A 57,414-nucleotide genomic window follows, 5' to 3' on the forward strand; every position below is an offset into this window, starting at 1 on the left:
CGACCAGATGCTGGTCGACCCCGAGAAGACCACCCACCTCGGCAAGCCGGTCGGCAAGGATAGCTCGACCAAGACCTGGGAAGGCGACCAGTGGAAGACCGGCGGCGGCTGCACCTGGGGCTGGTTCTCCTACGACCCCAAGCTCGACCTGATGTACTACGGCTCGGGCAACCCCTCGACCTGGAACCCCAAGCAGCGTCCGGGCGACAACAAGTGGTCGATGACCATCTGGGCGCGTAACCCCGACACGGGCGTGGCCAAGTGGGTCTACCAGATGACCCCGCACGACGAGTGGGACTACGACGGCATCAACGAGATGATCCTCACCGACCAGAAGGTCGGCGGCAAGGACACCCCGCTGCTGACCCACTTCGACCGCAACGGCTTCGGCTACACCCTGAACCGCGCCACCGGCGAACTCCTCGTCGCCGAGAAGTTCGACCCGGTCGTCAACTGGGCCTCCAAGGTCGACATGGACAAGGGGTCGAAGACCTACGGCCGCCCGGTCGTGGCCGAGGCCTACTCGCCCGAGCGGACAGGCGAGGACGAGACGACCGCCGGCATCTGCCCGGGCGCGATCGGAGCGAAGAACCAGCAGCCTGCTGCGTTCTCGCCCGAGACGCGGCTGTTCTACGTGCCGACCAACCACATCTGCATGAGCTACGAGCCGTTCCACGTCACCTACACGACAGGCGTGCCGTTCGTCGGCGCCACCGTCGGGCTGCAGCCGCCGCCGGGCGAGACCCGGACCGGCGCGTTCCTGGCCTGGGACGGCGTCGCGGGCAAGATCAGGTGGTCGAACCCCGAGCCGTTCTCGGTCTGGTCGGGCGCGCTCGCCACCGCCGGCGGCGTGGTCTTCTACGGCACGCTCGAGGGCTACCTGAAGGCGGTCGACGCGGCGACCGGCCGGGAACTCTACCGGTTCAAGACCCCGTCCGGCGTCGTCGGCAACGTGATGACCTACCGCCATCGCGGCCGCCAATACGTGGCGGTGCTCTCGGGCGTCGGCGGCTGGGCCGGCATCGGCCTCGCCGCCGGCCTCACCGACCCGGCGGACGGCGCCGGCGCGGTCGGCGGCTACGCGGCCCTGTCGGACTACACCGCCCTCGGCGGCCAGCTCACCGTCTTCGCCCTGCCGGAACGCTGACGAAACCGTCTTGATGATCCAGCCGCGCGTGCCCCGAGCAAGGTCCGCGCCGACTCTGAAGCGTGGGCCCTCCAGCTCGGCGGGCAGCGTCTCGCATCGCGAATGATATAGGAAATTAAGCTAGATGTTCTCGTTGTGTTCTGGTATCTGATCCTAGTCAAATGCGATTCGGATCGATGCCATGGCGAGACAACCAAGGAGCGGTGACGAGGTCCGGCAACTGAAGGGGCTTCTGGCCGGGCTCTCCCTCGACACGAAGCTGCTTCGCCTGGAATAGGCCCTGCGGCGGAAGGACTGGTCCGACCAGGAGCGCGCGCCGGCCGGGCAACCGAACGGCGGGCAATGGGTCGGCGACGGCAGCGGGGATGGCGGCACCATCGATCCGGGCGTGCTGCGGCTGATCAAGCCGCAATGGGCACAGATGCCCGCGGCCGAGCCCACGCAGACACGCGAAGAGACCCGTCTCGACGACGGAACCCGCGTCCTCTCGATCCGCATCCGCGCGGGCCGGCGCGACTTCGACGAGCAGCATACGGTCACCGCGCCGGACGGCGAGAGCCGGGTCTTCGAGACCCTCGGCGCGACGCAGACGATCCGCGACGGCGTCTCCGGCGAGATCCTGGGCCGCAGCACTTTCACGGCAAACGGTGCCGAGCCGGACGCGACGGTGCAGCCCGCCTTCCTGCCGGCAGTTCCGCTTGCCCTGGCGGCCGTTCGGATCCTGCGGACGCTCGAGCTCGCCGGTACGCTCTTCGCGACGCTTTCGGCGCAGCGGGGTCGCTACGGCACCGTCCTCGGCACCACGGCGCACGAGTTCCGTGGGGCCGAGGATTTCAGGCACATGCCGGCGATCTGGGTCGGCCCGCTCGACCAGGCATCCCTCGACGCCGCTTGCCCGAAGACCGGTGAGATCCAGACCCAGCTCGACGCGGTCGCCGCGGCGGTCCGAGGAAGCGGTGTGTATCGAACGCCGCAAGCCGTCGGCACCGCGATCCACGTGCTGATGGATCGTTGGGCAAAAGCCCAAGACATCGCCAATTTCAAATCGGAGCTATCGATCCTCAAAAATGGAGACGAGGGCACGTATGGTCAATCCGGCACGAGCCGCCTCGACCAATACCATCGTCCGCAGCCGGCCGTCGCCTGCGTCTATGACTATAAGACGGGACTTCGCGGCCTCAGCTGGTCCGAGTGGGTGCGCTACGCCACCAGATCGAAGACGTATTTTCCGGCAACGCAACGGATCATCGTCATACAGATGCGGGAATCGCGATGACGACCAAGAAGCAGTTGGCTCGGCTTTTCCGGGACGTGCTGAAGCACAATCCGGATTTCGTCCAAGTGAACCCGCATGCGATCTGGATCCGCCCGATCCGTCATACCATCGCGCAGGTCTACATCCATCGCAGCAGCTCTGCGGATGTGTTTTGGCCCAGGTACAGTATCACGCCCTTGTATTGGGGTGGCGCGACCTGGGATTGGGTTGTCGGAAGTTTTTCCGAGGGATTTCGACGCGAGCCCCGACCGGCCCCCTTCACGCGGGACTACTTTCTCCAGCCCGATTACCAGCAGAGGCCGGAATTTCCCAAGCTCGCCGCGTGGGCGGCCACGGTCGGGGACTTCGCGTGGGCCGATCCCGAGATCGGCCGCATCTTCACGCGTGCGGTCGAGGAGCAGGTCCTGCCGCTGCTGCGCCCGATGGCCCTCGACCACCATGCCTATCTGGACTTCTACCGCAGCCACATCGTCCCGAGCCTCGGCCTTCACGACGAGCAGCGCATGGCGATCGCCCTCGCGGCGGGCGCGCTGGACGAGGCGCGCGAATACCTCGCCCGGATCTGGCGGTGGTACGAGAGCGACACCTACGGCGATTACGAGCCGCCGGAGATCCTCGACTATCCCAAGCGCGGCGCGCGCACGCGGCGCGCCATCGAGGCCTGGGAGAAGGCCGGCAGCTGCACCGACTACCGGCGCCGCCGCCGCCGCATCCTCGAGATCGTCGAACCGCTGCGCACCGGCGACCGTGCGGCCCTGGCCGTGATCCTACACCGCTGGGAGGCCGAGGCGGCGCGCTTCCACAAGGTCGAGCCATGGTGGGAGCCAACGCCGTTTCCCATCGAGGAGGGGTGACCCGGGCGACCGACGATCCGACGCCGCGGGAGCCCTTCCGCGGCTCTGGATCGATCCATGAGTCGTTCCGGGTCGTCCGGCATCGTCGGGCCCATGCAACGCCGCGCCAAGCGTAAAGACGCTTGAATTCTGCGCGTTCACCCGCTAGATCGTTCGTCATCAGTTCTGGTTGCAGTCGTGAGGCTGCGGTTCGGGAGTGGGCCCCACCGGGTCCGCTCTTTTTTATTGCCGCAAGCCTTGGTCGCCCCCGGCCGGAACGCCGCCCCGTCAGCGAGCCCGACCCTGAGCGCAGTCATGTCCGAGCCGTCCGCCGTCCCCTCGCCCGAGCCGACCGAGAAGCGTCTCGTTCGCGAGACCGGCGTCGCCGCGCGCGTGGCGCAGGTGATCGAGGGTCCGATCGAGGGCCTCGGGTTCCGTCTCGTGCGGGTGAAGGTGTCGAGCGCCAACGGCTGCACCGTGCAGATCATGGCCGAGCGCCCGGACGGCTCGATGTCCATCGACGACTGCGAGACCGTGAGCCGCGCGATCTCGCCGATCCTCGACCTCGATGACCCCGTGGGCATCGCCTACTACCTCGAGATGTCCTCTCCCGGCATCGACCGGCCGCTGGTCCGGGTCTCGGACTTCGCCCGCTGGGCCGGCTACGAGGCCAAGATCGAGCTGTCCGTGCCGCTCGACGGGCGCAAGCGCTTCCGCGGGATCATCGGCGAGCCGGATGCGGCGACCCTCACCGTGCCGGTCGACCTGCCCGACGTGAAGGAAGGCTTTCCGAGCCGGGTCTCGGTGCCTCTGCGCGACCTGTCCGAGGCGCATCTCGTCCTGACCGACGACCTGATCCGGGAATCGCTGCGCCGCGGCGGCGGAACCCCGGAAGATCTCGACGCGGATTTCGACGGCGAGTCCGACGCGGACGACGGGGAGGAGGCGCCCCTGCCGCCTGCCCCGTTCCCGAAGCGGCTGAAGGCCTCCGCCAAGCCGAAGGCCGCCAAGCCGGTCAAGGCGAAGCCCGCCTCGGACGCGCCGAAGAAGCCCGTGACCACCAAGGCGGCCCGCCTCAAGGACCGCGACTCGCTTCACTAGAGCATCGCAGCCCGGCCCGCTCGCAAGGCGGCGCGCCGGAGCGGCACCCCAAGAGAAGGACCGACACAGATGGCCGTCGTCAGCGCCAACCGGCTCGAACTCCTGCAGATCGCCGACGCGGTCGCCCGCGAGAAGGTGATCGATCGCTCCATCGTCATCGACGCGATGGAGGAGGCGATCGCCAAGGCCGCGCGCTCCCGCTACGGCGCCGAGACCGACGTGCACGCCGAGATCGACAACAAGACCGGGGCGCTGCGGCTCTCCCGCCACCTGCTCGTGGTCGATCTCGTCGAGAACGACGCCCGCGAGATCACCCTCGACCAAGCCCGGCGCTACAATCCGGGCGCGCTCGTCGGCGACGTGATCTCCGACACCCTGCCGCCCTTCGACTTCGGGCGCGTCGCCGCGCAGTCGGCCAAGCAGGTCATCGTCCAGAAGGTCCGCGACGCCGAACGCGACCGCCAGTTCGACGAGTACAAGGACCGCATCGGCGAGATCGTGAACGGCCTCGTCAAGCGCGTCGAGTACGGCAACGTGATCGTCGACCTCGGCCGCGGCGAGGGCATCGTCCGGCGCGACGAGATGATCCCGCGCGAGACCTTCCGCCCCGGCGACCGCATCCGCTCCTACCTGTTCGACGTGCGCCGCGAGGTGCGCGGGCCGCAGATCTTCCTCTCGCGCTCGCACCCGCAGTTCATGGCGAAGCTCTTCGGGCAGGAAGTGCCGGAGATCTACGACGGCATCGTCGAGGTGAAGGCGGTCGCCCGCGACCCGGGCTCGCGCGCCAAGATCGCGGTGATCTCGCGCGACGGATCGATCGACCCGGTCGGCGCCTGCGTCGGCATGCGCGGATCGCGCGTCCAGGCGGTGGTCGGTGAACTCCAGGGCGAGAAGATCGACATCATCCCGTGGTCCGAGGACCAGGCGACCTTCATCGTCAACGCGCTGCAGCCGGCGGAAGTCGTCAAGGTGGTGCTCGACGAGGAGGCCGACCGCATCGAGGTGGTGGTGCCCGACGACCAGCTCTCGCTCGCCATCGGCCGCCGCGGCCAGAACGTGCGCCTGGCCTCGCAGCTGACCGGCTGGGACATCGACATCCTCACCGAGGCCGAGGAGAGCGAGCGCCGCCAGAAGGAGTTCGCCGAGCGCACCACCGTGTTCATGGGGGCGCTGGACGTGGACGAGACCGTGGGCCAGCTGCTGGCCGCGGAAGGCTTCCGCAACGTGGAAGAGATCGCCTACGTCGATATCCAGGAGCTGTCCTCGATCCAGGGCCTCGACGAGGAGACCGGCGCCGAAATCCAGGCGCGCGCGCAGGACCACCTCGCCCGCATTGAGCAGGAGCACGACGACCGCCGCATCGAGCTCGGCGTCCAGGACGAGCTGCGCGAGATCGACGGCCTGACCACGCCGATGCTGGTCTCGCTCGGCGAGAACGACGTGAAGACGATCGAGGACTTGGCCGGCTGCGCCACCGACGACCTCGTCGGCTACACCGAAGGCCGCGGCCCGGAGGCCAAGCGCCACGCCGGCTACCTCGACGGCTTCGAGGTCTCCCGCACCGAGGCGGAAGGCATGATTATGGCCGCGCGCCTGCACGCCGGCTGGATCGACGCCCTTCCCGAGCCCGAGACGGCCGAAGGCGAGGCGGAGCCCGCCGAGGCCGAAGCGAACTGAAGGCGCGAGGTCGGGCGACATGATCCAGGCCGCGCAGCCGACGGCTGACGAGGGCGTCGAGGAGATCGCCCTCGACGCCGGGCCGAATCGCGGCCGTCAGGGTACGCTGCGCACCTGCATCGTCACCCGGACCGTGCAGGCGCCGGACGCGATGATCCGGTTCGTCCTCGGGCCGGACGGCGCCGTCGTGCCGGACCTGCGCGCGCGCCTTCCCGGCCGCGGCGCCTGGGTCAGAGCGCGCCGCGAGGACGTCGCGACGGCCGTGAAGAAGCGGGCGTTCAACCGGGCGTTCAAGACGCAAGGCGCGACCGCCGCCGCCGACCTCCCCGACCGGATCGCCGAAGGCCTGCGGGCCGACCTGCGACAAGCGATAGCCCTGGCCAACAAGGCCGGCTGCATCGTCACCGGCTTCACCAAGGTCGAGGCTGCGATCGGCGCGCAGCCGCGGGTCGCGGCCGTGATCCATGCGTCCGACGCCGCCGCCGACGGCCGCCGCAAGATCGCGGCGGCATTGCACAGGCGCCACGGCGATGCCATATCCCGCATACCGATCGTTGACGACTTGTCCGAAGACGAATTGGACATGGCCTTAGGTCGGGATCATGTGATACACGCTGCGCTCGTCGCAGGAGTCGGGGCCGCCGGCTGCCTGGCGCGTTGGCGTCGGCTACGCTCCTTCGAGGGCGTCGCCGCGGCGATCGAGGAGCGCGGATCCGCCGGATACGGCGGGGATGCTCCCCCTCTGCAAGACGATGCCGTGACGGATCAGGCCGGCGCTCCGCGGGTTGCCGGTTCACGCGACGATGGAAACCCTCAGGGTTCAGGCTGAATGAGCGACACGAATAATCCGGGCGACAAGACTCTGAGCAAGACCCCTGCGAAGCCGCTTTCCTTGAAGCGTCCGATCGAACAGGGGACCGTGCGCCAGAGCTTCTCCCATGGCCGCTCGAAGCAGGTCGTGGTCGAGACGGTGAAGCGCCGTGTCATCGGCGCGGCGCCGGCGCCCGTCGCCCCCATCGCGGCCCCGACCCGGGTCGCCCCGCCTCCGCCGCCGGTCGCCCCGCGCCCGGCCCAGCGCTCCGCCTCCGGCGTCGTGCTGCGCACGCTGAGCGAGCAGGAAAGCTCGGCTCGCGCCGCAGCGCTCGCCGACGCGCAGCGCCGCGAGCAGGAAGCACGCCGCCAGGCCGAGGCCGCCGCCGAGGCCGAGCGCGCCCAGGCCGCCGCCGCGGAGCGCGAGCGCGAGGCTGCCGCCGCCGCCAAGCGCGCCGAGGAGGCGCGTCGCCAGGAAGAAGAGAAGCAGCGTGCCGCCGCGGCGGCCGAGGCTGCCGCCGCGGCCCGTGCCGCCGCCGAGGCTGCGCCGGCCCCGGCACCCGAGACCGCCGCCGCACCGGTTCCTGCCGCCAAGGCGACTGAAGACAAGGCTCCCGAGAGCACGCCGACTGCCGCTTCGCCGGCCGCCGCCAAGCCGGCCGCCGCGCCGCGACCGACCGCTGCTGCGCCGGCCGCCCCGCAGGCGGCGCGTCCCGCCGCCGGCGGCGCCGCGCGTCCGGCCCCCGCCGCACGGCCGCCGCTGACGGCGCGCCCGACTCCGGCCGAGCCGCGCAAGACCATCACCGCGGACGTGCGCAAGCCGCAGAACCTGAACTTCATGGCCAAGCCCGCTCCGGCGCCGGAGCCGGAGAAGAGCGCGAGCCCGACTACGGCGGCCCGCCCCGCCGGCTCCGCCGCGCGTCCGGCCGGCCGTCCGGCGGCGAACGAGGACGAGAGCGAGACCAAGCGCGTCATCCGCCGTCCCGGCATGCCACTGAAGATCATCACGCCGCCCAAGACCCCGAAGCAGCCCGGCGGCGACCGCAGCCGCGGCCGTCTCACCATTGCGACCGCGACGTCCGGTGAGGACGAGCGCACCCGTTCGATTGCTTCCTTCCGCCGTCGCCAGCAGCGCATGAGCGGCAGCCGGCACGTCGAGCAGAAGGAGAAGCTGTCGCGTGAGGTGACGATCCCGGAGACGATCACGATCCAGGAGCTCGCCAACCGCATGTCCGAGCGTGCGGTGGACGTGATCCGCCTGCTGATGAAGCAGGGCGAGATCCACAAGATCACCGACGTGATCGATTCGGACGCGGCGCAGCTCATCGCCGAGGAGATGGGCCACACCGTGCGCCGCGTCGCCGAGTCGGACGTGGAAGAGGGCCTGACCTCCGACGAGCCGGATCTCGACGAGGATCTCGATCCCCGTCCCCCGGTCGTCACGATCATGGGTCACGTCGATCACGGCAAGACCTCGCTCCTCGACGCGATCCGCAAGGAGCACGTGGTCGACGGCGAGGCCGGCGGCATCACCCAGCACATCGGCGCCTACCAGGTCGCGTCGCCGTCCGGCGACATGGTCACCTTCATCGACACCCCCGGCCACGCGGCCTTCACCTCGATGCGCGCCCGCGGCGCCAAGGTGACGGACATCGTCGTGCTGGTGGTGGCGGCCGACGACGGCGTGATGCCCCAGACCATCGAGGCGATCCAGCACGCCAAGGCGGCGGGCGTTCCGCTCATCCTGGCGATCAACAAGATCGACAAGCCCGAGGCGAACCCGCAGCGGGTCCGCACCGAGCTGCTGCAGCACGACATCCAGGTCGAGTCGATGGGCGGCGAGACCCTGGAGTTCGAGGTCTCGGCCAAGACCGGCGACGGCCTGCCCGACCTGCTCGAGGGCCTGCAGCTGCAGGCCGAGATCATGAACCTGCGCGCCAACGAGAAGCGCGACGGCGAGGGCACGGTCATCGAGGCCAAGCTCGATCGCGGCCGCGGGCCCGTGGCCACCGTGCTGGTGCAGCGCGGCACCCTGTTCACCGGCGACATCGTCGTCGCCGGCGCCGAGTGGGGCCGCGTTCGCGCCCTCATCGACGACCAGGGCGAGAACATCCAGTATGCCGGGCCGTCGGTCCCGGTGGAGGTCCTCGGCTTCAACGGCACGCCCGATGCCGGCGACCGCGTGATCGTGGTGCCGAGCGAGGCCCGCGCCCGCGAGGTCACCGAGTACCGCGCCCGGACCAAGCGCGAGCGCCAGAACGCCCGCACGGGCGGCGCCAACCGCTCGCTCGTCGACATGATGCGCGACCTGAAGGAAGGCGCCGGCCGCAAGGAGCTGCCGGTCATCATCAAGGGCGACGTGCAGGGCTCGGTCGAGGCGATCTCCGGCGCGCTGGAGAAGCTCGGCAACGACGAGGTCTCGGCGCGCATCCTGCTCGCCGGCGTCGGCGGCATCACCGAGTCGGACGTGACGCTGGCGACCGCCTCCAAGGCGGTCGTGATCGGCTTCAACATCCGCGCCCACAAGGAGGCGCGGGAGCTCGCCGAGCGCAACGACGTCGAGATCCGCTACTACAACATCATCTACGACCTTGTGGACGACATCAAAGCGACCCTGTCGGGCATGCTGCCTCCGACGCTCCGCGAGGAGCGCCTGGGCGAAGCCTTCATCCAGGAGATCTTCGAGGTCTCGAAGGTCGGCAAGGTCGCCGGTTGCCGCGTCTCCGACGGCGTCGTCCAGCGCGGCGCCCATGTCCGCCTGATCCGCGACAGCGTGGTGATTCACGAGGGCAAGCTCTCGACGCTGAAGCGCTTCAAGGACGACGCGAAGGAAGTCACGTCGGGCCAGGATTGCGGCATGGCGTTCGAGAACTTCGAGAACATGCGCGCTGGCGACACCATCGAGTGCTACCGGGTCGAAGAGATCCGCCGCACGCTCTAATCGCGTTCGACAGCGCATCGACACGGCGGCCGCGGCTCCTGCCGCGGCCGTCTTTTTTCGTATTCCCGTCCCGCCCCGTCCGCCCGCCGGACGGCCTTGCGCGAGACCGAAGAGACCATGGCCCAGAAACCCAACCCGACCGGCCCGACCCTGCGGCAGCAGCGCATCGCCGAACTCGTGCGCCACGCGCTCGCCGAAGTGCTCCAGCGCGGCGACATCCAGGATCCGGTGCTCGGCAGCCACGTGGTGACCGTGCCCGAGGTTCGGATGTCGCCCGATCTGAAGCTCGCCACAGCCTACGTCATGCCGCTCGGCGGCATGGACGAGGCGCCGGTGATCGCCGCGCTCGATCGCAACCGCAAGGCGCTCCGCCAGGAGGTCGCCCGGCGGGTGAACCTCAAATTCGCCCCGGAGTTGCGCTTTCAACGCGACGACACGTTCGATGAGGCCGCCCGGATCGACGCGCTGCTGCGCAACGAGCGCGTCCAGCGCGACCTCGACAAGGGTTCGCCGGACGAGGACGACGCGGACGGCGACGACCGACGCACCTGACGCGGCCCCGGAGGTCAGGCGCACCCGCCTGGACCCCGTTTCGCCGACCCACGTAAAAAGCATGACGCCGACCGAGGTTTCCATGAACGACGTCCCGACCTCAGAGCATCCGGCATCGACCCCCGAAATCCCGTCATCGGGCGAGCGCCGCGGTGACGAAGGCCGTCGCCCGCCCCGTGGTGGTCCGCGCTCCGACCGGCCGAAGAAGCGCGACGTGTCGGGCTGGGTCATCCTCGACAAGGGCGTCGGCATGACCTCGACGCACGCGGTCGCAGTGGTGAAGCGCGCCTTCAACGCCAAGAAGGCGGGGCATGCCGGCACCCTCGATCCGCTGGCCTCCGGCATCCTGCCGATCGCGCTGGGCGAGGCCACCAAGACCGTTCCCTTCGTGATGGACGGCCGCAAGGCCTACCGCTTCACCGTGAGTTGGGGCATCGAGACCGACACGGACGACGCCGAGGGGCGCCCGGTGGCGACGAGCGACGACCGCCCGAGCCGCGAGGCGGTCGAGGCCGCGCTGCCGAGCTTCGTCGGCGCGATCGAGCAGGTGCCGCCGCGCTATTCGGCGATCAAGATTCAGGGCGAACGCGCCTACGACCTCGCTCGCGACGGCGAGGTGGTCGAGCTGGTGGCCCGCCCGGTGCAGATCGACCGCCTCGCGGTCGTCGAGCACGATGGCGACCGCACGGTGATCGAGGCTGAATGCGGCAAGGGCACCTATGTGCGGGCGCTGGCGCGCGATCTCGGCCGCATGCTCGGCTGCCGCGGCCACGTCTCGGCCCTGCGCCGAACCCGGGTCGGGCCGTTCACGGAGGCCGATTCCTGCAACGTCGCCGGCCTCGACGCGGCCGGCCCCGAGGGCAGCCTCGCGCACCTGATGCCGGTGGAGACCGCGCTCGATGCGATCACCTCCGTCTCGGTCTCGCGCGACATGGCGATGCGCCTGATGCGCGGCCAGTCGGTGATCCTGCGCGGCCGCGACGCGCCGGTCGAGGGCAAGATCTTCGCGACCTGCGGAGGCATCCTGGTCGCGGTGGGCGACGTCGAGCGCGGCGAGCTCGTGCCCCACCGGGTGTTCCACCTCGGCGGCACCGCGGCGGGTCGGGCCTCCTGACGTAGAAGGGATGATCGCGACGCCCTTCCTACTCCGTAGGGGGGAGCGGAAGAAGCGCGCGCTACTCCTCGCGGTCGGTCCGCGTCGCTTCGGCCGCGCGGTCCCGCCGCATGCCGCGCCGGAGCGACACGAGCTGCCAGATCGCCAGCCCGAGGGCGAAGACGAGCCCGATGTCGAAGACCGCGAAGAGCGGGTCGGTCATGCCGTCTCGCGGCCCGTCCCCTCACGCTCGCGCAGCGCCTCGATCATCTCGAGCACCCGCACCGCCTGGCCCGGGATGTCCCACCAGGGGCGGCCCAGCGGCATGCGCGCCGGCACGGCTTCGATGAGGTAGGCGGTCTCGGGCAGGCTCGGCGCGTCGCGGTCGGCGCCGCCGCCCAGCGGCAGCGCGGCGCGGGTGAGCAGCTTCAGCTTGCGCCCCGCCCCGACGCGGGCGCGGCGGGTGACGCTGTCGAACCCGTTCCGGGTGATCTCCGCGCCGATCTCGGCGTAGATCAGGCGCGCGGCCCGGATCGCCGGGCGGCAGGCGAGCGGCAGGCCGCCGACGCCGGCCTCCGAGCGGGCGTAGAGCACGTCCGCGGCAGCCAGCAACCGGGCGACCACGTCGCGCAGGGCATCCGTCGCCGTCGGCTCGGCCAGGAACGCGTCCGGATCGATGCCGGCCTCTTCGAGCCAGTCGAGGGGCAGGTAGAGGCGGCCCATGCGCGCATCCTCGCCGACGTCGCGGGCGATGTTGGTGAGCTGCATCGCGACGCCGAGGTCGCAGGCCCGCGCCAAAACGTCGGCGTCGCGCACGCCCATGATCAGCGTCATCGTCGCGCCCACAGAAGCCGCGACCCGGGCGGCGTAGGCGCAGAGTTCGCCCAAGGTCGCGTAGCGGCGGCCTTCGCAATCCCAGGCGAACCCTTCGATCAGCGCCGCCGGCAGCGCCTGCGGGATCGCGTGGTCGGCGACGACGTCGGCCAGCGCCCGGTCGGCGGCGTGGTCGGCGGGGTGGCCGGCATGGATGCGCGCGAGCCGCGCGTCGAGGCGGAGCACCGCCCCGGGCGCGGCGCCGGATTCCGCCTCGTCGACGAGGTCGTCCGACATCCGGCAGAAGGCGTAGAGCCCGTAGGCCGCGCGCCGGACGCTCGGCGGCAGCAGATGCGAGGCGGCGTAGAAGCTGCGCGACCCCGTGCGGATCGCGGCGCGGCAGGCGGCGTGGTCGGCCTCCGACGCGTGCGACGAGGCCGGGCGCAGGGCGGCCAGGAACTCGGCCGGAAGCGACTCAGGCGAAGACGCGCGCATCGGGAACCACCGTATCGAGGACGCGGGCCGTGGACAGGACGCCGGGCAGGCCGGCGCCGGGATGGGTGCCCGCGCCGACCAGGAACAGGTTGCGCACGTCTTCCGACGCGTTGTGCGGCCGGAACCATGCCGACTGCGTCAGCACCGGCTCGAGTCCGAAACCGGAGCCGCGGAAGCTGAGGAAGTCGTCGCAGAAATCCTGCGGCGTCGTCACCTTCGAGGTGACGATCTCGGACGACAGGCCCGGCAGCACCGTCGCCTCGAGGGAGGCCTCGATGCGCCGTCGGTAGGGTTCGGCGAGCGCGGCCCAATCCTGGCCGCCGGCGAGGTTCGGCACCGGCGAGAGCACGTAGAACGCGTCGCATCCCGGCGGCGCCAGCATCGGGTCGGTCTCGGTCGGCCTGTGGAGATAGAGCGAGAAGTCGTCGGCGAGGCGCTTCTTGCGGAAGATGTCGTCGATCAACGCGCGGTAGCGCGGCCCCATCAGGATGGTGTGGTGGGCGACGTCCGGGTATTTCCGCTTCGTGCCGAAGTACCAGACGAACAGGCCCATGGAGGAATGGGCGCGCTCGACCTTGCGGTCGGTCCAGCGTCGGCGGGCGGAAGCCGGGAGCAGATTGCGGTAGGTGTGGGCGGAATCGGCGTTGGACACGACGATGTCGGCGGGAATGGTCTCGCCGTCGGCGAGGCGCACGCCGGTCGCGGCGCCGCCGGCGACGGTGATTTCGGCGACCTCCGCGTTGCAGCGGAGCGAACCACCCTGCCCCGCGATCAGGCCGATGAGGCCGTCGACGAGGCGACCGGTGCCGCCCATGGCGAAGTGCACGCCCCAGCGCCGCTCGAGGTGGGCGATCAGGCAGTAGATCGCGCTCGCCCGGAACGGGCTGCCGCCGATCAGTAGCGGGTGGAAGCTGAAGATGGTGCGCAGGCGCTCGTCGCGAATGTACTTGGCCACCACGTCGTAGACGCTTCGGTGGCCACCGAGCCGCACCAGGTCGGGGGCGATCCGCAGCATGTCGCGGATCTTTCCGAAGGGCACGTGGCCGAGTTCCTCGAAGCCGACGCGGAAGATCGCCTCGCTCTGCGTCATGAAGCGCTCGTAGCCGGCGACGTCGGCGGGCGAGAACTTCGCGACCTCCGCCCGCATGGCGGGAAGGTCGCCGGAATAGTCGAATGTGGCGCCGTCGTCGAAGCGGATGCGGTAATAGGGCCGCATCGGTACCAAGGTGACGTCGTCCTCCATGCGCCGCCCGCACAGCGCCCAGAGCTCCTCGAACAGGAACGGCGCGGTGACGATGGTCGGGCCGGCGTCGAAGGTGAAGCCGTCCTGCCGGTGGACCCGCGCCCGCCCGCCCGGCTTGTCGAGGCGTTCGAGCACCGTCACGCGATAACCGCGGGCGCCGAGCCGGATCGCGGCGGCGAGCCCGCCGAAGCCGCTGCCGACGATGACGGCGTGGGGCCGGCGGTCGGTGCGTGTCAACGTGTCTGACGCATCGAGTGTCAACATGATTTGACACTAGGGGCGAAAGCCGGCCTCAGGCAAGAGCCATTCTGAGGGGCGAGACTTCAGTTCGGTCGCGACTCGGCGAGCAGGCCGATTGCCTCGACCTCTGCGACGATCGCCGCGGCGACGTGCTCGGGCGCCTCCTCGTGGGCGAGGTGGCCGAGGCCGCGCATCAGCTCGACGCGGGCGTCGGGCAGGCGGTCGCGGACGGCGAAGGCGGTGTCGGGGGCGATCGCCTTGTCGTCGGAGCCGACGACGAGGAGCGTGCGCACCGCGAGCCGCGGCAGTTCGCGATCGAGGGCGTCGAGGTTCCAGTTTGCCATCATGCCGAGCGCCCCGGCCACGTGGGCGGGCTTCTGGAACAGGCGGCGGTAGAGGTCGAGGCCGGCCGGATCGAGGCGCGAACCGGTGCCCTGGATCAGCCGCTGCACCGCGGCGCGGTCCGCCGTCCAGGCGAAGATCTTGGGCGTCATCCGGTTGAGGAACAACATCCGCGCCATGCTCGGGAACAGGATCGACGCGAGGCCCGGGAACGGCTTGAGGGCGCCGTTCAGCGCCACCAGCAGCCGAGGCGCGAGCCGCCCATCGAGGCACGTCCGCGCCAGGATCGCAGCGCCCGCCGAATGGCCGACCGCCACCGCCGGATGCACGCCGAGCTGCGTCGTGAGGTCGGCGAGCGCCGACGCCATGCCGGGAAGCGACAGGCGGCCGGCGGGCAACGGATCGGTGAAGCCGTGGCCGGGCAGGTCCGGCGCGATCACGCGGAAGCGACCGGCCAGCGCCGGCATCAGCCCGCGCCAGGAATGCGTCGCCGCACCCGTCCCGTGGACGAGGAGCAGCACGGGGGCGTCGGCCGGTCCCATCTCCTGCACGTGCCAGCGCAAACCGCAGGCCTCGACGAAGCGGCTCGCGTCACGATGCGGCCAGTCGCGCCCCTCGCGCTCCCAATCCGGGCGGTCCTCGGACATGTGTGTCATCGTTCCCCGAGCTTGCCGACCCGCGCCGTCACGCCGCCTCGCCCGCGGCACGTACCGCGGCACTGAGCTTGCGGGCGTCGGCCTGCGGCAATGGGAGATAGCGGGCGCCCATCGCCTCGGCCAGCGCGCGTGCCGAATCCTGGGGTCGCGGTGCGGTGTCGATGAGGATCGCAGCGTATCCTGCCGCGCGGAAACGCAGGGCTGCCGCGCGCGCGTCCTCGGAGGCGCGCGGCCGGCCCGGAGTCCCTGTGCGGTCGACGTTGGCGCGCCCATCGGTGAGCAGCACGACGACCGGGGTGCCGCCGCCGCGGCGGACGGCGAGCGCCACGTCGGCCGCCGCGTCGAGCCCTGCAGCCAGCGGCGTGCCTCCGCCGCCGGGCAGCCCGGCGAGCCCGCGCTTGGCCCGCACCAGCGACCGCGTCGGCGGCAGCACGAGCTCCGCCGCGCGCCCGCGGAAGGCGACGAGGGCGACCCGGTCGCGCCGGACGTAGGCCTCGGCCAGCAGCAGTTCCACCGCCCCCTTCGCCTCGGCGAGCCGCTCGAGCGCCGCCGAGCCTGAGGCGTCGACCGCGAAGATCGTGGTGCTCTCGGTCCGCTGGCGGTAGCGCGTGATCCGGATGTCCTCCGGCCGCACGATGATCGCCCTCGCCTCGCCCGCTCCGGTCTCCGACCGCCGGAGGGCCTGCCAGGGGGCGGCGGCCCGCAGGGTCGCCAGCAGGCTGAGGCGCCCGCGACGCGGATCGCCGGCGCGCGCGCCGATCGGCCGGCCCTGCCGCGCAGCCGCGGCGGCGGCTCCCGCCTTTCCCACTTTGCCGCCGCGCGCCGGCGCCTGGCCGGCGGCGAGAGCCGCGAGCAGGCCGGGTGGGATCGCCGCGAGCGCCGCTGCGAGCACGACGTCGTCGAGGCTCGGCGGTTCGGCCTGCTGCCGCTCCGAGGCCGCCTCGTCCGCGGACGCGTCGGGCGGCCGCTCGTCCTCGGGGGATGCCTGTGGTGGCGGTGGCTCGGCGTCGTCGCCGGGCTGCTCGGGAGCGGGCATCCGCGTCGCCCGCGGCCCAAGCACGAAGCGCGCCGCCTCGGCGAGATCGGGTTCCGCCAACATGCTCCGTCCGTCGCAGGCGGCGATCAGCCGGGCGATCCGCACGGCGAGCAACGGCCCGCGTAGCGACGCCACGCCGAGAGCCTCGGCGGCGGCGCAGAGCGTGGCCACGGCTTCGGAGGCGTCGTCCGGTTCCATCGCTCGGTCGGGCGTGCGTCGAGCCGGGTCGGACGCGGTCGCGCCGTCGATGTCCCGCAGCGCGAGGTCCCGGAGATCCACGTCGAAGGCGAGGCGTTCGGTGAGCGCGACGGGCGGTGCCTCGTCGTCGAGTCCCTCGTCGAGCAGCACCAGCCCGAACCGTGCCGCCCGCGTCTCGAAGAACCCGTCGCGGGCGACCGCGACCGTGCCCGTGTCGAGGGCGGCCGCAAGGCGCGCCGCCGTGCCGGGCGACAGCCGTTCGGCCATCGGCACGACGACGAGGCCGCCATCGGCCTCGGCGAGCAGTCCCGCCTGCGCCACCGGCCGCCCGGCCGACAGGGTCGCGGCGAGGTCGAGGCCGCCGAGCAGGCGGTCGTCGCCGATCCCGGGCGGGCAGCGGCGAACGGGAGTGCCGGTTGCAAGCCGGTCGGTCAGGTGCCGGAGCCAGGCGTCGCGCACCGGGCCGGCCCCGGCGCGCAGGCGGATGCCGACGCAGGCCTGCGGGTCGGCGGCGAGCAGCGCCGCGACCCGGATCGCGTCGGCCCAGCGCCCCGCGCCGGGCTCAGGGGTCACGCCAGGACCTCGGCGACGGCACGCGCCACGCGGGCGGTGGAGCCGGCCTCGTCGAGCGGGTTGCGGCGCAGGCGATGGCGGAGCGCCGCCGGCGCGATCCGGCGGACGTGATCGATGGTCACGTCGTGCGTGCCGTCGAGCGCGGCGAGCGCGCGGGCGGTGCGCATCAGAGTCAGCTCGCCGCGCAACCCGTCGGTGCCGAGCGCGAGGCAGAGTCGCGCGCAGGCCTCCAGCACCGCGTCGGGGATCGTCACGGCCGGAAGCCGCTCGCGCGCGAGGGTGATCTGCTTGGCCTGCGCCCGCTCCGCCTTGCTGTACGTGGCGCAGAACGCGGCCGGGTCGCGCTCGTAGGCGTCGCGGCGGCGGACCACGTCGATGCGGGTCGCGATGTCCGTCGGCGTCGCCACCTCGACGGCGAGGCCGAACCGGTCGAGGAGTTGGGGCCGCAGCTCCCCCTCCTCAGGGTTGCCGGAGCCGACGAGCACGAAGCGCGCCGGGTGGCGGATCGACAGGCCCTCGCGTTCGACGGTGTTGACCCCGCTCGCGGCCACGTCGAGCAGCAGGTCGACGAGGTGGTCCTCCAGCAGGTTGACCTCGTCGATGTAGAGGAAGCCGCGGTTGGCCCGCGCCAGCAACCCTGGCTCGAACGCCTTCTCGCCGAGCGCCAGCGCACGCTGCAGGTCGAGCGCGCCGACGACGCGGTCCTCCGTCGCCCCGAGCGGCAAATCGACCACCGGCACCGGCACGAGGGCGCTCTTCCGCTCAAGCTTTCCCGCGCAATGCGGGCACGCCTCGGCGGGCGCTGCCGGGTCGCAGGCATAGGGACAGCCGACGACGGCCCGCATCCGCGGCAGCAGCCCGGCCAGCGCCCGGATCGCGGTGGACTTTCCGGTCCCGCGGTCGCCGAACACCAGCACGCCCCCCACCGACGGGTCGACGGCCGCGATCAGCAGCGCCTGACGCATCTCGTCCTGGGCGACGATCGCGGTGAAGGGGAAGGTGGTCACGCGTTCGGGACTCGACGATTCGAGGGTGTGGTCACGCCGATTCATCACCCGGGAGGGCGGAGGCCGGCGGTGCGATCGAGAATGGCACCCAAGCCTTCGAAACGCACGGGGCGTTCCCATTTGACGCTGCGGGCCGCCGCATCCCCACACCGCTTAAGTCAGTCGCGGGTCCCCTCCCCATGGGAGAGGGGCCGCCCGGAGCTTTCAACGCGCCATCCGGTGCCCGAGCGCGTCCCCTACTCCGCCGCCACCCGCTCCAGCCCGATCCGGCCCCAGATCACGGCCAGCGCTTCGACCAAGTGGTCGATGTCGGCGTCCGTGTGCAGCGGAGACGGGGTGATGCGCAGGCGCTCGGTGCCGCGGGCGACGGTCGGGTAGTTGATCGGCTGCACGTAGATTCCGAACTCGTCCAGCAGGGTGTCGGAGATCGCCTTGCACAGCACCGGGTCGCAGACCATCACCGGGACGATGTGGCTGTCGTTCGGCAGGTAGGGGATGCCGGCCGCGTCCAGGCGCTCGCGCACCCGCTGCACCCGCTCCTGGTGGCGGGCGCGCTCGACGCCGCTCTGCTTGAGGTGGCGGATGCTGGCGGCCGCGCCCGCCGCCACCGCCGGCGGCAGCGAAGTGGTGAAGATGAAGCCCGAGGCGAAGCTGCGGACGAAGTCGCACAGCTTCTCGCTCGCGGTGATGTAGCCGCCATGGACCGCAAAGGCCTTGCCCAGCGTCCCCTCGATTACGTCGAGGCGGTGGGCCAGCCCCATGCGCTCCGACATGCCGCCGCCGCGCGCGCCGTAGAGGCCGACGGCGTGGACCTCGTCGAGGTAGGTGAGCGCACCGTGCGCCTCGGCCACGTCGCAGATCTCGTCGATCGGGGCGATGTCGCCGTCCATCGAGTAGACCGATTCGAAGGCCACGAGCTTGGGCTTGCCCGGCTCGATCATCCGCAGCTTGCGGTCGAGGTCCTCCGGGTCGTTGTGGCGGAAGATCTGGCGCTCGGCGCGGCTCGCGCGGATGCCCTCGATCATCGAGGCGTGGTTCTCGGAATCGGAAAGGATCACGCAACCGGGCAGCTTCGCACCGAGCGTGCCAAGCGCCGCCCAGTTCGAGACGTAGCCGGAGGTGAACAGCAGGGCCGCCTCCTTGCCGTGGAGGTCGGCGAGCTCGCGCTCCAGCAGCACGTGGTAATGGTTGGTACCGGAGATGTTACGGGTGCCTCCGGCGCCCGCGCCGCAGCGGTCGAGCGCTTCGTGCATGGCCGCGAGCACGTCCGGGTGCTGGCCCATGCCGAGGTAGTCGTTCGAGCACCAGACCGTGACGGGCTTCTCGCCCTCCGGGCTGTGGTGGGTCGCGTGCGGGAAGCGCCCGTTCTGACGTTCGAGATCGGTGAAGACGCGGTAGCGGCCTTCCCGGTGCAGGTTCTGAAGCTCGGCGCCGAAGAACGCTTCATAATCCATCGCTCGTCTCCCCGTCCTCGTTACGATCGCGCGGGTTCTCCCGCGTCAGGCCGCGTCACGCCGGCCCGGCTCGGCCGGCACCGGTGTCGTCACGGTCGCGGCGGAGGCCGCGACCTTCGGCGGTAGGCTCCAGTTCCACAGGGCGGCCGCGGGCAGCGGCAGCATCAGGAACCAGTGCTCGAGGGTCGCCAGACCCATCAGCGTGGTGAGGATGGTGAAGCCGACCATCGCGTGCGGCGTGGTCGGCTCGGCGAGCGCCACCTGCCCGAGGAGCACGACGACCACGGTGGCGACGCTGACCGACACCGGGAACAGCAGGTTCATCGGCCGCTTCGTCAGGTAGCAGCCAAGATAGGACAGGTGATCGGGCAGGAACTCGGTGTTGAGGTTGCGCACCCCGAGGAACAGGTTCAGCCGGGCGCTGAGGTTCATTCCCCACAGGACGCAGTAGGTCCACAGGGCGAATTTCTGCGGCGCGTTCCAGGTGAGCGCGAGGATCGCCAGCGCGCCGAGCACGATGGCGAGCTCGTGCCACAGGCTCGTGGCCAACGCCGCCCGGAACTTCTCGAATCCGCGGGCGCCCGGCCGGCACGCCTCGGGGCGCGGGCCGGTGACGAAGCCCATGTAGTAGCTCATCTCCTGCCAGCCCCAGACCAGCAGCGCGCCGGTGAAGGCGGTGTAGGCCCCCCGCTCCGTCGCGTCGCCGGCGCTCGCGCCGATCGCGTAGAGCGCCGCCAGCAGCACCGCGGTGCCGCCGGCCATGCTCCACGGAAAGGTGCGGCGCGGCAGGTGGTCGAGCAGGATGATCACCCCGGTGGAGAACCACCAGATCGCCACCGCATAGAGGGCCGGAACCGCGTAGGGCGACATCGCCGACCCGCTACCACACCGGCTCGAGGCGGATGTCGGCGGGCATCGCGTTGTCCAGCGTCGGCAGCAGGTAGAGCCGCCCGAAGGTGACCGCCGCCCGCGCGACCTGAACGCCGCGCTTGAGCGTGCCGGCGACGCCGCCCTGCGCCCGCGCCTCGGCGATCTTCACCGAGCAGTCGAGCAGAGTGTCGAGCCGCTGCTTGAACTTGGGGTTGTCGAGGTCGAGCGTCAGCGGGAAGGTCTGCTTCGAGATTTCCGAGGTGATGCGGAAGACGGTGAAGTCGTAATCCGACGGGTCGACCCCGAGCGCGGCGTGGAAGGCGGGGCGGCAATGGTCGCGGACGTACATCGTCGCGAACACGGCCAGCAGGAAGAACTTGATCCAGTAGCGGTTCAGCCCCTGCGTCAGCTTCGGGTTGGCGCGCATCAGGAGCGCGAAGGCCTCGCCGTGGCGGAACTCGTCGTTGCACCACTTCTCGAACCACTTGAAGATCGGGTGGATGCGCCGCTCGGGATGCTTCTCCAGCTCCCGGAAGATGGTGATGTAGCGCGCGTAGCCGATCTTCTCCGACAGGTAGGTCGCATAGAAGATGAACTTCGGGCGGAAGAACGTGTACTTCTTCGACTTCGTCAGGAAGCCGAGGTCGACGCCGATGCCGAAGTCCTTCAGCGTGTCGTTGATGAAGCCGGCGTGGCGCGCCTCGTCGCGGCTCATGAAGCCGAACAGCTCCTTGATGTCCTTGTTCTTGGCGCGCTTGCGCATCTCGGCGTAGAGCACGCAGCCCGAGAACTCGGCCGTGATCGAGGAGACCAGGAAGTCGAGAAACTCCTTCCGGAGCTCGGGCTCCATCTGCGACAGGTCGCAGTCGAAGTCGGCGTTGCGGGTGAAGTGCCGCTTGTTCGGGTCGGAGCGCAGCTCCTCGATCAGCTCGTCCCACTCGGCCCGGACCGGCTCGACGTTCGTGCGGTCGAGTTCCGCGAAGTCGGTGGTGTAGAAGCGCGGGCTGAGGAAGGTCGTCTCCTGCGCGGACTTGGTCGATTCGTTGACCGGACGGTTGGGCAGCGGATGCCTGACGGGAGCGTTCAAAGCTTCCTCCTCTCGCTGAAGCTGACTTCGTAGAGTTCGGTCAGTTCGAGATGGCCGGCGAGCTTGGTCCAGAGCCGCTCGATCCGTCCGGCCCGCGTCACCGTCGCGGTGCGGCGGACGACGAGGCGCTCGCCGTAGGGCACCGAGGTCGGCGCATCGTGGACTTGGACCTCGTCGCCAGGCTCGATCTCGAAGTCGGCGTCGAGGCTGACGTGGGCGTGCAGGCTCTCGGGCGTCTGCTCGATCTCGACGGTGCAGGGCACCTCGACCGTGCGGCGGCCGTTCAACAATCCGATCATCGCGGGACGCTCACGTCGGGAAGGGCGTTGCCGGGCAGCAGCTTGGCGAAGGCGAGGGCATTGGTCGGGCCGAAGGCGCCCATGTTGACGCTGCGGCCCGTGACCTCGTCGATCAGGGCGAGGGATCCGTCGTCGTAACGGGTCAGGCGGAACGGCTCGGCCGAGGTCAGGCCGGCGCGCAGGCGCGACTGACCGAAGCTGCGCAGGGTCGCGCGGACGAAGTTGTCCTGGCCGGGCTCGACGGTCTCGATCAGCTGCGCGTTCGCGGCATCCTCGATCCGGATCGATCCGTCCGCGCGGTCCAGCACGCGGAGGGAGACGGAGGCGACCGGCTTGCCGCCGGGATTGCCGCTGAGGCCGATGCCTTCGGTGCGCCCGACCATCACCGCCAGCATGGTGAAGCCGAGCAGCGCACCGGCCCCGATCAGTGCGAGCGCCGGGACCGGCCCGCTCTCCGCAACCACAGCCATCGGCTTCCCTCACCGTCATCCGGACCGATCCTCGCGTCGGCACCGTGTGGTGCCTGGCCACGGGGCCGTCTCGTTGGCGTCAGGTTAACCGGTGTCAAGCGCGCTTGACAATCCTGGTTTTGGATTTTTCGAACTCGTTTTTTGTTCGGATGATCAAGTCGTTGTTCGGGAACGACCTTTTCTGGAAAAACCAACGCCCGCCCTGGCATGTCGGCCGGGACGGGCGTTGAGGGTCTTGCGTCTTCGAAGGCCTGGGAGGCTCGCGTGGTTCAGCGCGCGCCGACGGCGACGAGGCGGGGCTGGCGCGAAGCGGCCTGCGGGCGGGCGACGAGGATCGGCAGCGCCGATTCCTCCTCCGGCGCGCGGGCGGCGACGATCGCCCGGCCCAGGATGGCGGCCACCGCGGCCGCATCGGGCACCGAGCGCAGCATCGGCTGCGGCTCGGTCACGCGCCAGGGGCGCGCATGCGGCCACAGGTGCAGGTAGGCGACGCGGGTGCCCGCGCTCAGCCGGAGCGGCAGGTCGCCGGTGCCGTCGGCGAAGCTGTGCAGCGCGGCGTCCTCCACCTGCGCCAGCGGCAGGTTGAAGGTGACGGGGATCGCGATGCCGATCCGCATCACCACGCGGCAGTTGGTGATGGTGTAGGTGGTGGTCCAGGAGGCGAGCCAGCCGAGCCCGCCGACGACGACGAGCGCCGCGGCGCAGGCGGCGAAGGTCGGCCACGAGGCCTTGAGGCCGGCCAGCACCGCCCCGTCGAGGGCGGCCGGCAGGATGGTCCAGGCGGCGAGCACCGCGAACCACAGCACCACGAACCCGCCGTGCATCGGGCGCGCCGCCATGCCGAAGGCCGTCGGCCGGCCCTGCCAGAGGATGTGCTCGCCCGGCGGCAGCGCCTCGGGCAGGCCTTCCGGGATGCGGTCGTCGACGACCGTGTCGTCTTGGCTGGTGTCGTGGATCCGGCGGTCGCTCATATCAGGGTCTCCGCGCGCTGGGGTGTGGCGTACAGGGTGCCGGCGCCGAAGTAGGCGATGATCTTCTCCTCCTCGAGGAGCGTCACCGCGTCGGGGTCGGCGTGGGGGGGTATGTCGGCGAACTGGCGGGCCAGCAGCGCCTCGGTCTTCACGGTGCGCGAGAACCGGCCGGTGCGGCAGAAGGTGACCGGCATCAGCACCCGGCGCGCCCCGGCGCCGAGCTCGACCTCGTAGTAGCGGGCGAAGCTCTCGCCGCGGTCGATCCAGATGTCCGACACCGTTCCGGCGACTTGGCTGTCGGCGCCGAAGACGCTCATGCCGATCGGGTTCGGGCCGTCCTCGTGGACCATGAAGTGGGTCGCGACCCGCAACGGCACGATCCGCTTCTGGCCGTCGAAGGTGTGGTCGAACGCGTCGTCGCGGCTCACCCAGGAGCCGGGGCCGACATGGGCGAACATCGGGTCGGCGCCGGTCGGCTCCAGCGGGGCGCCCGGCCAGGGCTCGCGCTTGCGGCCCTCGAAGTTGCGGTCGGGCACCATGTCGGCCTGCGGGGCCTGCTTGATCTTGCCGTCGGCGAGGTGGAACAGCTTCGGCGACGGGATCAGGATCGGGTCGGGGCTCTTGAGCCGGCCCGTCACCTCGGCCTCGAGCGGATAGCCCTCGCGCCGGTCCTCGCGGCGGAGCCAGAAGACTAGGCCGAAGAAGAACAGGAAGAAGGCGTAGAGGACGATCTGCGCGACGTCGACGTAGCCGGTCAGTGCGCCCGTGGGCAGTGCTCCAGGTGACATGGCGATCTCCCGACGGTCAGGTTGACGAGGTGGACAGCGCGGACAGGGATCGGACCCTGGACGCCGGTTGCAGACTGCGGTCGCGGACGAGCGGACCGATCGCGACGAGCGTCGCGAACAGCAGCGCGATCTCGATGTGGTAGACGATCAGGTAGCCGATCGAGGGGTCGCTCATCGCCTCGCCGAGCGCCCCCGATGCCGCCAGGCTCGAGCCGGCGTCGCGCACGATTCCGCTCGCGGCGATGGCGAGGCCCGCGGCCGACGCCTGGACCGCGCCCCAGGCGCCGAGCGCCAGCCCGGTATCCTCCGGCCCGGCCTTCGCCATCGAGGCGGTGAGCGTGCCGTGGGCGAACAGGCCGCCGCCGCAGCCGATCAGGCTGACGCCGGCCGCGAAGACCTGCGTGGAGCCGAGCGGCGCGGCGAACACGACGCAGGAGAAGGCGAGGATGCCGATCACGGCACCCGCCGCCGCGACGCGGAACGGGTCTCCGCCGCGATTGAGCCAGCGCGCCGCCACCAGCAGCCCGAGGCCGCCTCCGGCCGCCAGCAGAGCGGTCAAGGCCGTGGTGGCGGCGACCGAGAGGTGCAGGATCTGGCCGCCATAGGGCTCCAGCAGGATGTCCTGCATCGAGAAGGCCGCGGTGCCGAGCCCGGTCGCGACGAGGCGTCGGCGCGCCAGCCCCTGCCCCGCATAGGCGGCCCAGGATTCCGAGAAGTTCGGCTGCGCCGCGTCGCGGGCCCGGTTGGGATCGCGCGCCTCCTGCTTCCACAGGGCGAGGCCGTTGAGCACGATGGTGACGAGCGCCGTGCCCTGGATGACCTGGATCAGCCGCACCTTCGAGAAGTCGGCGAGCAGGAGGCCGAACGCGACCGCGCTGACCATCATGCCCACGAGCAGCATCACGCAGAGCAGCGCGACGACCTTGGGCCGCGCATGGGCCGGGGCGAGGTCGGTGGCGAGCGCCAGGCCCACCGTCTGCGTGGTGTGGAGCCCGGCGCCGACCAGCACGAAGGCGAGCGCGGCGGCGATCTGCCCGGCCCACATCGGGCCGGTGGTGTCGCCCGACAGCAGCAGCAACGCGAACGGCATGATCGCGAGGCCGCCGAACTGCAGCAGCGTGCCGAACCAGATGTAGGGCACCCGGCGCCAGCCGAGCACGGAGCGGTGGGTGTCCGAGCGGAAGCCGATCAACGCCCGCAAGGGCGCGAAGATGAGCGGCAGGGACAGCATCAGCGCGACGACCCAGGCCGGCACTTCCAGCTCGACGATCATGACGCGGTTGAGCGTGCCGATCAGCAGCACCGCGGCCATGCCGACGGTGACCTGGAACAGCGACAGCCGCATCAGCCGGCCGAGCGGCAGCTCCTTCGTCGCCGCGTCGGCGAAAGGGAGGATCGACGGGCCGAGCGCCGCGAGGTGCTGGATCAGGCGGGGGCCGAGCTTCATGCGCGGCTCCGCGACAGCTCGATCGCGTTCGAAAGATAGAAGCCGCTGTTGACGCGATGCGTCCGCGCCAGCGCGAATTCGGCCAGCGCCGGCTCGCGGCCGATGCGCCGATCGAGCGCGCCCAGCGTGATCGGCACGATCGCCGGGGCCCGGTCGCCCTTAGGAAAAAGCTTGCCGGCCGCGTGCATCACGGTGAGGAGCGCGGTGCGGGGCGCCACCGTGAACACGACCGAGCCGTCGGTGCGTTCCCCGAGCACGGCCAGCGCCCGCGCGATGTCGGCGGCGGAGTAGTGGATCAGCGAATCCATCGCGACGACGTGGTCGAAGCGGCCGAGGCTCGGATCGAGCATGTCGCCGACTCGGAAGTCGATCGACCCGCCACCCGCGATCGTCCCCGTCCGCTCGGCGGCGAGGCCGACCAGCGTCGCCGACACGTCGATGGCCACGACCTCGGCGCCGCGGCGCGCGGCCTCCAGGCTGAGCGCGCCGGTGCCGCAGCCGGCATCGAGGATGCGCCGGCCGCTGAGGTCGTCCGGCAGCCAGGACAACAGCGTGCCGCGCATGGCGTCGCGGCCGGCCCTCACCGTCGCGCGGATCTTCGAGACCGGCGCGTCGGAGGTGAGCCGCGCCCAGGCCTCGACCGCGGTGCGGTCGAAGTAGGTGGTGAGCTGGCCGCGGCGTTCGGCGTAGGTGGTGCTGGTCATGGCGCGCGCCCCTAGTCGAACCCGAGGAACTCGAAGAGGTCGCGGTCCTTCATCGGGATCGCGGAGAGCGGCTTGCCGCCGGCATAGAGGTAGGCGGCCAGCCGCATGTACTCGGTGGTCACGGCCTCGAGTTCCGGCGTCGGGTCCATCTCGAACAGGGTCCGCTTCTTGAGCCGGGACCGGCGGACGACGTCGAGGTCGGGGAAGTGGGCGATGCGCTCCAGGCCGACGGCGGCGTTGAAGCGGTCGATCTCGTCGGTCTTGGCCGAGCGGTTGGCGATGACGCCGCCGAGCCGCACGGGGTAGTTCTTCGCCTTGGCGTGGATCGCCGCGACGATGCGGTTCATGGCGAAGATCGAGTCGAAGTCGTTGGCGGTGACGACCAGCGCCTGCTCGGCGTGCTGGAGCGGCGAGGCGAAGCCGCCGCAGACCACGTCGCCGAGCACGTCGAAGATCACCACGTCGGTGTCCTCCAGGAGGTGATGCTCCTTGAGGAGCTTCACCGTCTGGCCGACGACGTAGCCGCCGCAGCCGGTGCCGGCCGGCGGGCCGCCGGCCTCGACGCACATCACGCCGTTGTAGCCTTCGGCCACGAAGTCCTCGACGCGCAGCTCCTCGGAGTGGAACTGCACCGCCTCCAGGGCATCGATCACGGTAGGTGCGAGGCGCTTGGTCAGCGTGAAGGTCGAGTCGTGCTTCGGATCGCAGCCGATCTGCAGCACCCGCTTGCCGAGCTTCGAGAAGGCGACCGACAGGTTCGACGAGGTCGTCGACTTGCCGATGCCGCCCTTGCCGTAGACCGCGAAGACCTTCGCGGTCGTGCCGATGGCGACGTCCAGCGAGACCTGGACGCTGCCTTCCGGCTCGCGGCGGGCGGCGATGGGATTCCTGATGGCGATGTTCATGCCGCAACCTCCGCGGTGATGCCTTCGAGACGGTCCTCGAGTTCCTCCTCGGCGCGGGCGAGCGCGTCGCGCGTCTCCGCGTCGGGAGTCCAGAAGCCGCGTTGATGCGCCTCGATCAGCCGGTGTGCGACTTTGGCCGAGGCGGTCGGGTTGAGGGCGGCCATGCGCTCGCGCATGGCGGGGTCGAGGACGTAGGTCTCGGTGATGCGCTGGTAGATCCACGGGGCGACGCCGTCGCTCGTCGCCGACCAGCCCATGGTGTTGGTGAGGTGCGCCTCGATCTGGCGCACGCCCTCGTAGCCGTGCCCGAGCATGCCCTCGGTCCATTTCGGGTTGAGCATGCGGGTGCGGGTCTCGAGCGAGACCTGCTCGGAGAGCGAGCGCACGGTGCCCTCGCCGCGGGTCTGGTCGCTGATGAAGATCGGCACCGCGGCGCCGCGGGCCTCCGCCACCGCCCGGCCCATGCCGCCGAGCCCGTCGAAGTAATGGTCGACGCTCGTGACCCCGACCTCGACCGAATCGAGGTTCTGGTAGGCGAGGTCGACCTTGGCCAGGACGCTGCGCATCAGCGCGCGCTGGGGCGCCGGCTGGCCGGTGCGGCCGTAGGCGAAGCTTTTGCGGCGCGAGAAGGTCTCGGCGATCTCGTCCTCGTCCTCCCAGCGGCCGGATTCGACCAGCCCGTTGACGTTGGCGCCGTAGGTGCCCTCGGCGTTCGAGAACACCCGGAGCGCCGCGGTCTCGATGTCGATGCCGTGCTCGGCCTGGTGCGCCAGGGCGTGCTTGCGCACGAAGTTGCTCTCCACCGGCTCGTCGGCGGTGGCGGCGAGGTAAGAGGCCTCGGCCAGGAGCTTCGTCTGCAAGGGCAGCAGGTCGCGGAAGATGCCGGACAGGGTCACGACCACGTCGATGCGCGGGCGGCCGAGGGTCTCCAGCGGGATCAGGGTGGCGCCGCAGAGCCGGCCGTAGCCGTCGAAGCGGGGCGTCGCGCCGATGAGGGCCAGAGCCTGGGCGATCGGGCCGCCTTCGCTCTTCAGGTTGTCGGTCCCCCACAGCACCAGGGCGACGCTCTCGGGCAGGGCTGCGCCCTCGTCGCGGTGGCGGGCGAGGATCCGGGCAACCTGCCGCGCGCCGTCCGCGACCGCGAAGGCGGACGGCAGGCGGTAGGGATCGAAGCCGTGGAGGTTGCGCCCGGTCGGCAGCACGGCCGGGTTGCGCAAGAGGTCGCCGCCGGCCACAGGCGCGATGAAGCGCCCATCGAGCGCCTTGAGCAGGCCCGCGACCTCGTGGTCCTTCGCCAGCAGCGCGTCGGTCTCGGACAGCGAGCGGAAGGCGGCGCGATGGGTCTCGTCGAGGGGCAGGCCCGCGGCGGCCAGGGCCGCGTCGACCCCCTCGCCGGCCACCAGGGCGACGATCCCGGCCCGCTCCGGCACGAGGCCGGCGGAGGCTTCGGCCAAAGCCAGCAGCAGGTCGACCCGCTCCTTTGCCGGGGTGCCCTTCCCGACCACGTGCATGCCGTGCGGGATCAACGTGTGCTCGAGCTCGTAGACCGCTTGGCCGAGCGCCTGGATGCGGGCGGCGAGGTCGTCCCAGGCCGGCTCGGCCTGGGTGAGGTCGAGGGCGGCGGCCTGGGCCTGGACGAGCTGGCCGAGGTCGCGCCGCTCGGCTTCCGCCTCCGGCTCCAGGGCGCGCCAGCGCTCGATCGACGCCTTGAGGTCGATCAGCCCGCGGTAGAGGCCGGCCTGGGCGAGGCTCGGGGTCAGGTAGCTGACCAGGGTCGCCGCCGAGCGCCGCTTGGCGATCATCCCCTCGGAGGGGTTGTTGGCGGCGTAGAGGTAGACGTTCGGCAGCGGCCCGATCAGCCGCTCCGGCCAACAGGCTTCCGACAGGCCGGTCTGCTTGCCGGGCATGAACTCGAGTGCGCCGTGGGTGCCGAAATGCAGCACCGCGTCGGCGCGGAAGTCGTCGCGGAGGTAGCGGTAGAAGGCCGAGAAGGCGTGGGTCGGCGCGAAGCCCCGCTCGAACAGCAGGCGCATCGGGTCGCCCTCGTAGCCGAAGCCCGGCTGCACGCCGACGAAGACGTTGCCGAACTGCGCCCCGAGGACGAACAGCACCGAGCCGTTGCTGTTCTGGCGGCCCGGGGCGGGACCCCATTGCGCCTCGATCTCGGACAGGTGGCGCTCGCGGCGGACGTGCTCCTCGGCGGGGATGCGGTGGTGGACGTTGGCCGGCGTGCCGTAGCGGGCGGAGTTTCCGGCGAGCACCGCGTTGCGCAGGTCGTCGACGCTGGCTGGGACTTCCACCTCGTAGCCGTCGGCCTTCATCGCGGTCAGGGTGTTGTGCAGGGATTGGTAGACCGAGAGGAACGCCGCCGTGCCGATCGAGCCGGCGTTCGGCGGGAAGCCGAACAGCACGATCGCCACCTTGCGCTCGGCCCGCGCGGTCCGCCGCAGGGTCACCAGGCGCTCGATGCGGGCGGCGAGCATGTCGGCGCGCTCGGGGTGGACGCGCATGTCGCGGGCGTTCTCGCCCATCGACGCGCCGGAGCGGCCGCCGAACACCATCGGCGCGGTGGCGCCGTCGAGCTCGGGGATCGCGACCATCATCGTCGCCTCGACCGGCGAGAGGCCGCGGTCGGAGCCTTCCCACTGCTCCAGGGTCTGGAACTCCAGCGCGTGGGCGGCGAGGTAGGGCACGTCGAGGTCGGCGAGCGCCGTCTCGGCCGCCGCCGCGTCGTTGTAGGCGGGGCCGCCGACCAGCGAGAAGCCGGTGAGCGAGACCAGCGCGTCGATGGCCGGGCGACCGTCGCGGCGGAAGAAGGCGTCCACCGCCGGGCGGTTGTCGAGGCCCGAGGCGAAGGCCGGCACCACCGCGAGGCCGCGGCCTTCGAGCGCCGCGATCACGCCGTCGTAGTGGGCGGTGTTCCCGGCGAGCACGTAGGAGCGCATCACCAGGAGGCCGACGCGGCCCTTGGCGGGCCCTTTGGGAACCGGCAGCGCGGCGAGCGATTCGCCGATGCGGCCCTTCATGCGCGGGTGGTAGAGGCCGGTCTCGGGGTAGCTCAGGGGGCTCGGCGCGGCGGCGATTTCGCGCCAAGCGAGGCGCGGGCCGGCGGCGTAACGCCCGACCAGGAAGCGTACCAGGTTGGCGATGTTCTCGTCCGAGCCCGAGAGCCAGTATTGCAGGGTAAGGAAGTAGGCGCGCACGTCCTGCGCCGAGCCGGGGATGAAGCGCAGGATCTTCGGCAGCTTGCGGATCATCGCCATCTGGCGGGCGCCGTTGCCCTGGGCGCCGGGCTTGCCGCGCAGCTTCTTCAGGAAGTCGAGGGCGCCGCGCTTGGTGCCGTCCATGTCGAAGCGGTTGAGGCGGGTGGTCTTCACCACCTCGCCGGCCGAGAGGCAGCCGATCATCGCATCGCAATGCGGGCGCCGGGCCAGCAAAGCTGGCAGCACGGCGCGGACGTGCTCGTCCATGAACAGCATCGTCGAGAGCACGATGTCGGCCCGGCCGATGTCGGCCTTGCAGTCGGCGAGGCTCGCGGGCGAGGTGTCCCACTCGGCGGCGGCGTGGAAGTCGAGGGTGAGCCCCGGCATCTCGCTGCGCAGGCGCAGGCGGGCGCGCTCAAGGGCACTCGCCATGTGGTTGTCCATCGTCACGATGACGATGCGGAGTTCGGGCCGTTCAGCGGCCGAAATGCGCTTTTGCATCGTACAAGGTCTCGACGGTGATGAGCGGCAGCGCCCGCTCCCTGGCGAAGGTTTCCGTGTTGGTTCGGGCTTTTCCTCGGACGAAGAACGGGATCTTCTTCAGCTCCTTCTCGGCCTCCGTGGCCCAGGTCGGAGTCGTCGGAGCGGACGGCGGAGCGAGCGTCGCCGCGGTGACGGGGGCGGTGGCGATGGCGGGCGGCGCGGATGCCTTGGCGGGCGCCTTGCCGCCGAGATGCGAGGGCGCGCGGTCGTTGAATTCGGGGTCCTCGCGGAACATCCCGAGCAGGTGCTCCTCCAGGCCCATCATCAGCGGGTGGACCCAGGTGTCGAACAGGACGTTCGCGCCCTCGAAGCCCATCTGCGGCGAGTAGCGCGCCGGGAAGTCCTGGACGTGGATCGGCGCCGAAATCACCGCGCAGGGCAGCCCGAGCCGCTTGGCGATGTGGCGTTCCATCTGGGTGCCGAGCACCAGCTCGGGGCCGGCCGCCTGGATCGCCGCCTCGACGTCGAGGTAGTCGTCGCAGATCAGCGCCTCGATCCCGTGGAGCGCCGCCTCGGCGCGGACCTCGCGGGCGAACTCCCGGCCGTAGGTGCCGAGGCCCACGACCTGGAAGCCGAGCTCGGCCTTGGCGACGCGGGCGGCGGCGATCGCATGGGTCGCGTCGCCGAAGATGAAGACCCGCTTGCCGGTGAGGTAGGTCGAATCGACCGAGCGCGAATACCAGGGCGCCCGCGACGGCGCCCCGGCGAGCACCGGGCCGGGATCGACGCCGGCCAAGGCCGCGACCTCCTCGACGAACCGGATCGTCGCGCCGACGCCGATCGGCACCGTCTCGACCATCGGCTGGCCGAAGGTCTTCTGCAGGTGAAGCGCAGCGGCCTTGGCGATTTCCGGGTAGAGCACGACGTTGAAGTCGGCGTCCTTCAGGCGTCCGAGGTCGGCGGGGCTCGCGCCCATCGGCGCCACCACGTTGACGGCGACGCCGAGCCGTCCGAGCAGGCCGGTGATCTCGGTGAGGTCGTCGCGGTGGCGGAAGCCCAGCGCCGTCGGCCCGAGGATGTTGCAGGACGGGCGCCGGCCCTCCGGCTTCGGCTCCGTGGACGGCGAGCCGGACAGCCCGCGCACCAGCCGGTAGAAGGTCTCGGAGGCGCCCCAGTTCTCTTTCTTCTGGTAGGCCGGCAGCTCCAGCGCGATCACCGGGATCGGCAGGTTCAGCGCCTTGGCGAGGCCGCCCGGATCGTCCTGGATCAGCTCCGCCGTGCACGAGGCGCCGACGATCATCGCCTGCGGCTTGAAGCGCTCGTAGGCGGCGGACGCCGCGTTCTTGAAGATCTCGGCGGTGTCGGAGCCGAGGTCGCGGGCCTGGAAGGTGGTGTAGGTGACCGGCGGGCGGGCGTCGCGCCGCTCGATCATCGTGAACAGCAGGTCGGCATAGGTGTCGCCCTGCGGCGCGTGCAGGACGTAGTGCAGCCCCTCCATCGCGGTGGCGACCCGCATGGCGCCGATATGCGGTGGTCCTTCGTAGGTCCAGAGGGTGAGCTGCATCGCCTCAGACCTCCAGCCGGGTGCGGCGCACGAGCGGGCGCGCGAACAGCTCGGCGAGGTCGCCGGCCTGGTCGTACCCCTGGATCGGCGTGAACAGCAGCTCGATCGACCACTTGGTGGCGAGCCCTTCCGCCTCCAGCGGGTTGGCGAGGCCGAGGCCGCAGACCGTCAGGTCGGGCTTCGCGACGCGGGCCCGGTCCATCTGCTCGTCGAGGCTCTGGCCCTCGACGATCTGCGTGCCGTCCGGCAGCAGGGCGAGGTCTTCGGCCAGATGCCCGCGGTGCAGGTAGGGCGTGCCGACCTCGCACAGGCCCATCCCCATCTCGCGCGATAGGAACCGCGCGAGCGGCACCTCGAGCTGCGAATCGGGAAAGAAGAACACGCGCTTGCCCGCAAGCTTCTCGCGGTGGTGCTCCAGGGCGCGCCCGGCGCGGGCCCGGCCCGGCGCGGTCGCCGCCTCGAAGCGGGCCTCCGGCACGTCGAACGCGTCGGCGGCAGCCTTGAGCCAACGCGTCGTGCCCTCGACCCCGAGCGGGAACGGCGCCGGCAGGCGCGTCGCGCCGCGGGCCTCGAGCGCCTTGGCCGTGTCGGTGAGGAAGGGTTGGGCGAGCAGGTAGCGGGTGTTCGGCCCGACGCCCGGCAGCTGGCCCGCGCGCCGCGCCGGCAGGAACGCGACCGGTCCGATCCCGAGCTCGGAGAAGATGCGGAGGAACTGGTCCTCGACCACGTCGGCGAGGGCGCCCGCCACCAGCAGCGCCGGGGCGGCGTCGGCTTCCGCCCGCGGCATCTCGGGGACGAGGGCCGCCAGGCACGCATCCTCGCCCTGCGTGAACGTGGTCTCGATGCCGCTGCCGGAATAGCTCAGCACCCGCACGTCAGGCGAGAAGGTGGTGGAGAGGCGCTGCGCCGCGCGGCCGAGGTCGAGCTTGATCACCTCGGAGGGGCACGAGCCCACGAGGAACAGCAGCCGGATGTCGGGCCGGCGCTCGATCAGGCGGCGCACCACCCGGTCGAGCTCCTCGTTCATGTCGGCGATGCCGGCGAGGTCGCGCTCGTCGATGATCGCGGTGGCGAAGCGCGGCTCGGCGAAGATCATCACGCCGGCGGCCGACTGGATCAGGTGGGCGCAGGTGCGCGAGCCGACCACGAGGAAGAACGCGTCCTGAATCTTGCGATGCAGCCAGACGATACCGGTCAGCCCGCAGAACACTGCGCGCTGGCCGCGCTCTTGCCGGATCGTGACGTCGCCGCAGCCGGCCTCGACGGGCGCCGTCGCGGCCCTCGGCGGGAGGAAGGGCGCGTTCATCGCGCCACCATCGCGGTGCCGCCGACGGGGCGCGGATACGGCCGGGCCTGGAGCCGCGCGGCCCGGAGCTTGAGCAGGAATTGCGTCGCGTTGACCGCGTAGGAGGCGTAGGCCGCGAGCGCCAGCCACATCAGCCCGGTGGTGCCCATGAGGCCCAGCGTGAGGGCGGCGAGGTAGGCGGTGTGCAGGGCCAGCACCAGCATGCTGACCACGTCCTCCCAGTAGAAGGCCGGGGCGAACAGGTAGCGGCCGAACACGGCCTTCTCCCAGATCGAGCCGGTGACCATGATCGCGTAGAGCAGCCCCGTCTTGGCCAGCACCGAGAGGTTGGCGGCGACCGCGCCCTCGCCGGTGGCCAGCGTCCGCAGGACGAGCCCGAGGCTGATGAGGAACACGAGGAATTGAAGCGGGGCGAGAAGGCCCTGGACCAGGGTCCAGCGGCTGGCGTCGCGCCGGGCGCGCTCGGCCGGCGTGTAGAGTGGTGGTCGTGTCGTCCGGTCCGTCGGACCCATCGCCTCACCCCATCCCTGCTGCGGCCGGCCGCCTCTCGAAGGAGCGGCTTGGGGTGAAGCCTAGAAACCGTGCCCAAAAGTGTCAAGCGCGCTTTACGTCAAATCCAAATGACAATGACATCGAAGCATTCTGGTTCGAATTGACCATTGCCAAGTCGGCTCGAAAGGGTATCGTCTAGGTCAAGTCGTCCCGAAGAGGGCGACAGCGCGGGGATTTCCAGGCCCGGCCATGCTGAGTTGTAAAGACAATTAAGCCGTCAGCGACATTGGAGAGGGCCAATGGATGACTTGAGGCGCTCCGAGGGGCGAAACGCCATCCTGGCCCTCGCACGCGAGATGGCTTCGGCCTGCGAGATCGACGAACGGGCGCCGCCTCGCCGGCAGCAGCTCTCCGATCGCTGGCACGGTCACCTGTCCCGCGTCGTCGAGGCCGAGATCATTCCCCGCCTGATGCTTGCCCACCGGATGGAGGCGTCGACCCGCGGCCCCGGGCCGCGGAAGCCGACGGCCGAGGACATCGAGGCGTTCGCCTCCCTCGTGCTGGCGCCGGCCGGCGAAGTGGTGGAGGCGCGGATCGCCGCCCTCGTCGACGACGGGCTCGCCCTCGACAGCCTCCTCCTCGACCTGCTGGCGCCGACGGCGCGGCATCTCGGCGTGTTGTGGGAGGAGGATCTCTGCGATTTCGCGGAACTGACGATCGCGATGGGCCGCCTGCAGCGGATCATGCACGACCTCTCGCGCCGCTACGGCGGCGAAACCGGAGGGCACCGGGACGGGCACAGCATCCTGCTGAGCCTCTGCCCCGGCGAGACCCACATGTTCGGCCTTTCGATGATCGAGCAGTTCTTCCGCGACGCGGGCTGGGACGTGACGAGCACGGCGCTGGCGCCGGTGGGCGAGATCCTGAACCAGGCGCGGACCGCATGGTTCGACGTGATCGGCCTCTCGCTCGGCTGTGAGGTCCTTCTGCCGACCTTGACCAAGACCGTCCTCGAACTTCGGCGCGTCTCGTTCAATCCCGGCGTCCGGATCCTCGTCGGCGGCCCGATCTTCATCGACAATCCCGGCCATATCGAGCAAGTCGGCGCGGATGCGACGGCGTCGGATGCACGCCGAGCTGTGGCTGCAGCCGAGTTCATGCTTGATATGAGGGCGGGAGCCTGCTGAAAGACCTGATCGGCGACTTCACGAAGCGGTGAGACTTGACCAGCTTGGCCACCCACGCTGCGCAGAACCCCTCCGCAGCCCTGAGCAAGACCCTGGCGGCCCTCGGCGGAGAGGCGGCGGGTCTTCTCGTTGCGGCTGCGACGGACCTGTCGTTGGTCGTCGACGCGGATGGCATCATCCGCGACGCGGCCTTCGCTGCGCCGGATCTTGCGGGCCAGGGCTGTGACACCTGGCTCGGACGGCGGTGGATCGACACCGTCACCGTCGAGAGCCGGCCGAAGATCGACGCGCTGATGCGCGATGCGGCGCCGGACGGCGTGACCCGCTGGCGCCAGGTCAACCACCCTTCCGTCTCCGGCGAGGATCTGCCGATTCGCTACGCCGCGATGCGGTTGGGCTCGGACGGCTCGATCATCGCCATCGGCCGCAACCTCCTCGCCATGGCCTCGCTGCAGCGCAAGCTCGTCGAGACCCAGCAGGCGCTGGAGCGCGACTACCTCCGCCTGCGCGGCGCCGAGACCCGCTACCGCATGCTGTTCCAGCTCGGCAGCGAGCCGGTGCTCGTGGTCGACGCGGCCACCCGCCGGGTCACCGAGATCAATCCCGCCGCCGTCCGGCTCGTCGGCCGCCCCGAGAAGCGGATCCTCGGGCAGGACGTGGTCGAGCTGTTCGAGGCGGCGAGCGCGCGTGAGATCGAGCTGCTGTTCGCCGGCCTGCGCGCCACCGGCAAGGCCGAGGACCTCGAGGCCCGGCTTGGCGGCAGCCGTGGGCCGGCGCGGATCTCGGCCTCTTTGTTCCGACAGGGCAGCTCGGCGAGCGTGCTGCTTCGCGTTAGCGACGCCGCCATCGTCGGCGCCGATTCGGCGCGCGTCCGCGGCCCGCTCCTCGACGTGATCGAGGGCATTCCCGAAGGGTTCGTCGTCACCGATCTGTCGCGGCGCATCCTCACCGCCAACGGCGCCTTCCTCGACCTCGCCCAGATCGCGACCGTGGAGCAGGCGCGCGGCGAGCTGATCGACCGCTGGATCGGCCGCGAGGAGACTGAAGCCGCCACCCTGTTCGCGACGCTGGCCGAGCACGGCTCGGTCCGGCACTTCGCCACCGGCCTGCGCGGCGTGCTCGGCTCCATCGAGGAGGTCGAGGTCGCCGCCGTCGCCGTGCCGAACGCGCGGCCGCCCTGCCTCGGCTTCACCATCCGCGGCACCCCGCGCCGCGCCGTGGCCGCCGCGGCGCCGGGCTCGCACGAGCTGCCGCGCTCGGTCGAGCAGATGACCGAGCTCGTCGGCCGCGTCTCGATGAAGAATCTCGTGCGCGAGACCACCGATTTGATCGAGCGCCTGTGCATCGAGGCCGCCCTGCGGATCACCCGCGACAACCGCGCCTCGGCCGCGGAGATGCTCGGGCTCAGCCGCCAGGGACTCTACGCCAAGCTGCGCCGCTACGGCATCGGCGACCTCGACGGACCGGACTTTCCCGAAGCCTGACCCTCGCATGCGGGACGACGACCGTGTTGCCCGCGCGCACGTCACCGTCCTCCCGCAGCATGCCTTCGGCGACGAAAGCCGGCGTCGATCGAATCCCTCGACCCACACCGCCAGGCACGGACGAGATGTCCGGCGGAACGTTTCGCAGCCGGGTGTGTCAAAAACTTTGACCGTTCGATCTGTCATCTTCGCTTGACACCTTGGGTGCCGAAAACCTAGCCTCCGGACATGGCGACACCGGCTCCCAGTGCACTCGTCGAACTGCTCAAGCCGATCACGTGGTTCGCGCCGATGTGGGCCTTCGCCTGCGGCGTGGTCTCGTCGGGGCAGCCGACCCATGGGCAATGGCCGGTGATCATGGCCGGCGTCGTCCTCGCCGGGCCGTTGGTCTGCGCCACGAGCCAGGCGGTCAACGACTGGTACGACCGCCACGTCGACGCCATCAACGAACCGAACCGCCCGATTCCCTCCGGCCGCATGCCGGGGCGCTGGGGGCTCTACGTCGCCGCGGCCTGGACCGGCCTGTCGCTCCTCGTCGCCGCCGCGCTCGGGCCCTGGATCCTCGGCGCTGCGATCTTCGGCCTCGTCCTGGCCTGGCTCTACAGCGCGCCGCCGATGCGCCTGAAGAGCAACGGCTGGTGGGGCAACTCGGCGGTGGCGATCTGCTACGAGGGGCTGCCCTGGTTCACGGGCGCCGCCATCATGGCTGCCACCGTCCCCGACCACCGCGTCCTGATCGTCGCCGCCCTGTACTCGATCGGCGCCCACGGCATCATGACCCTGAACGACTTTAAGTCGGTGGAGGGCGACACCCTCACCGGCATCCGCTCGCTTCCGGTCCAGCTCGGCATCCCCGGGGCCGCCCGCTTCGCCTGTCTGGTGATGGCGGTGCCGCAGGCAGCGGTGATCGCGTTCCTCTTCGCCTGGAGCCGCGGGTGGCACGCGGCGATCGTCGCGATGCTGCTCCTTGGGCAGATCGCACTGATGCGCCGCCTCCTCGCGGCGCCGTGCGAGAAGGCCGCCTGGTACAACGGCACCGGCACCACCCTCTACGTGCTTGGCATGCTGGTCGCCGCCTTCGCGCTCCGTCCGCTCGTGGGAGTGCCGTGATGGCCGCCTTGTCCTCGTCCACGGTGTCATCCGGGTTCTCCTGGATGCAGATCGTCCGCCTAGGGCTGGTCCAAACCGCGCTCGGCGCGGTCGTGGTGCTGATGACCTCGACCATCAACCGGGTGATGGTGGTGGAACTGGCGCTGCCTGCGATCGTGCCGGGCGCCCTTGTCGCCCTCCACTACGCGGTCCAAGTGCTGCGCCCGCGCTGGGGCTACGGCTCCGACTTCGGCGGCCGCCGCACCCCCTGGATCGTCGGCGGCATGGCCGCGCTGGCGCTCGGCGGCTTCCTCGCCGCGGTGGCGACCGCGCTGGCCGAGACCAACCTTTTCGCCGGCCTCGCCCTCGCGGTGCTGGCCTTCTTCTCCGTCGGCATCGGCGCGGGCGCGGCCGGCACCTCGCTCCTGGTTCTTCTCGCCACCGGCGTCGAGGACCGGCGCCGGGGCGCGGCGGCGACGATCGTCTGGGTGATGATGATCGCCGGTTTCGCGGTCACGGCGCCGCTCGCCGGGCACTTCCTCGATCCGTTCTCCGGGGCGCGGCTGGTGGCGGTCTCCGGCACTGTCTCCCTCGCGGCGTTCGTCCTCGCGTGCCTGGCTGTGCGCGGCGTCGAGCCCGCCGCCGCGCCGGCGCGCGCGGAGCCCGCCGGCCCGGCCAAGGCGCCGTTCCGGACGGTGCTCGCCAAGGTCTGGGCCGAACCGGCCTCGCGCCGCTTCACCGTGTTCATCTTCGTGGCGATGCTGGCCTACAGCGCCCAGGAGCTGATCCTCGAACCCTTCGCCGGCCTCGTCTTCGCGATGACGCCGGGCACGACCACCAAGCTCGCCGGTCTGCAGCACGGCGGTGTGCTCGCCGGCATGCTGATGGTCGCCGGGCTGACCATGGGCGTCGGCGGCCCCTGGCTCGGCTCGCTCAAGCTCTGGACGGCTTTGGGCTGCGCCGGCTCCGGCGCGATGCTCGCCGGGATCGCCGCCGGCGGCCTCGTGGGGCCGGACTTCCCGTTGCGCGCTGCGGTGTTCGGCCTCGGCCTGTTCAACGGCGTCTTCGCGGTCGCCGCGATCGGATCGATGATGGCGCTCGCGGGCGCCGGCGGCGAGGCCGAGCGCGGCACCCGCATGGGCGTCTGGGGCGCGGCGCAGGGCGTGGCCTTCGGCGCGGGCGGCTTCCTCGGCACGGTCGCGGTGGACCTCGCGCGCCTCGTCACGCCCGAGGCGGTGCAGGCCTACGCCGCGGTCTTCCTCGCCGAGGCGCTGCTCTTCGTGCTCGCCACCGTGATCGCCCTGCGGATCGAGCATGCGGGCGCGACGCGCGTGCCGCGTGGGCAGCGCGAGCGAACGCTGAAGCTTCAGCTGGAACCCCGTTTCTAAGCCGATGTCGGACCTGACCTCTTCGGGCGCCGTCGCGCCGGGTCCATCAGAAAAACGCGCCAGGGAGCACAGCATGTCCGAGGCCGCCGAATTCTTCGATTGCGTCGTGGTTGGCGGTGGCCCTGCGGGCGCCACCACCGCCACGGACCTCGCCCGGATGGGGCGCAGCGTGCTGCTCCTCGACAAGCCCGGGCGGATCAAGCCCTGCGGCGGCGCGATCCCGCTGCGCGCGATTCGCGACTTCGCCATCCCCGACGCGCAGATCGTCGCCCGCATCAAGCTCGCACGGATGATCGCGCCCTCCGACACGGCCGTCGACATGCCGGTCGGCGACGGCTTCGTCGGGATGGTCGATCGCGAGCATTTCGATCCGTGGCTGCGCGACCGGGCCTCGCTCGCCGGCGCCGACTACCGTGCCGGCACCTACGAGCGCATCGATCGCGACGCCGACGGGACCACGGTCCACTACCGCGTCGGCGACGCGGCGCACGCGGTCCGGACCAAGCTGGTGATCGGCGCCGACGGCGCCTCCTCGCCGGTGGGTCGGGCCGAGATCCCGGGCCATGCCGGGATGAAACAGGTCTTCGCCTATCACGAGATCGTCCGCCCGCCCGCGGACGGCAGCGGGAGCTTCGCGGCCACGCGCTGCGACGTGTTCTACCAGGGCAAGCACTCGCCCGACTTCTACGCCTGGATCTTCCCGCACGGCGACACGATCAGCATCGGGACCGGCTCGGCCAAGAAGGGCTTCTCGCTCCGCACCGCGATCCGGAACCTGCGCGAGTCGACCGGGCTCGCGGCCGGCGAGACGGTCCGGCGCGAGGGCGCGCCGCTGCCGCTGAAGCCGCTCAAGAAGTGGGATAACGGGCGCGACGTGCTGCTGACCGGGGACGCCGCCGGCATCGTCGCTCCGGCGTCGGGCGAGGGCATCTACTACGCGATGCTCGGCGGACGTCTCGCGGCCGAGGCGGCCGAGGCGTTCCTCACCACGGGCGACGTCCGCGCCCTCACCCAGGCGCGCCGCCGCTTCATGAAGCTGCACGGGCGCGTGTTCCTGATCCTGCGGATCATGCAGGCCGTCTGGTACCGCAACGACGCCCTGAGGGAGCGCTTCGTCTCGATCTGCCGCGACAAGGACGTGCAGCAGCTCACCTGGGAAAGCTACATGAACAAGGAGCTGGTGCGAAAGAAGCCGATGGCCCACGTGAAGATCTTCTTCAAGGACATGGCGCACCTGTTCCGCTGGGTCTCGCCTTGAGCGAGGTCTGGATGCCGGCCACGGTCGCCACCCTGTCCGCGCTCGTGGTGGCGCTGGCCGGCGGCGTGCTGACCACCACCGGCCCCTGGTACCGCGCCCTGCGCAACCCGGCCTGGAAGCCGCCGGACTGGGCCTTCGGGCCGGTCTGGGCGACGATCTTCACCCTGTGCGTCGTCTCCGCCGTCATCGCCTGGAACGAGGCCGACGAGCCGCAGCGCGTCGCGCTGCTCGCGGCCTACGCCGTCAACAGCGTCCTCAACATCGCGTGGAGCGCCCTGTTCTTCCGTGCGGAGCGGCCGGACTGGGCGTTCTTCGAGCTGGTCCTGCTCTGGCTTTCCGTGGTCGCCCTGATCGCCGTGACGCTGCCGGTCTCGGGGCTCGCGGCCCTGCTGCTCGCGCCCTATCTCGCCTGGGTGGCGGTGGCCGGCGTCCTCAACCGCGCGATCGTCCGGCTCAACGGCCCGTTCGGAGCCGCATGATGGCGGCGTGGTTCGCGAGCGGACGGATCGTCGATGCGATCCTCGTCCTCGTGGCGATCGAAGCGATCGTTCTGATCGCGCTGCGGCATCGGACCGGCCGTGGGCCGGCTCCGCTTGCGCTTCTGTGCAACCTCGGTTCGGGTGTGGCGCTGATGCTCGCCGTGCGGGCGGCCCTGGTCCAGGCCCCGTGGCCGGTCGTCGCGGGCTGGATGCTCGCATCGCTGGTCGCACATCTCGGGGACCTCGTGCCGCGCCTGCGCAGCCGCGAGCACCTGACGCTTGGTCGCACCGCACAGGCCAGCGCGACAGGAACTTCCGTCTCGGCGGGTGCGTTCAACGCGCGACCGCCAAGCTGAATTATTATGCTTCTCAATTGCGGCTATCGGAGATTGGGCATCATGCGTCGCATCCTCGCTGTGGCCGCAACCTCCGGTTTCCTGCTCGGTTCCGCCGTACCGATCGACGCCTTCGCCCAGGGTGCGGACCAGGACCTGGTCAAGCGCGGCGAGTACCTCGTCACCGCCGGCGATTGCGTCGCCTGTCACACGGGGCCGAGCGGCAAGCGATTGGCCGGCAACTACATTCTCAACACGCCGATCGGGAAGATCCGCACCCCCAACCTGACGCCGGACGACGAGACCGGCCTCGGCAAGTGGACGGAGGCGGACTTCGTGAAGGCGATGCACGAGGGCATCGACAACGAGGGGCACTACCTCTACCCGGCCTTCCCCTTTGCTTGGTACACGAAGGTCACGACCGACGACGTGAAAGCGATCTGGGCGTACCTGCGCTCGCTCGAGCCGGTGAAGGAGCCGCGCAAGGACAACGAGATCCCGTTCCCCTTCAACATCCGCACCGCGCTGATCACCTGGCGGACCGCCTTCTTCACGCCGGGCGAGTGGAAGCCCGACCCGAAGGCCACCGCCGAGGTCAACCGCGGCGGCTACCTCGTCGAGGGGCTCGGCCACTGCGGCATGTGTCACAACGAAAATAAGATCGTCGGCAACAGCAGCCTGGCCGGCAAGCTCGGCGGCGGCGTCATCGATGGCTGGTACGCCCCGAACATCACCCCCGACGACCACCAAGGCATCGGCTCCTGGAGCGAGGAGCAGGTGGTGACCTACCTCAAGACCGGCACGGCGCCGGGCAACCAGCCCGGCGTCGCGGCCGGCCCGATGCGCCAGACCATCGAGGAATCGCTCTCGAAGATGACCGACGCCGACCTGAAGGCGATGGTCGCGTACCTGCGGACCTACCAGGCCAAGCAGACGTACAAGTCCAAGGACCTCCAGGCCTTCGACACCAAGGGCGCACCCGGTGCCGGCGTCTACTTGAGCTACTGCTCGTCTTGCCACCAGCCCGACGGCAAGGGTGTCGAGGGCGCGATTCCGGCGCTCGCCGGCAACACCTCGGTCCAGTCGGCCGGCCCGGAGACGGTACTGCGCGTGATCTACGGCGGGCTCGGCGCCCAGAGCGGCTACGCGCCGATGACGGCGATCGGCCAGGGCATGACCGACCAGCAGGTCGCCGACGTGACCGATTACATCCGCAACTCCTGGGGCAACAGTGCGCCCGTCCTGAAGTCCGGCGTGGCGGCCGACGCTCGCAAGGCGACGAGCACCATGCTCGCCGGCAACGCGCCCTGCGCCGAGATCGAACAGCCGGATGTGGCGAAGGCCGTGGCCGACGCCGACGCCATCGGGCAGTTGAAGGGCCTCAAGCAGGAGGACTTCATCCCGCGGATCGATGCGCTCCTGCCGAAGATCAAGTCCGCGCTCCCCGCCGGGCGGGACGACGACATCGTCAACGGCCTGACGACCGCGTTCTGCAAGGCTGCGAAGCCTGATACCGACGACGTGAAGCTGCCTTGGCACACCACCATCGGCAGCTTCAGCAACCTCGTCTACAGTCAGCTGAAGAACCCCGAGAAGCAGGCCAGCACCATGCCGGCCCCGGCGATGCCGAAGCCGAACTGAGCGGCGGGCAACCGGTCGCGGGCCGGCCCTCGAACCCACGCAGGGTTCGAGGCGTGGGCCGCCCGCGCCGACGAGGGGAGGTCCGAGGGGATTTCGACCCGTCGCCCGGACCCGCGATCCCGCCCGTTGGACGATCATGACCCACCAGAGCTGTGACGTCGCGGTGATCGGAGCCGGCACCGCGGGGCTCGCCGCGTTCCGAGCCGCCGAGGCGGCGGGCGCCCACGCCGTCCTGATCGAGCGCGGGCCGGGCGGCACTACTTGCGCGCGGGTCGGCTGCATGCCCTCGAAGCTGCTCGTCGCCGCGGCCGCGGCGGCCCACGACGCCCGGCACGCGAGCCTGTTCGGCGTCGCGGTTGCGGGTGTGTCGATCGATGGTCTCGCGGTGATGGCGCGGGTGCGGGCCGAGCGCGACCGCTTCGTCGCCGCGGTGCTCGATGGGGTCGACGCCATCCCGAAGGCAAAGCGGCTGGCCGGCGAGGCTCGCTTCCTCGATGCCCGGACGCTCGCGGTCGGCGAAGGCCACCGGGTCGCCTTCCGTTCCGCGGTGATCGCGACGGGGTCGAGCCCGCGCGTGCCGAAACCGCTCCGGGGCCTCGGCGACGCGGTCCTGACCACCGACACGGTGTTCGAGCTTCCCGACCTTGCGGAATCCCTGGCGGTGGTCGGCGGCGGCCCGGTCGGCATCGAGATCGCCCAGGCGATGGCGCGGCTCGGCGTGGCCGTCAGCGTGTTCGACACCGGGTTCGGCCTCGCCGGCCTGAGCGAGCCGAGCCTCCAGCAGCGGGCCGCCGCGATCTTCGCTGAGGAGATGACCCTGCATCTCGGTTCGGAACTCGTCGCGGCCGAGCCCGTCGCCGGCGGCGCAGAGCTGACGTGGACGGAGGCGGACGGCGCCCGGCGCACGCAGACCTTCGCGCGGGTGCTTTCCGCCGCCGGCCGGCCGCCCAACCTGCAAGGCCTCGGGCTCGCGGAGGTCGGCCTTCGCCTCGACGAATCGGGCATGCCGGACTTCGACGCACGAACCCTCCTCTGCGCGGGCGCGCCGATCCTGATCGCGGGCGACGCCAACGCGGTGCGGCCGGTCCTGCACGAGGCCAGTCGCCAGGGCGGCATCGCCGGCCGGAACGCCGCTGCGCTCGCCGCAGGCTCGAGCCTCGAAGCGCCGGAACCCTTGCCGGCGCTCGCCATGGTGTTCACCCATCCGCAGGCGGCGAGCGTCGGGGCGGCGTTCGATGCCGATGCGGACTGCGTCGTCGGCGGGATGCGGTTCGACGACCAGGGCCGGGCGCGGGTCGAAGGCGTCAACCGCGGCGGCATCCGGCTCTGGGCGGATCGGAGCGGGCGCCTGCTTGGCGGCGAGATGTTCGGGCCGTCCTGCGAGCACCTCGCGCACCTCCTCGTCCACGCGATCGGCGATGGCCTGACCGCCCAGGCGATGCGGGCGCGGCCGATCTACCATCCCACGGTCGAAGAGGGGCTTGCGAGCGCATTGTCTGATCTCATACAAAGACATGAGCGCTGATCGCATCGCGCGGCGTCGTCGTGCTCGAACGCGTCGCGCGGCGTAGTGCGGACGCCATTGCGCCCGCCCGTCCCACGGGTCATACCGGGCCGCAGATGAGCCGGTCCCATTCCTGATGACGACGATCGTTGCCGACGGCGATGCGATCGACATGGACGCCCTGACGGCCGAACAGCGCGACGGCCTCGACATCGGGGTGATCGGGCTCGACGCCGCCGGGACGATCGTGTCGTTCAGCGAGGGCGCGAGCGCGCTCACCGGGCTGTCGAGCGACGCCGTGGTCGGCCGCAACTACTTCCGCGAGGTGGTGCCCAGCACCAACGTGCCGAGCTTCTTCGGTCGCTTCCTCTCGGGCACGCGCCGCGGGCAGCTCGACGAGAGCTTCGACTTCGTGTTCGGGCGCATGCCGCAGCCGCTTCGCGCCCGGGTGCGGATGCGGCGCGGGGACGCCGTCACCTGGCTGACGATCAGCCCGGTCGAAACCCTCGGCGCCGGCCAGCCTCGCGAGGCGGTGATGGCCGCCATCGGCCGCCGGGTCCGAGCCGAGCCGGTCGATCCGCAGCTGTGCGAGCGCGAGCCGATCCACATTCCCGGCTCGATCCAGCCGAACGCTGTGATGCTGGCGGCCGACGCCGGCACGCTGGAGATCCTGGCCCACAGCACCAACGTCCGCGACGTACTGAGCCGTGCGCCCGAGCGGATCGCCGGCCTGCCGCTCTCCGATGTGCTGCCGAGCGCCTTCGTCGAGACGATCCGCCAGCGGCTCGCCAGCGCCACCCTCGACGACGGGCGCTCGATCCGCCGCACGCTCAAGCTCGCCGGCGACGACCGCGCCAGCTACTACGCCATCGTCCACGCCCATTCCGGCCGGGTCATCGTCGAGCTCGAACTCGAACCCGAGCATCCGGAGGATTTCCGGGTCGCGACCCAGACCGATTCGGAACTCGCCGTCACTCGGCTCCGCGCCGCCGAGACTCTGAACGGCGCCGCCCGCATCGCCGCCCTCGAAGTCCGCGCGCTCACCGGCTTCGAATGCGTGCTGGTCTACCGCTTCGATGGCGACTGGAACGGCGAAGCCATCGCCGAGGACAAGGTGCCGGACTGGTCGCGCGCCCTGCTTGGCCTGCGGTTTCCAGCCTCCGACATCCCGGCCCAGGCGCGCGCGCTCTACACCAAGGCCAAGAGCCGCTTCGTGATCGACCGCGATTCGGTGCCGGTGCCGCTGGTCGCGGCACCTGCGGCCGGCAACGGGCCGATCGACCTCACCTTCGCGCAGCATCGCACGCTCTCGCCGATCCACCTGGAGTACCAGCGCAACCTCGGCGTCAACGGCTCGATGTCGATCTCGATCATGGTCGAGGGAAGGCTTTGGGGTTTGATGATCGGCCATCACCGCCATCCGCACTATGTCGCCCCCGAGACCCGTGCCGCCGCGACGGTGCTGACCGACGCCTTCGCCATGCGGGTGCAGGAGATCGAGGCACGCCGGCTCTGGACCGAGCGGCAGGCGCATCTCGACACCGAGGGACGCCTGGTCCGCGGCCTGACCCGCTCGGACGACTTCGTCGCCGCGCTCACCGCCGGCTCGACCACCCTCCTCCACCTGTTCGGCTCGACGGGCGCGGCCATCGTCTCGGGCACCCGCGCGACGCTGATCGGCGCGACGCCCCCCGAAGAGGCCGTCCGGGCCATCGGAGACTGGCTGAAGCAGACGCTGGCGCCGGCCGAGACGACCTATGCCGACGCCAACTTTCCCACGCAGTGTCCCGCCGCCGCCGCGCACCGCGAGATCGCCAGCGGGCTGCTCGCCGCCTTCGTCGACGAGTCGCGCGAGCACCTGCTGTTGTGGTTCCGGCCGGAGGTGTCGAGCACGGTGACGTGGAGCGGCGATCCCCGGAAGCCTGTGCTCGCCGGCAGCGGCCCCGTCGCGGTGCTGCCGCGGCGCTCGTTCGAGCGCTGGGTCGAGGAGCGCACGGGCTTCGCCACCCCCTGGGCCGACTGGCAGGTCTCGCTGGCCGGCTCGCTGGCCCACGCGGTCGAGGGCGTCGTGTTGCGCCAGCGCCGAAAGATCGACGAGCTCACCGGCCTCCTCGCCGAGAAGGAGCGCCTGCTCGCCCAGAAGGATCTGCTGACCCGCGAGATCGACCACCGGGTGAAGAACTCGCTCCAGATCGTCTCGGCCTTCCTGCAGATGCAGCGGCGCCAGGTCACCGATCCGGCCGCCCGGCAGGCCTTCGCCGACACCTCCGCCCGGGTGATGAGCGTCGCCCGCGTCCACGACAGCCTCTACCAGGCGGAGAACGTCGAGGAGGTCGACCTCGGCCAGACCATCGAGGCTCTGTGCGCCGACCTCGCCGGCATGGCCGGCGGCGGACACGCCGTCGACCTCACCGCCGAGCCCGGCCTGATGGTGCCCTACCGCAAGGCGGTGGCGCTCTCGCTGATCGCGACCGAGCTCGTGACCAACGCCTTCAAGTACGCCGCCAAGCCGGAGGGCGTCGGCCGCGTCGCGGTCACCGTCTCGGGTCACGGCGCAGGCACCGTGCGGCTGCGCGTCTGCGACGACGGCGAGGGCCTGCCCGAGGGCTGGTCGGAGACCAAGCCCCGCGCCAACGGCACCGGGGTCGGCCTCGGGATGAAGCTGATCCGGGCGATGCTCGACCAGATCAACGCCCGCCTCGACGTCGACAACGCGCCCGGCGCCTGCTTCACGATCACCGCGTGAGCCTGCACCAGCGGCTGCGCGCCGCGACCGCCTCGGCGCACCAGGGCCTCGAAGACGCGCTCGACTGGCGCGCGCGCGTCGCCACCCGGGACGGGTATCGCGACCTCCTTGCCCGCTTCCACGGCTTCCATGCGGCCTACGAGCCGGCGATCGGCGACGCCCTCGCCGACGCGGCGTTCTGGGGTCCGCGGCGGCGGCTGGCCGCGCTGGAGGCGGACCTCGCCCATCTCGGCATGCTTGAACCCGACATCGCCGCCCTGCCCCAGCCCTCGGGCGTCACGTTCGCGGACGCCGCGGCGGCGATGGGCGCGCTCTACGTGCTCGAAGGCTCGACGCTCGGCGGCCAGGTCATCGGCCGGCACATCGGCGCGCTCTACGGGTTCGCGGATGCGGGCCTCGTCTATTACCGCGCACATGGACGGCAGACGGGCCTGATGTGGAACGCGTTCCGAGCGCGGCTCGACCGCCTGTCGAGCGACGCGGAGGCGGAGGCGGCGCTCGCCTCCGGCACCGCGACGTTCGACGCGCTCAAGGTCTGGCTCTGCGCGCCGGACCCGTCCGCCTCGCATCGGGTGGGATGAGGGGCGGCCCGCCTCAGCCCTCGCGGTCCTTTCCGAGCAGCCCGTCGACGAAGGTTTCGAGGCCGGTCCGGCGCGTCCGCTTCAGGCGCTCGGCGGCCAGGATGCCGCGCAAGGCGTCGAAGGCGTTCTGCAAGTCGTCGTTGACGATGACGTAGTCGTACTCGCTCCAGCGCTGGATCTCGACGCGGGCGTTGGCGAGGCGCTTCTCGATCGTCTCCGGGCTGTCCTCGGCGCGGCGTTCCAGGCGGTGGCGCAGCTCCTCCAGGCTCGGCGGCAGGATGAACACCGTCACCACGTCGTCGGCGAGCTTGCCGCGCACCTGGCGGGTGCCCTGGTAGTCGATGTCGAAGATCATGTCCCGGCCGGCGCTGAGCACCTTCTCCACTGGGCGCCGCGGCGTCCCGTAGAAGTTGCCGTGGACCTCGGCCCATTCGAGCAGGTCGTCGCGGGCGCGCAGGTCCTCGAAGGCCTCGCGCTCGATGAAGTGGTAGTGGCGCCCGGCGATCTCGGAGGGGCGCCGGGCCCGGGTCGTCACCGAGATCGACAGGTCGAGGCCCCAGCCGCCGTCGTCGGCGATGGCGCGCGTGAGCGTGGTCTTGCCGGCGCCGGAGGGCGAGGACAGGATCAGGATCAGCCCGCGGCGGGCGATGGAATCCGAGACCGACTGCAAGGGGGCGTCCGTCATCCGCATGCCCCGGCCGTGTTCCGTGCGCCCATCGCCCCGCCCCGTCACTCGACGTTCTGAACCTGCTCGCGGAATTGCTCCACCACGGCCTTCAAGTCGAGTCCGATTCGCGAGAGTGCCACGTCGTTGGCCTTGGCGCAGAGCGTGTTGGCCTCACGCCCGAGCTCCTGGGCCAGGAAGTCGAGGCGCCGCCCGATCGCGCCGCCCGCCGCCAGCAGCTCGGACACCGAGGCGAGGTGGGCGCTGAGGCGGTCGAGTTCTTCGCGGACGTCGGCCTTGGCCGCCATCATCACCGCCTCCTGGTGCAGGCGCTCGGGATCGAGGCCGCCGGGCTCCAGCAGGCCCGCGACGGAGGCCGCGAGCCGCGCGCGGATCGCCTCGGGCCTGCGCGCCGGGCAGCTCTCGGCGTCCTGCGTCAGCGCACCCATCCGCGCGACCTGCGCCGCCACGATCTCCTCGAGCTGTCGGCCCTCGGCGCGGCGCGCATCGACGAGGTCGGCGACCAGCCGGACGACGCCCTCCGCGAGGTCGCGGGCCAGCGCATCGGGATCGGTGGCGGCCTCGTCCTCGGACTCGATCACACCGCGGATCGACAGCAGCCCGTCCATCGTCGCGGGCGCGATTCCCTCCGGCACCGGCACGCGGGCGACGGCCTCGGCGAGCCGGGCCAGCAGCGCCTCGTCGATCCGCACCCGGGCCTTGCTCTCGGGCCGCGTGAGGTTCAGCGACAGCTGGCACTGGCCGCGGGACAGCGTCTTCTGCAGGGCGGTGCGCGCGACCTCGCCAACCGCGTCGTAACCGTTCGGCACCCGCAGCCGGACGTCGAGCCCGCGCCCGTTGACGCTGCGGACCTCCCAGGCCCACTGCACCGGCCCGGTGGTGCCGGCGGCCCGGGCGAACCCGGTCATGCTCGCGATCATGGTCGTGCGATGCCCTGCGTTGCGACGGGGTAAGTTTTGCTGTGACGAGGAGCCTACAGGAACGCGTTCACTTCCACCGTGAACCCGCCCGGCGCCTGGAAGTAGAAGGTCACGCGCCCGTGCTCCTCGCGCGGCGCCTCCGGTGCGAAGCCGCCATCGGTGAGCTGGGCGTGGATCGCGTGGACCTGCTCCACACGCTCCTGGATGAAGCCGATGTGGAAGATCTTGGGGTAGGTCGCATCCTTCACGCGGAACAGGCTGAGGATGCCGCCGCCGTCGTCGGTGAGGAAGGCCATCTTGTCGTTGACCGGCATCCCGGTGCGGCGAAGCCCGAAATAGGTCTCGAACATCAAGACGGTGGCCGGGACCTCGGTGACGCCGAGGTTGACGTGGTTCAGGTGCATCGGCTCGTCCTGGATGGCGCGTGCGGACGGCGCCGCGGCGTCGGGTACGATCAAGGCTGCTTCAGCGCCGGCACGGTCTTGGGCGAGCCGAGGTCGTAGGTCTTGTTCTTCAGCGGGTCGAGCTTCGTGCCCTCCGAGGCGTCGAAGGCCTTCGGCCGCGGGGCGCCGGGCGCCATGGTCGCGCCGTCGAGCGCGTAGGCGTTCGTCGGCGGCGCGAAGGCCGAGGCGCGGGGCGCCACCGCGTCGGCGGGCGGCTCGGCCTTGTCGACGCTGTCCGGCGCCGTGGTCTGGCGGCTCTTCTCGACCTGGCGCCAGCGCGCGACGTTCTTCTGGTGGCCGTCCAGGCTCTCGGCGAAGGCGTGGCCGCCGGTGCCGTCGGCCACGAAGAACAGGTCCTTGGTGCGCGAGGGGTTGGCCACCGCCTCGAGCGCGGCGCGGCCGGGGTTGGCGATCGGGCCGGGCGGCAGGCCCTCGATCACGTAGGTGTTGTAGGGCGTCGCGCGCTCGATCTCGGAGCGCTGGATGCCGCGCCCGAGGGTGCCGCGCCCGCCGACCAGCCCGTAGACGATGGTCGGGTCCGATTGCAGCTTCATTCGCTTGTTCAGGCGGTTGACGAACACGCCGGCGACCCGCGGGCGCTCGTCGGCGCGGCCGGTCTCCTTCTCGACGATGGAGGCGAGCGTCACCATTTCGGCGGGCGTCCGCACTGGCACGTCGGCGCTGCGGCGCAGCCAGATGTCGTTGAGGACCCGGCGCTGCTTCTCGCGCATCAGGTTGACGATCTGCTGGCGGGTGGCGCCGCGCTCGAACTTGTAGGTGTCGGGCAGGAGCGAGCCCTCGGGCGGGATCTCGCCGACCTCGCCGGTGAGCACGTCGTTCTCGTTCAAGCGTACGACGATCTGCTCGGAGGTCAGCCCCTCGGGGAAGGTGATCGCGTGCTGGACCTGCCGGCCCGTGGTCACGGTGTCGATCGCTTCGCCGATGCTGGCATGGGCCTTGAAAGTGTACTCGCCGGCCTTCAGCGGCGGGCGCCCGCCGAAGCGGGCGGCGAACTCGAACAGCCCGACATGGTCGATCACGCCCTCGCGCTTAAGGATCTCCGCGATCTCCCCGGTGCCGCTCCGCGACGGGATCACGACGACCTTGTCGGCGGGCAGCGGGCCGGGCTCCTGCACCTGCCGCTGGAACAGGGTCAGCCCCAGCATCGCGGCGATCGCGACCGCGACGGCGAAGGTCAGGAGCCCGCTGATGGTGGCGAGCAGGCCGCCGCGGCGGCGCTCGGGCCGCTCGGGCGGCGGCGGGGCGGCGGTCGGCTTGATCGCCTCGTTGGGCGAGCGGGGGGAAAGGCGCTGAGGCTGGGCCGGCTCATCGTAGGCGAGCGGCTGCGGCGGCACGTGCGTCTGGCGTCGACGGAAGAACATCGGGATCCTGCTCGGGCTCGCGCCGGCGACGGGGAGTTCGGCCGGGCGCGCATGCGCGACGGGACGGCGACCGCGAGGGATCGCCGCAAGCTACCGGAAACTACGCCGGTTTGTGGCGAAATTGCCATTGCGCGCCGCACCCGGCCGGCTGCGACGAGGCGGGTCGCCCCCGTCAGCGCGGAATCGCCCGCGCCGACGCCGGCTGGCACGTCGCGCAGAAGAAGGTCGAGCGGCCGGATTGCACGATCCGGCCGACCGTCCCGCCGCAGCCCTTGGTGCGGCAGGCCTCGCCGACGCGGTCGTAGACCCGGAACGCCTGCTGGAAGGCACCCGACGTGCCGTCGGTGTGAGCGTAGTCGCGAAGGGTCGAGCCGCCCGCCGCGACCGCCTCGGTCAGCACCTCGCCGATCACCTTGGCCAGCAGCCGCGCCTTCGGCGTCGGCCCGCCGTCGGCCTTGGCGAGCGTACCCGCGGCGGCCTCGGGGTGGAGGCCGGCCCGGTGCAGAGCCTCGCAGACATAGATGTTGCCCAAGCCCGCGATCAGGCGCTGGTCGAGGAGCGCGGCTTTCAGCGGCGTGATCTTGTGGCGGAACAGGCGCGCGATGGTCGCCCCGGTCAGCTCGGCGCTCAGGGGCTCGATGCCCATGGCCGCGAAGTGCCGGCACGCGGCGAGCGTGTCGGTGGGCACCAGGTCCATGAAGCCGAAGCGGCGGGCGTCGTTGTAGGTCACGGTGGCGCCGTTCCCCATCGCCATCACGACGTGGTCGTGCTTGGGCGTACCCAGCGCCCCGTCGAGGTAGAAGTCGCCGGGCGAGGTGTTGCTGCCGTCGGGCATCGCCACGTCGAAGCGCCCGCTCATGCCGAGGTGCATGATCAGCGTCTCGCCCGAGTCGAGTCCGGCGGTGAGGTACTTCGCCCGCCGCGCGAGGCTGGTGACCCGGCGGCCCTCCAGGCGGGCGGAGAAGTCATCGGGGAACGGGAAGCGTAGGTTCGGCCGGCGCAGGGTGACGCGGCTGAAGGTGGCCCCGACCATCGCCGGCGCGAGGCCGCGCCGCACCGTCTCGACTTCTGGAAGCTCCGGCATGGTCCTGTGGATGTCCCTCGGCGCATCGGATCGCGAAAGCTGGATATCGGCCCGGGGCGCTGCCATCGCAATCCCGGGCGCCCGGCCTCTGGGAGCGCGCCCTGCGACCGTTCACTGCTCCGCGTCTTACGACGCATGGCGGATCGCGTCCGGCTTCGCTATGAGGCGCGAGGGCGCAGACGGGCAGGACTTCATGACGGTGGCGGACGGGAAGACGGGCGCGCAGGAAACCGATTTCGGCTTCGAGCGGGTGGCTTTGGCCGAGAAGCAGGCGCGCGTCGACGACGTGTTCCGCTCGGTCGCCAAGCGCTACGACCTGATGAACGACCTGATGTCCGGCGGCCTGCACCGGGCTTGGAAGGCGCAGGCCATCGCGATGCTGCGCCCCTCGCGCACGCGGCCCTTCCGCCATCTCGACGTGGCCGGCGGCACCGGCGACGTGGCCTTCCGCGTCCTGGAGGCCGGCGGCCCGCAGACCTCGGTCACCGTGCTCGACATCAACGAGGCGATGCTGCGGGTCGGCGCCGAGCGCGCCGGTGCGCGCTTCGACGGCCGCATCGACTTCGTCACCGGCAACGCCGAGACGCTGCCCCTGCCCGACGCGACCTTCGACGCCTACACCATCGCCTTCGGCATCCGGAACGTGCCGCGGATCGAGCTGGCCCTGCAGGAAGCCCGCCGCGTGCTGAAGCCCGGCGGCCGCTTCCTGTGCCTGGAATTCTCCAAGGTCGACCTGCCGGTGCTCGACAAGATCTACGACGCCTACTCCTTCCACGTCATTCCGCGCCTCGGCGCGCGGGTCGCGGGCGACGCGGAATCCTACCGCTACCTCGTGGAATCGATCCGTAAGTTTCCCTCCCCTGGGCTGTTTGCCGGGATGATCGAGCAGGCCGGCTTCCGCCACGTCACCCACCGGCCGCTCTCGGGCGGCATCGTCGCGATCCATTCCGGCTGGAAGGTCTCGTGACCGATCCGAGCCGCCGGACGGCGCGATGATCGGCGCCGCCGTCAACCTCGCCCGCGGGGCCCGCGTCGGCTTCGTGCTGGCCCGCGAGGGCGCGCTGGCACTCGTCGACGCCTCCGAGCTGCCGCCGCTCCCGCGCCTCGGCCTCCGGCTGGTCCGGATGCTGGAGCGGCCGGGCCTCGGCTCCGGGGCGGCGCGGCTCTCGGCCGGGCTGACCCGGCTCGGGCCGTCCTACGTCAAGTTCGGGCAGTTCCTCGCCACCCGCCCCGACATCGTCGGGATGGCGGCGGCGCGCGACCTCGAGATGCTCCAGGACAGGGTGCCGTCGTTCCCGCAGGCGGTGGCCGTCAAGGTGGTCGAGGCGGCCTTCGGCCGGCCGATCTCCACCCTGTTCGTCGCCTTCGGCGAGCCGGTGGCCGCGGCCTCGATCGCGCAGGTCCACAAGGCGGTGGTGCAGGATGCCGACGGCACCCAGCGCAACCTCGCCGTCAAGATCATGCGGCCGGGCGTGCGCGAGCGCTTCCAGCGCGACGTCGAGGTGATGCGGCTTCTCGCCCGCATCGTCCACGTGCTTTCGCCCGAGGCCGAGCGCCTGCGCCCGCGCGACGTGGTCGAGATCCTCGCCCGCTCCGTGACCATGGAGATGGACTTCCGGCTCGAGGCCGCCGCCGCCTCCGAGCTGGCGCAGAACACGGCCGACGATGAAGACTTCCGGGTTCCGCTGCCCGAATGGGAGCTGATCGCCCGCGACGTGCTGACCTGCGAGTGGATCGAGGGCACTCGCCTGCACAGCGCCGCCGCGCTCCAGGCCGCCGGCCACGACCCGCACGCGATCGGCCGGACCGTGATCCAGAGCTTCCTGCGCCAGGCGATCCGCGACGGGTTCTTCCACGCCGACATGCACCAGGGGAACCTGTTCGTGGACGCCGCCGGCAAGCTCGTGGCGGTGGATTTCGGCATCATGGGCCGGCTTGGGCGCAAGGAGCGGCGGTTCCTCGCCGAGATCCTGCTCGGCTTCATCATGCGCGACTACACGCGCGTCGCGCAGGTGCATTTCGAGGCGGGCTACGTGCCGGCCCACCACTCGGTCGACGACTTCGCGCAGGCGATCCGCGCCATCGGCGAGCCGATCCACCAGCGCCGCGCCGACGAGATCTCGATGGCGAAGGTGCTGACACTTCTGTTCGACATCACCGCCCTGTTCGACATGAGCACCCGGACCGAGCTGGTGATGCTGCAGAAGACCATGGTCGTGGTCGAGGGCGTCGCCCGCAGCCTCGATCCCAAGCTCGACATGTGGACCTCCGCCGAGCCGGTGGTCCGCAGCTGGATCACCCGCAACCTCGGCCCGGTCGGGCGTCTCGAAGGGGCGGCTCACGCCGCGCGCACCCTCGCCGACGTCGTCGCCGACGTGCCCGAGCTCGCCCTGCGGCTCCGGCGCCTGCTCGTCCGCGCCGACGAGGCGGGCACGGGGGACGCCCACCGCCTGGAACGCATCGCCCGCACCGAGCGCCGCACCGAGCGCCGCACCGCGTTGTGGCAGACGCTGGCCCTGTGGGCGATCGCGGCCGGCGTGCTGGTCGCGGCCTTGCGATAGCGCGTCCCGCCGGACGATCCGTCAGGCCGCGGCCCAGCCGGGCCCGGCCGCCTGATCCGGGCGTGGGTCCGCCTTGGGGACGATGCCGGTCTCGTGCGGGTTCAGGGGGGCGGGTCGGCCGAACAGGTAGCCCTGCACCTCGGCGCAGCCGGCGGCCTTGAGGAACGCCAGCTCCTCGGGCGTCTCGACGCCCTCCGCCACCACCGGCAGGCCCAGGCCGGAGCCGAGGCCGAGGACGGCGCGCACGATCGCCGCGGTCTGGGCGTTCGTGTCGACGTTGCGCACGAACGACTGGTCGATCTTGATCCGGTCGAACGGGAACGCCCTGAGGTTCGCCAGCGACGAGTAGCCCGTCCCGAAATCGTCCATCGCGATCCCGACGCCCAGCGTCTTGAGCTGCCGCAGCGTCGCCACCGCGCGATCGAAGTTGCGGATGAGCGCGGTCTCGGTGATCTCCAGTTCGAGCCGCGCGGCCGGTAGTCCGGTCTCGAGCAGCACCGCGAGCACCTGCGCGGCGAAGGCCGGATCGTGCACCTGGACCGCGGAGACGTTCACCGCCACCCGCAGGGGCGCCTCCCAGCCCGCCGCCTCGCGGCACGCGGTGCGAAGCACCCACATCCCGATCGCCGAGATCGTCCCGCGCTCCTCCGCCACCGGGATGAAGAGGTCGGGCGGCACCCGGCCGCGCTCCGGGTGGGTCCAGCGCAGCAGGGCCTCGAAGCCGAGCAGCGCCCCGCCATCGGCGGCGACCTGCTTCTGGTAGACGAGGTGGAACTCGTCGCGAGCGAGCGCGCATTCGAGGTCGCGCTCCACGCCGTGCCGCTCGCGCACGGCGATGCCCATCTCCGGCTCGAAGACGCCGTAGGTGCCCCGGCCGTCGGCCTTGGCGCGGTAGAGCGCCGTGTCGGCGTGGACCATCAGGTCCTGGCGTTCCATGGCGTCCTGCGGACACAGGGCGATGCCGATGCTGACCCCGACCATGGCGTCGGCGGTCCGGTCCGAAGCCTGCGCCGCAAGTGCGGCGATGATGGTCTTCGCCAGATCCTCGGCCGCGTCAGGCCCGGCCTGGCCGTCCATGAGGATCGCGAACTCGTCCCCGCCGAGGCGCGCCATGCACTGGTCTGGGCCGAGCAGGCCCGTCACGCAGCGGGCGACCCGGGCGAGCATCGCGTCGCCCGCCGCGTGGCCGAACAGGTCGTTGACGGCCTTGAAGCGGTCGAGGTCGAGGCACAGCACCGCGATCGAAGCGCCGGTCTCGACGGCCGCGGCCACCGCCCGGTCGAGCACCGCGTTGAAGGCGGTGCGGTTGAGCAGGCCCGTCAGCGCGTCGTGGTGGGCGAGGTACTGGATGTGCCGCTCGGCCTGCTTGCGCTCGCGGATGTCGCGGACCGCCAGCGCCTGGTGCGACTTGCCCGCGAAGTCGATCCGCCGGAGGATCGCCTCGACCGCGATGATCTCGCCGGCGGCGTGGCGCAGGCCGAGCTCGACCGGCTGCCCCATGGCGCAGGCGAGCCGCTGCCAGGCGTTGGCCTCGGTGAGGAAGGTGCTCACCGGCAGGCCCGCCACCGCCGCGTCGGCGAGGCCGACGAGGCGGCCGAAGCTGACGTTGGCCGTGACGACGCGGTGGCCGTCCACGACGATGAGCCCCTCCACCGCTGCGTTGGCGAGGCCGCGCATGCGCTCGGTCTCGCCATGCACGCGGCGCTGCTCGCGCAGGCTGAGCGCGTGAGCCGTCGCGGTGAGGACGAAAATGGCGAGGCTGGCAAGCGCCACCGCGCCGGCGAGCCACGTCGGCGACATCGCATGCGGCGACAGGGTGGCCAGCGGATTTTCCGTGATCGTCACCGCAGCCATCCCGATCGTGTGGTGCGCGCCGATCGCCAGCGTCAGGATTGCCGCGCTGGCCAGCAGGGAGGTGAGCGATCGGGACCGGATCGCGGTCGAGAGCGCGACGGCGGAAAAAAGCTCGCCGACCACGATCGAGGCGGCGACGACGGCTGGGTTCCAGCGCAGGTGCCCCGTCACCTCGAAGGCCGCCATGCCGGTGTAGTGCATCGCGGCGATGCCGAGCCCGACGACGAGCCCCCCGAGCCAGGATGCCCCCTGCGTCCCGAGCAGGGCGACGCGCAGCCCGAGGCCGGTGAGGCAGATCGCGATGACGAGCGAGAGGAGGGTCAGGCCGTGGTCGTAGGCGCTCGGGATGCTCGGCTGGAAGGCCAGCATCGCGATGAAATGGGTCGCGAAGATACCCGTGCCGCTGGAGATCGCCGCGACGACGAGCCAGGTCAGACGGGTGCGGCCGGCGCTGCCGGCGTGGCGGAGCAGGCGGATCGCAGTCAGCGCCGCGATAGCGCAGATCGCGGCTGCCAGGCCGACGAGGCGGAGATCGTGCTGGTCCGTGAAGCAACCGATGACGGTCAACATGCCGACGGATCCGACATCGCGCCAGGCTTGCCCCATGCCGGAATGCTGCGATGCTCGGTCATCCTCGAAAGAATTTCGATCTCAAGATGAAAGTAGATATTCAAGGCACAACCGTAAGGCTATATTTAATATCATTTTCCGGCAGGC

General features: G+C 71.1%; 48 protein-coding genes. 22 read left to right on the forward strand and 26 right to left on the reverse strand.

Features of this window, described 5'->3' with window-relative positions; translation table 11 throughout:
• From MFF13_RS10965 to truB, 9 genes are all read left to right on the forward strand, one after another.
• The coding region (locus MFF13_RS10965) for an outer membrane protein assembly factor BamB family protein (protein WP_238272180.1) at window positions 1-1,147 on the forward strand (1,147 nt) is incomplete at its 5' end.
• Between the two features lie 388 nt (window positions 1,148-1,535).
• Window positions 1,536-2,423: a hypothetical protein gene (locus MFF13_RS10970; RefSeq protein WP_147832279.1), complete on the forward strand. Its 888-nt coding sequence runs from the start codon at window positions 1,536-1,538 to the stop codon at window positions 2,421-2,423.
• Window positions 2,420-3,277, forward strand: a complete 858-nt coding sequence (locus MFF13_RS10975) for a hypothetical protein (RefSeq protein WP_147814882.1) — start codon at window positions 2,420-2,422, stop codon at window positions 3,275-3,277. Before MFF13_RS10970 ends, MFF13_RS10975 begins: the two co-directional genes overlap by 4 nt.
• A gap of 294 nt (window positions 3,278-3,571) precedes the next feature.
• Window positions 3,572-4,357: a ribosome maturation factor RimP gene (rimP, locus tag MFF13_RS10980; RefSeq protein WP_147754268.1), complete on the forward strand. Its 786-nt coding sequence runs from the start codon at window positions 3,572-3,574 to the stop codon at window positions 4,355-4,357.
• A 69-nt stretch (window positions 4,358-4,426) separates the two neighbouring features.
• Window positions 4,427-6,034 carry a transcription termination factor NusA gene (gene nusA / locus MFF13_RS10985; RefSeq protein ID WP_147754269.1) on the forward strand — a complete coding sequence of 536 codons (1,608 nt, stop codon included), beginning with the start codon at window positions 4,427-4,429 and terminating at the stop codon, window positions 6,032-6,034.
• Between the two features lie 19 nt (window positions 6,035-6,053).
• Window positions 6,054-6,863, forward strand: a complete 810-nt coding sequence (locus MFF13_RS10990) for an RNA-binding protein (RefSeq protein WP_238272181.1) — start codon at window positions 6,054-6,056, stop codon at window positions 6,861-6,863.
• Window positions 6,864-9,785 (forward strand): translation initiation factor IF-2, encoded by a 2,922-nt coding sequence (gene infB / locus MFF13_RS10995; protein ID WP_238272182.1) that lies wholly within the window; start codon window positions 6,864-6,866, stop codon window positions 9,783-9,785.
• 117 nt (window positions 9,786-9,902) lie between these two features.
• Window positions 9,903-10,337 carry a 30S ribosome-binding factor RbfA gene (rbfA, locus tag MFF13_RS11000; protein ID WP_147828043.1) on the forward strand — a complete coding sequence of 145 codons (435 nt, stop codon included), beginning with the start codon at window positions 9,903-9,905 and terminating at the stop codon, window positions 10,335-10,337.
• Between the two features lie 82 nt (window positions 10,338-10,419).
• Window positions 10,420-11,451: a tRNA pseudouridine(55) synthase TruB gene (gene truB, locus MFF13_RS11005; protein ID WP_147828044.1), complete on the forward strand. Its 1,032-nt coding sequence runs from the start codon at window positions 10,420-10,422 to the stop codon at window positions 11,449-11,451.
• 61 nt (window positions 11,452-11,512) lie between these two features.
• Here the strand turns inward: truB and MFF13_RS11010 are convergent, their stop codons facing one another.
• The 20 genes from MFF13_RS11010 to bchF all read right to left on the reverse strand — a co-directional run bounded on the left by MFF13_RS11010 (window position 11,513) and on the right by bchF (window position 34,096).
• Window positions 11,513-11,653 (reverse strand): hypothetical protein, encoded by a 141-nt coding sequence (locus tag MFF13_RS11010; RefSeq protein WP_238272183.1) that lies wholly within the window; start codon window positions 11,651-11,653, stop codon window positions 11,513-11,515.
• On the reverse strand, window positions 11,650-12,738 hold the full coding sequence (locus tag MFF13_RS11015) for a phytoene/squalene synthase family protein (RefSeq protein WP_238272184.1): 1,089 nt from the start codon (window positions 12,736-12,738) through the stop codon (window positions 11,650-11,652). The genes MFF13_RS11010 and MFF13_RS11015 overlap by 4 nt, the downstream gene beginning before the upstream one ends.
• A complete protein-coding gene (locus tag MFF13_RS11020; protein ID WP_147828046.1) occupies window positions 12,719-14,245 on the reverse strand; it encodes a phytoene desaturase in 1,527 nt (508 codons plus the stop codon). The genes MFF13_RS11015 and MFF13_RS11020 overlap by 20 nt, the downstream gene beginning before the upstream one ends.
• 59 nt (window positions 14,246-14,304) lie before the next feature.
• Window positions 14,305-15,210 carry an alpha/beta fold hydrolase BchO gene (bchO, locus tag MFF13_RS11025; RefSeq protein ID WP_238272186.1) on the reverse strand — a complete coding sequence of 302 codons (906 nt, stop codon included), beginning with the start codon at window positions 15,208-15,210 and terminating at the stop codon, window positions 14,305-14,307.
• 37 nt (window positions 15,211-15,247) lie between these two features.
• Entirely contained in the window at window positions 15,248-17,026 is a 1,779-nt protein-coding gene (locus MFF13_RS11030) for a magnesium chelatase subunit D (RefSeq protein ID WP_147828048.1), read from the reverse strand.
• Window positions 17,023-18,033, reverse strand: coding sequence for a magnesium chelatase ATPase subunit I (gene bchI, locus MFF13_RS11035; protein ID WP_147752950.1), 1,011 nt, complete (start codon window positions 18,031-18,033; stop codon window positions 17,023-17,025). The genes MFF13_RS11030 and bchI overlap by 4 nt, the downstream gene beginning before the upstream one ends.
• A 236-nt stretch (window positions 18,034-18,269) precedes the next feature.
• On the reverse strand, window positions 18,270-19,487 hold the full coding sequence (gene hemA, locus MFF13_RS11040; protein ID WP_147828049.1) for a 5-aminolevulinate synthase: 1,218 nt from the start codon (window positions 19,485-19,487) through the stop codon (window positions 18,270-18,272).
• Between the two features lie 45 nt (window positions 19,488-19,532).
• Window positions 19,533-20,357 carry a putative photosynthetic complex assembly protein PuhE gene (gene puhE, locus MFF13_RS11045; protein WP_147828050.1) on the reverse strand — a complete coding sequence of 275 codons (825 nt, stop codon included), beginning with the start codon at window positions 20,355-20,357 and terminating at the stop codon, window positions 19,533-19,535.
• Between the two features lie 10 nt (window positions 20,358-20,367).
• Window positions 20,368-21,420 (reverse strand): magnesium-protoporphyrin IX monomethyl ester (oxidative) cyclase, encoded by a 1,053-nt coding sequence (gene acsF / locus MFF13_RS11050; RefSeq protein ID WP_238272220.1) that lies wholly within the window; start codon window positions 21,418-21,420, stop codon window positions 20,368-20,370.
• 20 nt (window positions 21,421-21,440) lie between these two features.
• A complete protein-coding gene (locus MFF13_RS11055) occupies window positions 21,441-21,743 on the reverse strand; it encodes an O2-dependent cyclase accessory protein (RefSeq protein WP_238272187.1) in 303 nt (100 codons plus the stop codon).
• The gene (puhC, locus tag MFF13_RS11060; RefSeq protein ID WP_147828051.1) at window positions 21,740-22,213 is read right to left on the reverse strand and encodes a photosynthetic complex assembly protein PuhC; all 474 of its coding nucleotides are present in this window, start codon (window positions 22,211-22,213) and stop codon (window positions 21,740-21,742) included. The genes MFF13_RS11055 and puhC overlap by 4 nt, the downstream gene beginning before the upstream one ends.
• A 269-nt stretch (window positions 22,214-22,482) precedes the next feature.
• Window positions 22,483-23,184: a photosynthetic complex putative assembly protein PuhB gene (gene puhB, locus MFF13_RS11065; RefSeq protein WP_238272188.1), complete on the reverse strand. Its 702-nt coding sequence runs from the start codon at window positions 23,182-23,184 to the stop codon at window positions 22,483-22,485.
• Entirely contained in the window at window positions 23,181-23,957 is a 777-nt protein-coding gene (puhA, locus tag MFF13_RS11070) for a photosynthetic reaction center subunit H (RefSeq protein ID WP_147752952.1), read from the reverse strand. Before puhA ends, puhB begins: the two co-directional genes overlap by 4 nt.
• A 31-nt stretch (window positions 23,958-23,988) precedes the next feature.
• Window positions 23,989-25,419, reverse strand: coding sequence for a BCD family MFS transporter (locus MFF13_RS11075; RefSeq protein WP_147763702.1), 1,431 nt, complete (start codon window positions 25,417-25,419; stop codon window positions 23,989-23,991).
• Entirely contained in the window at window positions 25,416-26,123 is a 708-nt protein-coding gene (gene bchM / locus MFF13_RS11080) for a magnesium protoporphyrin IX methyltransferase (RefSeq protein ID WP_147828053.1), read from the reverse strand. The genes MFF13_RS11075 and bchM overlap by 4 nt, the downstream gene beginning before the upstream one ends.
• An 11-nt stretch (window positions 26,124-26,134) precedes the next feature.
• The gene (bchL, locus tag MFF13_RS11085) at window positions 26,135-27,028 is read right to left on the reverse strand and encodes a ferredoxin:protochlorophyllide reductase (ATP-dependent) iron-sulfur ATP-binding protein (RefSeq protein ID WP_147752942.1); all 894 of its coding nucleotides are present in this window, start codon (window positions 27,026-27,028) and stop codon (window positions 26,135-26,137) included.
• Window positions 27,025-30,732 carry a magnesium chelatase subunit H gene (locus tag MFF13_RS11090; RefSeq protein WP_238272189.1) on the reverse strand — a complete coding sequence of 1,236 codons (3,708 nt, stop codon included), beginning with the start codon at window positions 30,730-30,732 and terminating at the stop codon, window positions 27,025-27,027. Before MFF13_RS11090 ends, bchL begins: the two co-directional genes overlap by 4 nt.
• Window positions 30,707-32,278 carry a ferredoxin:protochlorophyllide reductase (ATP-dependent) subunit B gene (gene bchB / locus MFF13_RS11095; protein WP_147828055.1) on the reverse strand — a complete coding sequence of 524 codons (1,572 nt, stop codon included), beginning with the start codon at window positions 32,276-32,278 and terminating at the stop codon, window positions 30,707-30,709. Before bchB ends, MFF13_RS11090 begins: the two co-directional genes overlap by 26 nt.
• A 4-nt stretch (window positions 32,279-32,282) precedes the next feature.
• A complete protein-coding gene (locus MFF13_RS11100; RefSeq protein ID WP_147763698.1) occupies window positions 32,283-33,584 on the reverse strand; it encodes a ferredoxin:protochlorophyllide reductase (ATP-dependent) subunit N in 1,302 nt (433 codons plus the stop codon).
• Window positions 33,581-34,096 (reverse strand): 2-vinyl bacteriochlorophyllide hydratase, encoded by a 516-nt coding sequence (gene bchF / locus MFF13_RS11105; protein ID WP_147828056.1) that lies wholly within the window; start codon window positions 34,094-34,096, stop codon window positions 33,581-33,583. Before bchF ends, MFF13_RS11100 begins: the two co-directional genes overlap by 4 nt.
• A gap of 279 nt (window positions 34,097-34,375) precedes the next feature.
• On the opposite strand from bchF, the gene MFF13_RS11110 reads away from it, so the two are divergent.
• The 11 genes from MFF13_RS11110 (at window position 34,376) to MFF13_RS11160 (ending at window position 47,768) form a co-directional block, all read left to right on the forward strand.
• Window positions 34,376-35,263, forward strand: a complete 888-nt coding sequence (locus MFF13_RS11110) for a cobalamin B12-binding domain-containing protein (RefSeq protein WP_238272190.1) — start codon at window positions 34,376-34,378, stop codon at window positions 35,261-35,263.
• 35 nt (window positions 35,264-35,298) lie between these two features.
• Window positions 35,299-36,747, forward strand: coding sequence for a transcriptional regulator PpsR (gene ppsR / locus MFF13_RS11115; protein ID WP_238272191.1), 1,449 nt, complete (start codon window positions 35,299-35,301; stop codon window positions 36,745-36,747).
• A gap of 228 nt (window positions 36,748-36,975) precedes the next feature.
• Window positions 36,976-37,857, forward strand: a complete 882-nt coding sequence (gene chlG, locus MFF13_RS11120; protein ID WP_147828057.1) for a chlorophyll synthase ChlG — start codon at window positions 36,976-36,978, stop codon at window positions 37,855-37,857.
• Window positions 37,857-39,224 carry a BCD family MFS transporter gene (locus MFF13_RS11125; RefSeq protein ID WP_147828058.1) on the forward strand — a complete coding sequence of 456 codons (1,368 nt, stop codon included), beginning with the start codon at window positions 37,857-37,859 and terminating at the stop codon, window positions 39,222-39,224. The genes chlG and MFF13_RS11125 overlap by 1 nt, the downstream gene beginning before the upstream one ends.
• A 73-nt stretch (window positions 39,225-39,297) precedes the next feature.
• Window positions 39,298-40,482, forward strand: a complete 1,185-nt coding sequence (locus tag MFF13_RS11130; protein ID WP_147828059.1) for a geranylgeranyl diphosphate reductase — start codon at window positions 39,298-39,300, stop codon at window positions 40,480-40,482.
• A gap of 11 nt (window positions 40,483-40,493) precedes the next feature.
• Window positions 40,494-40,961 carry a TspO/MBR family protein gene (locus MFF13_RS11135; RefSeq protein WP_147828060.1) on the forward strand — a complete coding sequence of 156 codons (468 nt, stop codon included), beginning with the start codon at window positions 40,494-40,496 and terminating at the stop codon, window positions 40,959-40,961.
• Window positions 40,961-41,317 (forward strand): hypothetical protein, encoded by a 357-nt coding sequence (locus MFF13_RS11140; RefSeq protein WP_238272192.1) that lies wholly within the window; start codon window positions 40,961-40,963, stop codon window positions 41,315-41,317. Before MFF13_RS11135 ends, MFF13_RS11140 begins: the two co-directional genes overlap by 1 nt.
• Before the next feature lie 42 nt (window positions 41,318-41,359).
• Window positions 41,360-42,937, forward strand: a complete 1,578-nt coding sequence (locus MFF13_RS11145; protein ID WP_238272193.1) for a c-type cytochrome — start codon at window positions 41,360-41,362, stop codon at window positions 42,935-42,937.
• Window positions 42,938-43,073: 136 nt separating this feature from the next.
• Entirely contained in the window at window positions 43,074-44,462 is a 1,389-nt protein-coding gene (locus MFF13_RS11150) for a dihydrolipoyl dehydrogenase (RefSeq protein WP_238272194.1), read from the forward strand.
• Between the two features lie 115 nt (window positions 44,463-44,577).
• Window positions 44,578-47,187, forward strand: coding sequence for a histidine kinase dimerization/phosphoacceptor domain -containing protein (locus tag MFF13_RS11155; RefSeq protein WP_147753823.1), 2,610 nt, complete (start codon window positions 44,578-44,580; stop codon window positions 47,185-47,187).
• Window positions 47,184-47,768, forward strand: a complete 585-nt coding sequence (locus MFF13_RS11160) for a biliverdin-producing heme oxygenase (RefSeq protein WP_147753822.1) — start codon at window positions 47,184-47,186, stop codon at window positions 47,766-47,768. Before MFF13_RS11155 ends, MFF13_RS11160 begins: the two co-directional genes overlap by 4 nt.
• Before the next feature lie 13 nt (window positions 47,769-47,781).
• Here the strand turns inward: MFF13_RS11160 and gmk are convergent, their stop codons facing one another.
• From gmk to mutM, 5 genes are all read right to left on the reverse strand, one after another.
• Window positions 47,782-48,453, reverse strand: coding sequence for a guanylate kinase (gene gmk / locus MFF13_RS11165; protein ID WP_147828124.1), 672 nt, complete (start codon window positions 48,451-48,453; stop codon window positions 47,782-47,784).
• A 44-nt stretch (window positions 48,454-48,497) separates the two neighbouring features.
• Window positions 48,498-49,361, reverse strand: a complete 864-nt coding sequence (locus tag MFF13_RS11170) for a YicC/YloC family endoribonuclease (protein WP_238272195.1) — start codon at window positions 49,359-49,361, stop codon at window positions 48,498-48,500.
• A gap of 65 nt (window positions 49,362-49,426) precedes the next feature.
• A complete protein-coding gene (locus tag MFF13_RS11175; RefSeq protein ID WP_210250841.1) occupies window positions 49,427-49,831 on the reverse strand; it encodes a VOC family protein in 405 nt (134 codons plus the stop codon).
• Window positions 49,828-51,198 (reverse strand): endolytic transglycosylase MltG, encoded by a 1,371-nt coding sequence (gene mltG / locus MFF13_RS11180; protein WP_147828064.1) that lies wholly within the window; start codon window positions 51,196-51,198, stop codon window positions 49,828-49,830. The genes MFF13_RS11175 and mltG overlap by 4 nt, the downstream gene beginning before the upstream one ends.
• 172 nt (window positions 51,199-51,370) lie before the next feature.
• A complete protein-coding gene (gene mutM, locus MFF13_RS11185; protein ID WP_147828065.1) occupies window positions 51,371-52,282 on the reverse strand; it encodes a bifunctional DNA-formamidopyrimidine glycosylase/DNA-(apurinic or apyrimidinic site) lyase in 912 nt (303 codons plus the stop codon).
• 193 nt (window positions 52,283-52,475) lie between these two features.
• On the opposite strand from mutM, the gene ubiE reads away from it, so the two are divergent.
• Both ubiE and ubiB read left to right on the forward strand, forming a co-directional pair.
• Window positions 52,476-53,249 carry a bifunctional demethylmenaquinone methyltransferase/2-methoxy-6-polyprenyl-1,4-benzoquinol methylase UbiE gene (ubiE, locus tag MFF13_RS11190; RefSeq protein WP_147753134.1) on the forward strand — a complete coding sequence of 258 codons (774 nt, stop codon included), beginning with the start codon at window positions 52,476-52,478 and terminating at the stop codon, window positions 53,247-53,249.
• A 25-nt stretch (window positions 53,250-53,274) separates the two neighbouring features.
• On the forward strand, window positions 53,275-54,843 hold the full coding sequence (gene ubiB, locus MFF13_RS11195; protein WP_238272197.1) for a 2-polyprenylphenol 6-hydroxylase: 1,569 nt from the start codon (window positions 53,275-53,277) through the stop codon (window positions 54,841-54,843).
• Window positions 54,844-54,864: 21 nt separating this feature from the next.
• Here ubiB and MFF13_RS11200 read toward each other — a convergent pair whose 3' ends face one another.
• Window positions 54,865-57,267 carry a bifunctional diguanylate cyclase/phosphodiesterase gene (locus MFF13_RS11200; RefSeq protein ID WP_187273563.1) on the reverse strand — a complete coding sequence of 801 codons (2,403 nt, stop codon included), beginning with the start codon at window positions 57,265-57,267 and terminating at the stop codon, window positions 54,865-54,867.
• Between the last annotated feature and the right edge of the window lie 147 nt (window positions 57,268-57,414).

It is taken from the genome of Methylobacterium cerastii (genome assembly GCF_022179125.1).
Taxonomy (GTDB): domain Bacteria; phylum Pseudomonadota; class Alphaproteobacteria; order Rhizobiales; family Beijerinckiaceae; genus Methylobacterium; species Methylobacterium cerastii.

Bases quoted from the DNA above. Each gene is read 5' to 3' on its own strand.
- MFF13_RS10975 (WP_147814882.1), top strand. From the start codon at position 2,420: ATGACGACCAAGAAGCAGTTGGCTCGGCTTTTCCGGGACGTGCTGAAG.
- rimP (WP_147754268.1), top strand. From the start codon at position 3,572: ATGTCCGAGCCGTCCGCCGTCCCCTCGCCCGAGCCGACCGAGAAGCGT.
- nusA (WP_147754269.1), top strand. From the start codon at position 4,427: ATGGCCGTCGTCAGCGCCAACCGGCTCGAACTCCTGCAGATCGCCGAC.
- MFF13_RS10990 (WP_238272181.1), top strand. From the start codon at position 6,054: ATGATCCAGGCCGCGCAGCCGACGGCTGACGAGGGCGTCGAGGAGATC.
- infB (WP_238272182.1), top strand. From the start codon at position 6,864: ATGAGCGACACGAATAATCCGGGCGACAAGACTCTGAGCAAGACCCCT.
- rbfA (WP_147828043.1), top strand. From the start codon at position 9,903: ATGGCCCAGAAACCCAACCCGACCGGCCCGACCCTGCGGCAGCAGCGC.
- truB (WP_147828044.1), top strand. From the start codon at position 10,420: ATGAACGACGTCCCGACCTCAGAGCATCCGGCATCGACCCCCGAAATC.
- MFF13_RS11010 (WP_238272183.1), bottom strand. From the start codon at position 11,653: ATGACCGACCCGCTCTTCGCGGTCTTCGACATCGGGCTCGTCTTCGCC.
- MFF13_RS11015 (WP_238272184.1), bottom strand. From the start codon at position 12,738: ATGCGCGCGTCTTCGCCTGAGTCGCTTCCGGCCGAGTTCCTGGCCGCC.
- MFF13_RS11020 (WP_147828046.1), bottom strand. From the start codon at position 14,245: ATGTTGACACTCGATGCGTCAGACACGTTGACACGCACCGACCGCCGG.
- bchO (WP_238272186.1), bottom strand. From the start codon at position 15,210: ATGTCCGAGGACCGCCCGGATTGGGAGCGCGAGGGGCGCGACTGGCCG.
- hemA (WP_147828049.1), bottom strand. From the start codon at position 19,487: ATGGATTATGAAGCGTTCTTCGGCGCCGAGCTTCAGAACCTGCACCGG.
- puhE (WP_147828050.1), bottom strand. From the start codon at position 20,357: ATGTCGCCCTACGCGGTTCCGGCCCTCTATGCGGTGGCGATCTGGTGG.
- MFF13_RS11055 (WP_238272187.1), bottom strand. From the start codon at position 21,743: ATGATCGGATTGTTGAACGGCCGCCGCACGGTCGAGGTGCCCTGCACC.
- puhC (WP_147828051.1), bottom strand. From the start codon at position 22,213: ATGGCTGTGGTTGCGGAGAGCGGGCCGGTCCCGGCGCTCGCACTGATC.
- puhB (WP_238272188.1), bottom strand. From the start codon at position 23,184: ATGAGCGACCGCCGGATCCACGACACCAGCCAAGACGACACGGTCGTC.
- MFF13_RS11075 (WP_147763702.1), bottom strand. From the start codon at position 25,419: ATGAAGCTCGGCCCCCGCCTGATCCAGCACCTCGCGGCGCTCGGCCCG.
- bchM (WP_147828053.1), bottom strand. From the start codon at position 26,123: ATGACCAGCACCACCTACGCCGAACGCCGCGGCCAGCTCACCACCTAC.
- bchL (WP_147752942.1), bottom strand. From the start codon at position 27,028: ATGAACATCGCCATCAGGAATCCCATCGCCGCCCGCCGCGAGCCGGAA.
- MFF13_RS11090 (WP_238272189.1), bottom strand. From the start codon at position 30,732: ATGCAAAAGCGCATTTCGGCCGCTGAACGGCCCGAACTCCGCATCGTC.
- bchB (WP_147828055.1), bottom strand. From the start codon at position 32,278: ATGCAGCTCACCCTCTGGACCTACGAAGGACCACCGCATATCGGCGCC.
- MFF13_RS11100 (WP_147763698.1), bottom strand. From the start codon at position 33,584: ATGAACGCGCCCTTCCTCCCGCCGAGGGCCGCGACGGCGCCCGTCGAG.
- bchF (WP_147828056.1), bottom strand. From the start codon at position 34,096: ATGGGTCCGACGGACCGGACGACACGACCACCACTCTACACGCCGGCC.
- MFF13_RS11110 (WP_238272190.1), top strand. From the start codon at position 34,376: ATGGATGACTTGAGGCGCTCCGAGGGGCGAAACGCCATCCTGGCCCTC.
- chlG (WP_147828057.1), top strand. From the start codon at position 36,976: ATGGCGACACCGGCTCCCAGTGCACTCGTCGAACTGCTCAAGCCGATC.
- MFF13_RS11125 (WP_147828058.1), top strand. From the start codon at position 37,857: ATGGCCGCCTTGTCCTCGTCCACGGTGTCATCCGGGTTCTCCTGGATG.
- MFF13_RS11130 (WP_147828059.1), top strand. From the start codon at position 39,298: ATGTCCGAGGCCGCCGAATTCTTCGATTGCGTCGTGGTTGGCGGTGGC.
- MFF13_RS11135 (WP_147828060.1), top strand. From the start codon at position 40,494: ATGCCGGCCACGGTCGCCACCCTGTCCGCGCTCGTGGTGGCGCTGGCC.
- MFF13_RS11140 (WP_238272192.1), top strand. From the start codon at position 40,961: ATGGCGGCGTGGTTCGCGAGCGGACGGATCGTCGATGCGATCCTCGTC.
- MFF13_RS11145 (WP_238272193.1), top strand. From the start codon at position 41,360: ATGCGTCGCATCCTCGCTGTGGCCGCAACCTCCGGTTTCCTGCTCGGT.
- MFF13_RS11150 (WP_238272194.1), top strand. From the start codon at position 43,074: ATGACCCACCAGAGCTGTGACGTCGCGGTGATCGGAGCCGGCACCGCG.
- MFF13_RS11155 (WP_147753823.1), top strand. From the start codon at position 44,578: ATGACGACGATCGTTGCCGACGGCGATGCGATCGACATGGACGCCCTG.
- gmk (WP_147828124.1), bottom strand. From the start codon at position 48,453: ATGACGGACGCCCCCTTGCAGTCGGTCTCGGATTCCATCGCCCGCCGC.
- MFF13_RS11170 (WP_238272195.1), bottom strand. From the start codon at position 49,361: ATGACCGGGTTCGCCCGGGCCGCCGGCACCACCGGGCCGGTGCAGTGG.
- mltG (WP_147828064.1), bottom strand. From the start codon at position 51,198: ATGTTCTTCCGTCGACGCCAGACGCACGTGCCGCCGCAGCCGCTCGCC.
- mutM (WP_147828065.1), bottom strand. From the start codon at position 52,282: ATGCCGGAGCTTCCAGAAGTCGAGACGGTGCGGCGCGGCCTCGCGCCG.
- ubiE (WP_147753134.1), top strand. From the start codon at position 52,476: ATGACGGTGGCGGACGGGAAGACGGGCGCGCAGGAAACCGATTTCGGC.
- ubiB (WP_238272197.1), top strand. From the start codon at position 53,275: ATGATCGGCGCCGCCGTCAACCTCGCCCGCGGGGCCCGCGTCGGCTTC.
- MFF13_RS11200 (WP_187273563.1), bottom strand. From the start codon at position 57,267: ATGTTGACCGTCATCGGTTGCTTCACGGACCAGCACGATCTCCGCCTC.